Consider the following 57,671-nt stretch of genomic DNA (forward strand, 5'->3'; position numbering starts at 1 on the left):
GATGCATGAAGCACGCGACCCATCCACTGTTCCTGCGGCGCATAGACAGTGCCCGCAACATGGCGCGGTACTATGTCATGGCATTGCAACCCACGCTGTTCGGTGACGTGTCCCTTGTACGGCAATGGGGCCGCATCGGCACACGTGGGCGTCAGAAAGTCGAGTTTTTCGACGATTGCCTGCAAGCAGCTGCGGCGCTGTCGCGGCTGGCCGCGCAAAAGTCCAATCGGGGATATTCGGGCAATCCCCATGAGGTCTCCCCGGCAGGTGCGCCCGATCCGGCGTGCCAGCCGGTGCCGTTTGCCGGCAAGGCATCACAGATGATCATCACGACCCCTGGCACGAAGTAAGCAGGCAGGCGTGGCGCATCGATGCTGCGCCCAATTCCAAATGACCTCATGCCTCGCCTTTGCGCCAAGCGCCCGGCCTGTTCGGCGGGCGCTGCGCGGTCGGTTGCCGATGCCAGGCCATCGAGAACGGAACAGCGAAAACCTGCCCCCTCCTTGTCCCCAACAGGTTGGCGCATTGGGCCGCTGAAGCGACGATCGTCTGACGCCCCGGGATCGTCGGGGACCCTGTTGGCTTGAGCGCCGTGGGTGACCCTTCGCCGACAAAGGGCTCGCGACCCGTCGGATGAGCAGGCTTGCGGTCGAGCTTTCGCCGCCGGAGTTCTCGCCTTGTCCCTTCGCAGGATCGCGGCGCCCCGGGGGAGCGCCGCGTCCAATGCGTGGCCGCCTCAGCGCGACCATATGAGAGCGTATCCCTCGTCATTCTCGACCAGGCTCGCGTAGATCGGAGCGGGGAAGCTTGGATCATCAAGCTTGACGGAGTGGTATTCTCGGCCGGTTTCCTTGGCTGCCTTCTTCCAGCCGGCGCCAATCTCGATGGTCCCTGCGAGGGCCCGAAGGTCGGGCGACTTATCGCTTTCCTTCTCGGCCTGGATCAGGCGGGCCTTGATGTTGAGGTTGAGCGTCTTGATAACTCCGACAAACGAGCCGTCTTCGTTGCGAGTGAAAGTGCCGATCTGAGCCATGGGTTTTCTCCTTGCTGTATCAGGTCGCGACCATCGCGGCCTTGATGGCGATCGCAGGGCACCACGCGACCGGCCCGCACCCGCAGGGCTAAAACGCGAGTGGAAGGCAGCGCAGCGCCGAGCTTCTTGGCGCGCGAGGAAGCCGCGCGCAGCACGGCGGGGAAGAAGGTCGGCATGGCTGTTGCGGGATCGAAGTCGGGCTGCGCAGCAGCTGGACGCGGTGTGAGATACGCCACCAAGAAAGGCCGTAGTGGACGCTCCTCTGGTAACTGCGTGGAGCAGAGGACCCTCGGCGAGGCCAAAACCGCCGCTGGCGATGCTATGTCCAATATCCAGGCGCGATCCCGGCAAGTGTGACCGTGATAATGCGGGTATCTCGGAGGGGCCGCGAAGCGATGGCTCAGTCCGGTGGCATTGAGGGCGCGGGCTGAAGATCGTGCAGGAAGGCGACGGCTCGCTGTGCATGACCGGCAGCGGAAAAGATCGCCCGCTTGTCGCTGGCAAGGACCTGAAGCCAGGAGGCGAGATAGCTCGCGTGATCCGGCCGCGGCTCGAGTTCCGGCGCGATGCCCAGATCCGCGCAAAGGAAGCAGCTGCCAAGTTCGGCAATGAGCTCCTCCCGCGCCCGCTCGCTGCGATCCTTGGCATACCGGCTGAGGTCGCGGTTCACCCGTTGCGGCGCCGATGTCCAATGTGTGGCCTCGTGGCTGAGCGTCGCGACATAGGCCGCCGCATCGCGGAAGGCTTGGAGCGGCGGCATCTGGATATGGTCGGTCGCAGGCGAAAAGTAAGCGCGATCGCCGCCGTGTCGGATGACCGCACCGGTGTTGGCAAAGAAGCGGTCGGCGTGAACGATATGCTCGACCGGCTCACGAACCGGCTCAACCCGCTCATAAAGCTGGTCGGGCAGACCCTCGATCTGGCCGGCGTTGAAGACGCTGTAGGCTTTGAGAAACGGGATCTCGCGGTCGAACTCCTCGCCCGAGGCGTCGATTTGCGTCTTGGTGAGGCGGCCTGCGAAGACCACCAGGGTGCCCGACTCTCCCTTGCGCACCGCCCCGCCGAGCTCGAGCGCCTGCTTGAAGGTCATCCACATCGGGCTGGAGAAGCCCCGCGCGATTGCCTCTGACCACAGCAACAACACGTTCATGCCGTTGTAGGGCATGCCGTTATGCCGTATCGGTCGGGTCACCCGACCGACGGCGGTGGCGCAGTGCCATGGCTGCATCCAGGGGCGGACGCCCCTCTCGAGATCGGCGACAATCCGATCGGTGATCCGCGCATAGATGTCGACGCGCGGCCCTTTTCTGCTCATCTCTCTGAACCTCTGGTTTTGGAGGCCGCGCCGATCGCGGCCCCGTCACGGTCCGCCGGTGGCGAAGGAAGACGGGCAGCGCACCCGCAGGGCCATAGCGCCAGCGAAGGACGGCGCAGCCGTTGCGCTGACTGTCTTGCTGCGCCAGGACCGCGGGAAAGACGGGGCGCGAAAGAGGCGGCGCTGGGCGCCGCCTCGATACGTCTCGCAAGAAGGGTCGGCTCAGCGAATCGCACGGCCGCCCCGGTAGGGATCGTATTCGCAGAGGATTTCGACCTCTGCGTCATCGAGCTCGTCGGCGGGCAGGATGCCGAATTCGGCGTCGACCTGGAAGAGAACGACTGGGGCCATGAGGGTGCGGGCGAGATGCCAGGCGGCCTTCTGGGCAAGAGTGAGATCGTGCGACATCTGAGGGCTCCATCTTGGAGCGGGCCAATCCCCGCTCAATGGCTGCGTCGGGGTGCGGCGGCGGGCGCGATCATCGCGAGGCGACAGCCGAGCGGCCGCAGCTTGCTAGCGGACCCCTTGCGGGTTGATCGTGGAAGACCGCGCCGCACCAGGAAAGCCATCACGAAAGAGCGGGATTGGATTGCTCAAGTCCGGGCCGGCAGTGCTCGGCCGCATCCGATGTCACTGGCCTGAAGGCGGCTCCATGGATCGGCAGCGTGACCGCGGCGGCCATTCTGTCGGACATTTGGCGCGGCCGGGCGACCTGCCGGACCCAAGCTGAGCAGCGTTGGAATTGCCGCGGCAACGTGATCTCTCAACGGCTGTGTAGTGCCTGACCCATCTTTATCGATCCTTGAGGCAAATCCGCATGCGCCACCAACACTCGAGCCAACGGGTCGCCCTAGGACCATCCGTTGAGTTGGCGGGTCCCGGGTTCAGTAGACCTCCCCCGCCGAGGCAGGCGGGAGAAGTTGGGGCGCGGCAAGCGAAGAGCGGGGCAGAGCCCCGCCCTGAAGGCGCCTACCCGAGAGCTGCCATCTGCAGCTCGGCCGCCTTGCGGTCGACTGTGGGGCCAGAGTTCTCGACCGACCGCTCGAAAGGCTTCCAGACCTCGCCAACAACGTGCTCATAGGCGATGATGGCCCCCTCGGCGGCCATGCGCAAAGCGTGGGCCTGGAGTGCCATGTCCGCAGCGAACTCGCGCTGGCGCTGGGCGGCGCTGTCGAAACCAACGGGACCACCGACATCTTCGTCCCGATCGTCACAGGCGGACTTGGCGGTTGCGTCGCGAGCTTGGGAGACCGCCCGGCTGTAGAACTGGCCGGCGCCGTAGGCGGACCCGACGAAGGCCCCGACGACGCGCTGCAGGTGGATCTGCATGGCGCGCTCGCCAAGCCCCTCGTCCAGCGCTGCTGCGGTGTCGACGATCAGCTTTTCGTGCAGGTCGCGGATGCCGTCGCTGTCGAGGACAGGCAGGCCGAAGCTCTCGGAAACGAGAGAGCACTGCGCGGCATCGGGGCAGGCGAACCGCACCATCTGCAAGGTGGTTGCCTTGCGCAGCGGCACCACGCGAGCGGTAGAGCGAGGATTGGCAGCTTTCTTGATCATGACACATCCTTTCTTCGGTTTCCGAAGCGCAGACCGGCTCCGTGCCGGCCCGCCCTCGGGCGCGGACCCACAGAACCGGCCGAGCGGCGTTCGCTTCAAGGTCCGGGTGGACCGAGGCGAGCAGGGCAGGTTTGCGGCCAAGCAGGGCTCCTTCCCAGCCCTCGCGCGGGACGCGGGGCTGCTATGCCGAGACTGGATCGCTCCGGCCGCCGCGCGGCGCGGAACGCGGCCTTGAAGTGAACGACCGCCGGTTCAGGACCGCTTCAAGCCCGGGGAGGACCGGCACGGGCCTAGTTATCGAAACGGAAAGGGAAGGACAGGCGCTCAAGACCATGTGCCTGACCAGCGGGCTGGACCTGTCCCATTGTGCCGCGAGCACCCTTACCAAGACGGTGCCGGTGTGCTTGCCGGATGCGGTATCGCCGGCAGCGCGCCAGGTCTCGCGCGAACAACTGCATCGCTCCACCTGCTCGCAGATATCCCCGCCTCGCCCTGCAGGTCGACAACTGTTGGCGATTGCTTGTCCGCCGTGCCAGCTAGCCGCGGCAACGCGTCAATCTCCGGCTGCCGCTCCGCCAGGAAGGGTGTGAACGGGCCCCGCAACTCCGTCTCGACGGCGCGGCTTAACCCGACGAGACGCTTTGGTCACCCAATCGGATAGCCAAGCTCCAAGAGCCATGCTTGGCGGCTGCGCGACGCGGGGCCGATATGAACGAGTTCGACATAGTCGCCGGGCCGGTCGAAGACCCGCACCGATCTCGGGGCGCTCGATGGCGGTGGAGCGCAGAGCTGGGCCTGGCGAGCAAGTGCGGTGGACCCGGATCGCGACCACTCCGCGGCTCATGGCCGGCTTCATGCAGGCACATCCCCTATGGCTCACCATCTTCTTCAGCCCTTCCGGACAGCTTCCTGCGGCTGCCACCGCGACCGGAGGGGTCAAGACCGCTCCTCCCCATCCTTTTGCGCCTTCATGTCAGGTCGGCATTCCAGTCGTCTAATTCTGGGCGCAGCCGCTCGGCGCTGCATCCGACCGCCTCGGCGAGCGCTAGAACCCTGCCGGCATAGACCTCGCCCTGGGCATTGTTGTCGGTGGCGGCGACGAGTTGGACACCTGCCCTGACCGCAAGCGCGTGGATCGCTGCGTGCGTACCCGGCGACCAGCCACCGGCCGTGCTGAGGTACAGAGTGTCGGGACGAAGCTGTTCCAGCGCAGCGAGACTTAGGGCGTCGATGGCCGCCTCGGTGACGCAGAGGCGGGACGCCTCCGGGCGGCCGAAGCGGAACAGTACCTTGGCACCGGCGGTGGCAAAGCCGCGCCAGTGCAGTCCACGTTCTTCCCAGCCGGTGACGGAGCCATCTGCATCAGTGTGCGCCGCCCACATGCTGCCATGCGGCCCCTCGCGCAGGAGACCGGCCATAACCGCGGCGCGCAGAATCGGCTCGGGGAGATGGCGACCGTCTCGCAGGTAGCGCCAAGTCGCCGATCCGAGCCATGGCTTGCGCCGGGCCTGCCAGCGATCCGCTATCGACAGTTCGGGCTGCCGCTGACGGAAGCTGCGCTGCCACACCGGCGCGGTAACCGCGATACCAACGAGGTCCGCGACTTCGTTGATCGCCGTGACGAAGGGAATGCCCTCGAGATGCTCAAGCAGCCCGAAGACATCTCCCTTGGCATCCGAGAGCGGGTCGAACCAGCCCTTGCCCTCGTGGATAACAATGATTATCGATGCATCGCGGCGATATTTCATCGCCTTGCGCGTGCTTTCCTTGAGATCGAGGGCGAAGCCCGCGTGCTCAAGCACGGCGGCGCAGGGCACCTTGTCCTTCAGCTCTTCAAGCTTTACTTTTTCCATCTTCGCTCGCGCACCTTGTCGCGCTCCCTGTTTCAAGTCCGCCCAATATTCTCTGGACAGGGACCGGAGGCCGCGAAGAGCAAGGCAGGCAAGGGCGCGGGCGTGATGCGCATTTGTGCCGGGTTTGCGAGGCAGACGAGACCGCGGCGCCGCTTCCCTTGCCGGGCGCAGCACGCAAGCGGCAGCGATGACCAATGATTTCGGCAGCACTTCTCGTCAGCAACGCACACAGTGTGGATATGTCCGTTTTCGTCGAGGCGCGATCCGTGGCTCCTGGAGCGGTCACCTTGGCGCAGCGCGGCAACCCGGCCGCTGCCGGTGCCGGCCGGCAGCGCTACCTGTAACTGGCGCGCGCCATTAGGCCCCGACGCGGGTGCCCGGCATATTCTTGATTCCTAATGGAACAAAGAGCGCCAAGTCAGATTTGAAAAGGTCCGCTGGCTTTGGAGCCGCGGGTGGCTGCCCTCCGCCAGGCCGGCCTGCGCTGTCAGGCGCAGGCCACACGACGACAGGATTACACCCATGAAACGTCTCCCCCTTTTTCTGCTCAGTTTGGGCGCCATGATGATCCCCACAACACTGCTGGGTGCGGCGCAATGGGAGGGCTTTGGCATCAAGCATCTCGGGTTCGTATTCGACGTTCCCCCGGGGTTTGTACTTGCCCAACGCACCGATCAAGGGGCAGCCTTCGAAGGCCGACACAAAGCATTTCTTGCCGTCTGGGGGGCGCAACTCGGCAAGGCAAGCTTTCGCACCGAGATCGAGCATCGCATTGCCGTGAACGAGAACGACGGCTGGAAGGTGACCTATAAGCGAGTGACGCCGCAATGGGCCAGCTATTCAGGAGTGAAGGAGGGCCAGATCCTTTATGTCCGGGCTATCAAGATTTGCCGGAACAGAGCTGCATTGTTTACCGTCAACTATGCTCGCACCGAGAAGGTCCCTTATGATCCGCTTATCATTCGCATGGTCAAATCACTGAAGGTCCAGGGCTGCTGAGGGTCGGTTACATGGCGCGCCAGCCGAATTGCGTTTTTAGAGACAGGCGGCTCGCTTCTGTGTCGAACCATGCAGAACGTCAGCAACCTCGTTGTCCCGTCGCCAATGCGCAGCACCGACTCCTCGGCCGCTCCTCAAGTTCAACGGATCGGCTACGCGCTGCCAGCGGCGTCCAGCGAGGTCGGTCACCTCGGGCTCGCCAGCGGCCACCTGATGCAAGGGGCAGCCGTAGGAGCGTCAGCCCTTGCGGCGCCGCAGGCGCGACGCGGGACCGACTGCAACGACGAGACCGGTTAAAAGGGTAGCCTAAGGAGCGTCAGCATGGCGCCGCCGCAGGCGGGACGCGGGACAGACTACCCCCGGCCAGGAGTGCCGTATCGATTGCCGGAACGCTGCGCTGCGCGTTGGTCAGCCTTCTATGGCTCGGCCCGGCTGGGCTTCCTATGCAGAGGCGCGCGCTGACACGACCCCGAGAAGCTCTTGAAGCTCCCCCTTGGGCAGTGGCCTCGACAGTAGAAAGCCTTGGAGCTGGTCACAGCCGAGCTCGCGCAGGTAATCGCATTGGCTTTCGGTCTCGACCCCTTCGGCAGTTGTACTAAGTCCCGTCGCACGGGCCAGGTTGATAATCGCCTGAACGATGGCCTCGTCACCGTTGGAACGACCAAAGCCCTGCACGAAGCTTCGGTCGATCTTGATCCTGTCGACTTCCAGCGTCTGCAGTCTTCCCAAGGAGGAGAAGCCGGTGCCGAAATCGTCGAGTGCAAAGCGCACCCCGATGCTGCGCAGAGCCTCGATGTTGTTTCGGCATTCGCTCCGGCGCTCCGACAGAGCGCTTTCGGTAACTTCGATTTCGAGCCGCCGCGGGTCCATGTGCGTCTCCAACAAGATACTGGTCACCCGCATGGCGAAACTGGGATTATTCAGCTGCAGGGCCGACACATTCACCGCCAAGGTCTCGATGGGCCAGTCCGCCGCGTCAAGGCACGCCTGCCTGAGAACCAGTTCGCCAAGCTTTTCAATCAGACCGGTTTCCTCCGATAGCGGTATGAACAAATCCGGTGCAACCCAGCCCCGCTCCGGATCAGACCAGCGGGCCAGCGCTTCGACACCCGTCATCCGGTTTGTGTCAGCGTCGTATAGGGGCTGATAGTGGACCTGGATCCGACCGGTTGAATCCAGCGCGTTGCGCAGGTCTTGTTCCATGCCTTTGCGCATCGCCAGCGTCCGATCCATCTCATGCCCAAAGAAGGCGTAGCTGCTGCGGCCCCCCGCTTTGGCATGGTAGAGCGCCACGTCGGCTTTCCGCACCAACTCGACCGTGTCCAACCCGTCCTTGGGTGCAACCGCCACGCCGACACTCACGCCGACAAAGACTTGGATCCCGGCGACCTGAAACGGCCGACGGGCGGACTCGATCAAGTGCTCGCACAGCGCCTTGACCTCATCCTCGCCGCCGACCGAACGCTGAATGATGACGAATTCATCGCCGCTCAGACGCGCCACCGTGTCTCCTTCAGTCGTCAGCCGCCTTAGCCGGTCGGCGAATTCCCTGAGCAATTCGTCACCCGCTGGATGGCCAAAGCTGTCGTTGACCTGCTTGAAGCGGTCGAGGTCGAGGTAAAGAACCGCGAGCTGCTCGCCCGTCGACGGCAGGCGCGCCAATGCATCTGCCAGACGCTCGTTGAACTGACCGCGATTGGGCAGCGCGGTAAGCAGATCGTTATGAGCGAGGTGGTAGATCCGATCCTCGGTTTCGATCAGCTTTAGTGTCCGCCTGCGAAAACCGACGAGGGCCATGATGACGCCCGCCAGCACCAGGCCGAACAAGGGGACGAGAACGGGCACGAGTTGAAAGAGGACAAATGCTCCGGGCCGGTACGGCCGCCAAACGAAGAAGCCGATAGTTCCAGATCGGTCGACAACGGGATAGGAAGCCTCTCCGGACGCAAGCTTATCGGCCCAGGAGAACCGCGCGCCATCGAGCAGATAGTCTTGGCGCAAGGCGGTGAGAAAACTGCCGTCGAGATAGCGAACGGCCACATGCAGGAATTCCTGGCCTGGCACCTGCGCGATGCGGCCACTGTCGGAAACCACGGGCTTGATGCTGACGACCGCGGGATGGCCGGCGACAACGGCCAGATCGGAGGCGCCTATGGTGAGCACCTGTTCCGTCACACCTTCGGTATCGCCTCGTTTCAACCTTGCCCTCAAAGTCTGGACCAGGGGCGTGGTGGTCGCGCGTATGGCGCGGTAGCTGCCCGGGTCAGCTGTCGACCCATCGGTGAACGCGTAGACCGGCGCATCATTGGCATCGAGAATATAAGCCTGGTCGTGACCGAAATAGGTGTGCATCCAGCTGCCGAGATTGGTATCGAGCCATTTCGCATCGCCGCTGCGCAGTGCGTTGACCGCGTCGTCCCAAACCGTGACGCTCTCCTGGTCGTGCGCTACTGCGCTCTCCAGCTTGGACGTGATCAGTCCAACCAGACTTTTCTGCCGCGCCGCGGCAACGTGGTCAGTCTGGATCGTGGACCAAAGCAATAGACCTGTCGCGGCTGCTGCAATGAGCAGTGTCAGCCCAATGACGGGCAAAGCCGTTCGCATCAGGAAGAGACGACCGGTCGGTTCGGCAAAATGTCGCAGCAGTTTCATGAGATCGCTATAAGCGATGAACACTTCTGGACCGTTAAAAGGCCCTGCGCGACAAGGGGCCGCGCGTGCCCTGCCCGGCAGGCTTGTTCGGGGTCGCTACATCGCCGCGGAGCCGACGCGCCAGTCCGGCGACGAATAGGATGAAAACCGGCGAGAGCTGGACGAGGCGGCGGCAGCCACGGCATCTGAGACCACAACGTCAACAGCTTTTCAGATCAACTGATCCGCTTCTGGGATGGTCTACCAGGACCTATCGCACGGTACAAAGCGCCTTGGGTTAAACTGTGAGGATAGGGATAGACGCGCGACGTGTCTGTCAGCAGGCACATCGCCATCCCGGATATATGCAATTTCGCTAAAATTATCGGAACTCATCGCGGTCCCACGTTTTGACTCCGATTCCAGGAGTTCGCGTGCGCATGAGCAAGACCGAATACCGCCTGTCATTCATCGAGTTCCAATCGCCAACGCTGGTCGAGAAAGCTCCTGACGGCGGCAGCTGGTTTCACGAGATCAAGTATGACGGCTACCGGACCCAACTCATTGTGGAGGGTGCAACAGCGCGAGCCTTCACGCGCCGGGGTTACGATTGGTCACATCGGTATAAGCGAATCGTTGAGACCGCCGCGAGCCTACCGGCAAAGTCCGCGATCATTGATGGCGAGGCTGTCGTTCTTGGCGAGACCGGGCTCCCTGACTACCAGGCCTTGGAACGGGAGCTAGGCAATCCGGCCTCGCCGAGGCTCATCTTCTGTGCGTTCGACCTGCTTCATCTCAACGGCAGCGATCTTCGGCAGCAGCCGCTTTTGAAGCGCAAGGCGGCCTTGGAGAAGCTGCTCATGGGTTCAGCGCCGACGCTAACCTATGCAGAACATCTCGAGGTGAGCGGCATGGATATGTTCGCCCACGCCTGCCGTATGGGCTTGGAAGGCATAGTGTCAAAGCTTGCCGATTCCCCCTATCGCTCCGGCGTTCAGACAAGCTGGGTCAAGGTCAAATGCATCAAGAGCGACACCTTTCCTGTCGTGGCTTTCGTCGAGAAGCTTGGCGCTCAACCGCGCCGGATTGCCTCGCTCTACGTCGGCAGGCGTGAAGGCGACCGGCTGCTTTATGCCGGCAAAGCCCAGAGCGGCTACAGCTTGAGCATCGCGCGACAGCTCCGGGAGCGACTGGACTCGCTGATTGTCGACAAGCCGCCATTGTCGGAGCCGATCGACAAGCCCAAGGCCACCTGGGTTAGGCCGGACGTTCTGGCCGAGGTGCAGTTCAGCGGCGTCACCGACCGCGGCATCTTGCGCGAAGCAGTATTCAAAGGCCTTCGCGAAGATCTCGTCACGATGCCCGCAAAGCCGCTCGCCCCGTCGAAGCGGCGGAACAGGGCCCAGGGAGACGCAGTTCCCCGTGAGAACGTTCTTCAGCTGCTGCCGGACGCGATCTCGCCTTCCAAAGAAGCCCTTATGCACTACTGGGGACAGGTTGCCGAGCAAGCGCTGGTCCATCTCGGCCACCGACCACTGAAGCTGGTCCGCCACGCGAGCGGGACCACGTTCTATCACAAGGGTCCCTTGCCCGATGTGCCGGGCGCCGTGCATCAGCTGCGCGTCCAGAAGCGCGAGGGTGGGGAGGGCGTGCGGGTGTGGGTGGATGATCTCGCCGGTTTACTCGGGCTGGTCGAGATGGATGCTATCGAACTTCATCCGTGGAACGCCACCATCGACGACATCGAGCGGGCCGACCGCGTCGTGCTGGACCTCGACCCTGGCGAGGGCGTCGAGTGGGAGCAGGTGATCGAAGCGGCGCTGGCGCTACGCGACATCCTAGAGGCTTCAGGTCTGAAGAGTTGGGCCAAGGTCACCGGTGGCAAGGGCATCCATTTGATGGCCCCTCTTGAGACAAAGATGACCCACGACAACGCCCGGCAACTCGCCAAATCGCTTGCCCGGTGCCTCGCTGACGCTCATCCCCACCGCTACCTCCTGTCTGCTGCCCCGGCGGCAAGAACGGGACGTATTTTCATCGATTACCTTCGCAACGGGAGAGGCAACACGGCCGTGGGCGCGTTCTCTCCACGAGCACGCCTCGGATTTCCCATCGCACACCCTGTGACATGGGGCCAGGTTGAACGGGGGGTGCGTCCAGACGCCTTCACCATGGATCACCCGTTCAAGGCAGTCATCAGGAAAGCAGCCTGAGGTGAAGCCAGTGCGGCGTGCTTTGGCAGTGCTGTCCAATTTTGCTGCCCTTGCCGCCTCGATTCCGGCGCGGTAAGGGATCGTGCCGCTTCGGTCACGCATGAGGTCGCCGGGAGCCGAGCACTGCCGGAGCGGCCTCAACGCGGCAATTGTCATTGGCCCGATCCGCGCGCCTGCAAGGCTGGTGCAAGCGATCCCCTGCCGGAGCGGTCGGCGATTACTCCCGACGTGCATTGGCCCGATGGCTTCCGCAGCCGCGCTCGGCTGGAAACGACCATCATCTTCCTTGTCTGCGACTGGATACCACCATTTGTTATGGGGGGCATACGGGAAAAATGGCAACCAAAGACTGTGCAGAACTCGATTAGCCAACCCCTGCCTGCCTGATACGGATGCCTTCGGAAAAACCCGTCGTCCTCATCCTGGAAGATGAGGCCCTTATCGCTTTCGATATCGAGGCCGCGCTGAATGACGGTGGCTTCAACGCGGTTGTGCTGGCGTCATGTGCGGAAGGTGAAACCTTTTTGGCGGCAGCCCGACCAGACGCCGCCGTGCTGGATGTCTCGTTGAAGGACGGAGAATGCTCCGCCTTGGCAAAGACGCTCGTAGCTCGCGGCGTGCCGTTCATTGTCCACACCGGCAGTGACCCCGTGGCCAAGGATGACGTATTCAGTCGCGGCATTGCGTTCGGCAAGCCATCCAACCCGGGCTGCCATCGCGGTCAGCTCCAATGACGGGGGCGCGCCCGATGCGCTTGCAGCCAACTTCGCCAAGTCGCCGATTAAGACAGGTTGATTGCGACGTTGCGCAGCAGCGCAACGGATTTTCGCATACCTTCCATCGGGGTCAGCATCATGTCCTCGTGCTCAATTGACAAGACGTCGTCGTAGCCAACCTGCTTGAGAGCGGTACAGAACTGCCGCCACCAGGTCTCACCGTGACCGTATCCTAGTGTGATGTAATTCCACGCTCGTTCGGCATAGAGGTGTGGTGGGCGCGGGTCCAGCGTGCCGTCGATGGCTGCGACGATGGGCTCGACCCGGGTATCCTTGGCGTGGACATAGTAGATGGCCGAGCCGAGCGTGCGAATGCCGGCAATCGGATCCGCCCCCATCCACAGCGGGTGACTGGGATCATAGTTGGCCCCGACCGTCTCTCCGACAGCGTCACGCAGCTTGAACAATGTCTGGACATTGTACACGGCCTGATGGCCATGCAGTTCCAGGCATAGCTTGTGAATGCCAAGGTTCTTTGAAAACGCCACGAGGTCGCGCCAGTAGGGAATGATCCGCTCCTCCCACTGATAGCGCTGGATCTTGAGGCATTCCGGCGGCCAATCGGTGATGATCCAGTTCGGGTTGGCGTCGCCCGGTCCGCCCGGCAAGCCTGACATCATGACGACACGGTCGATCTCCATCAGGCCGGCCAAGCGAATGGTGTCCTGTGTCACACCATGATGGAGTTTCCCCTGGGGGCCCGGGTGCAGTGGGTTGCCCGAGCAATTGAGCGCTGCAATCGTCAGCCCGTGATCCCGGATCTTGGCGACGAACTCCTTGCGCGCGGCAGCGCTCGCGAGCATGGCTTGCAGGTCGATATGGGGCGCCGACGACCAGTTTCCGCACGCGAACTCCAATGTCTGAAGCCCAAGCTCGGCGGAGGCGGCTAACATCTCGTCGAATGAGAGGTCGCCGAGGCTGTCCGTAATCATGCCGATCTTCATCGGAAGCTCCTCATTTCGGTTGATCTAAAACCTGACGGTCTCGAACCGGCCCGACTTGGCGGAGGCAAGCGCTGCCTCGCATAGGATCATCGCTTTGCGGCCGTCGCTTGCCGTGACGTCAGGCCGTCGCCCCGTTTCAACGCAGGTAATGAAATGATCGATCTCGGCCGCGTAGGACTCGGCATAGCGCTCGACGAAGAAGTAGTAGGGCTTGTCGCGCGATATCGCCTTTGCGCCTGACATTTCGACCGATGTCGGCACCCTGTTGCCGGCCCTCAGCATCCCGTCCGCGCCATGCACCTCGACGCGCTGGTCGTAGCCGTAGGCGGCCCTGACGCTGTTATTGATGTGACATTGCCGGCCCGACGCCGTGCGCAGCACGAACATCGCGGTATCGTAGTCCCCCAGCTTGGCATATTGCGGCGCGACAAGCGACGACCCGGTCGCGAAGAGCTCGACCGGCTCCTCGCCCAACAGGTTTCGTGCCATGTCGAAGTCGTGAATGGTCATCTCCCGGAAGACCCCCCCTCCTCCCGCCAGCGCTTCCTCGGTTTCCGGCTCCGGATCCCGGCTGGTGATGATGACCTGTTCGACGGCACCGATCTCGCCTTGCGCAAGTCGCGCCTTCAGCGCCCGAAAGCTCGGGTCGAACCGACGGTTGAATCCGATCTGAAAGGGCACAGCTGACTTCTCGACAGCCGCCAGACATTGATCGGTGCGCTGGAGATCGAGATCGATCGGCTTTTCACAGAAGATCGCCTTGCCGCTGGCGGCCGCGGCCATGGCCAGGTCGGCATGCGTTCTCGTCGCCGAAGCAATGAACACCATGCCGATTGATGGGTCGTTCATCACAGTCTGGGTGTCGGCGATCTCGGCCCCTGTCAGGGCCGAAACCTTCGATGCAGCCTCGGGGTTCGGATCGACGATGTAGCGCAGGCGCACGCGGGGGTGGCGCGCGAGGTTGGCCGCATGTACCTGGCCGATAAGGCCCGCTCCGAACAGACAGACATCGATCATCTCTTTGATTTTCCTAAAAGGCAGCATGGTGCCGGGGCGGCCGTCAGCCTGGCCGGGACAGCGACTGATTGACGTGAGCGGCTGCCCAGCCGGGTCGTCATTTCACGGCTCCCATGGTGAGTCCGCGAACCAGGTGGCGCTGCACCAGCAGCGCGAAGACGACGATCGGCAACGCGCCGATAACGCCGGCGGCCGACATCGAGGCCCAGTCGGTGTCGATGCGGCCGATCAGCGTGGCGGTGCCGCGCGGCATCGTCATCGCGCGAGGCGTGGCCGTCAGCGCCAGGGCGAACAGGAATTCGTTGAAAGTGACAAGCACGGCAAAGATGGCGGTCGCCGCGAGGCCGGGAGCTGCCAGCGGCAGCGTGATGCGCCGGAACGCTCCGAAGCGGGAATCGCCATCGACCATGGCGGCTTCCTCGAGATCCACGGGGATCTCCCGAAAGAAGCTCTCCATCATCCAGACGCAGAAAGTGATGTTGAAGGCGGTGTAGGTGGCGATCAAACCCAACCAGCTGTCGAGCAGGCCGAGCTTGAGCATCAGCAGATAGACCGGGATCAGGATCACGACCGGGGGCACGATGCGCAGCGTCAGCAGGAACAGCCCGACCTTGCGCTCCATCATGAAAGGCAGGCGGAAGCGGGCGATCGCATAGGCGCCAAGGGTGCCGCCGAGCAAGGCGATCGTCACGGAGAAGAACGTCACCACCAGCGAGTTGGTCAGATAGGCGCCGAACTGCTTATCGGTGAACAACCTGATATAATTGTCCAGCGTCGGACCGTGTGGATAGAGTGTGCCTTCCTGGGTGATCTCGCGATTGGACTTAAGCGATGTCGAGACAAGCCAGTAGACGGGCAAGAGCACGATGGCCAATACGGCACTCATCAACCCGATCCGCGCCAGACGATTGTTCATGACGCATCGACCCTGCGCAGAAGCCGCACGGCGCTCAGGGCCAGCGCAAGCACGACGAGCCCGATAGTGACGAACAGCGCGGCCGCATAGCCCGTCTGCTGGAATTTGAAGGCGGTGTCGTAGCCATAGATCGAAACCAGCCGCGTCGCCTCGCCCGGCCCGCCCCGGGTGAGCACGAACACCTGGTCGAACGTGCCGAAGGCGTCAATCGTTCGCAGCACGATGGCGATCGCCAGCACGGGCCGCATCATAGGAAAGGTAAGATCGGCAAACACCCGCCACGCGCCAGCGCCGTCGACGCGAGCGGCCTCGAAGGGTTCATGCGGCAGCGACTGCAGGCCGGCCAAAAGAATCAGGAACATCAGCGGCGTCCATTCCCAGACGTCGAGCACGACAAGGCCGATGAACGCCTTGACGGGATCTCCGAGAATTTGCACCTGGCCGCCGCCCATCCACTCGGAGACTGCCGTCAGCATGCCCGCGTCGCTGGCATAGATCAGCCGGAAGACGATGGCGACCACGACCGGCGTTATCACCATCGGGATAATCAGGATGGTTCTCAGCAGGCGAATGCCGCGAAATTCGCGCAGGCAAAACAGCGCCAGGGCAAAGCCCAGAATTGCCTCGAAGGTGACCGCCAGGGCGACGAATTTGACCGTCACCAAAAGCGAATTCAAAAACTGGGGATCGCTCCACAGTTTTATATAGTTCCCCATGCCGGCATCGGCGACCACCGAGCCATAACGATAGGCCTTGGTGCTGGCGCGCAGGCCGTCCCACAAGGGATAGACGAGCACGCCGAGCACGATCAGCACGCCTGGCGCGAGCATGAGATAAGGGAGGGCAAGGTCGAACCCCGCCGCCTGCAGACGGTACTTGCGGTTCTGCGCCCCGCGATTTGGCATCAGTAATAGCCGACTGACGACAGGTAATCCTTGACCTGCTTGGCGGCGGTGTCCAATGCGGCCCCGCCTCCCGAGCCAGCCTGCAGCGCCTTGTTGAGCTCGATGCCGAGCAGTTCCTCAACCTTGGCCCAATCTGGCGTGCGCGGCCTCGGCAGCGCGCCAGCGTCGAGCTGCTGCAAGGCGACGGGGATCAGCCGGTTGCCGGGCTTGGCGACGCCGAAGGCGCTCCGCTTGACCGGGATGGAACCTGCTTCGGACAGCTTGGCCTGGACGTCGGCGCTGACATACCATTTCAGGAACTCGATCGAGTTGGCTTTGTTGGGCGCCGATTTCGGAATGCCGGCAATGAAGATGCCCATCTGAGCGATCGCCGCCGTCTGTTTCGGCACTACGCCGAAATCGAGCTTGCCAGCCACCTTTGTCTGCGTTGGATCGTCGGCCTTCAGCGCATTGCCGGAGTATTGGATGATTGCACCTGCTTCGCCGCCGAGGATCGCCGCGCCTTCCTGGTCCGAGTCGAACTCGACGACACCGCTTGGCGCGTTTTGCTTCATGGTGCCGACGAAGAATTCGGCCGAGGCTTTGCCTTGGGCGGAATTGAAGACCGGGTTCCACTTGTCGTCGAAGAAGGAACCGCCAAACGACAGAAAGACCGGGTACCAGCTGGTCACGATCGGATTGCCTGATACGCCGCGGAAGACGACCGGATATTTGATCTTGCCCGCCGCCACGCCTGCCTTGCCTTTGGCGATGACCTCGTCCCAGGTTTTCGGCGCACCGCCTGTGTAGACATCGTTGCGGTAAGTCAGCGTCTGCAGATCGCCGACGAACGGCACGCAGATGAGCGCCGGCGCGGCGGTTTCAAAACCCTTCACGCGCGGGCCTTTCTGAGGCGGCCAGTAGCCCATGTCGATCATCGAGCCGATCCAGTCCTTGTCGCCGCCATCGATGCCGGCCGCTCCAAGATCCTCGAGCACATTGGCGGCGCCGAACTGCGGCACCCATGGATCGTCGAGAAGATAGAGGTCGTACTGGCCGGCGCTGTTCTTGGCGTCGGCGAACCACTTCTCGAGCGTTACGCCGTATTCATCCTCGAGGAATTCGATGTCGAAGCCAGCATCCTTGGCCAGTGGGATGATCTTCTGTTTGAACGGCGTCAGGCCGCCATCGGCGAAGGCGCCAATGATCACCTTCTTGCCAGCGGCGCTCGCCGGGACAGGCAGGCCGAGGGCGGTAAGGGCCGTCGTGGCAAGTGCAAGGCCAATTCCCCCCTTGAGCACGGAACGGCGAGTAAGTCTGCTAATGCTGGACTGCGTCATTTCACTCTCCATCACTGTTGACCCTGTGGACGGCCGTCAGGCCGGCGGAATTGAAGAAGCATGCATTCGACACATCGAAAGTGAGCCCGATGTTGGCGCCCACCGCCCCCCGGAAGTCGCGGCCGGCACGAACCGAGACATTGCCGCTGCCGATGCGGACATTGACCAAGGTCTCGTTGCCCATCGGTTCGACGACATAGATCTCGCCGGGTAGAGCGGCCCGCGTGCCGGGTGCTACAACACTCATGTCCTCCGGCCGCAGTCCGATCTCGACCGCCCGCGCAGCGCGGCATGTCGCCAGCCGGGGCGCCTGTATCGGAACCATTGCTCCGCCGACTGCGATGCATTGTTCAGCAAGCGCGACCGGCAGAATGTTCATCGGCGGGTTGCCGACGAAGGTGGCAACGAAACGGTTGGCCGGGCGGTCGTAGATATCGGCCGGCGGCGCCATCTGCTGCAGTTCACCGGCGTGCATGACCGCGACGAAGTCGGCCATGGTCAAGGCCTCGACCTGATCGTGCGTGACGTAGAGGGTTGTTGCGCCAAGCCGCTGGCAAAGCCGCTTGATCTCGCCGCGCATGGTCAGGCGCAGGCGTGCGTCAAGGTTCGACAGCGGCTCGTCCATCAGGAAAGCGGCCGGATCGCGAACGATGGCCCGCGCAAGCGCCACGCGCTGCCTCTGCCCGCCCGAAAGCTGGCGCGGCCGGCGATCGAGCAGGTGGCCGATCTCAAGGACCGCGGCGACCTCGTCAATCTTGGCGCGGCGCGAGGCATCCGGCATGCCGCGAATCCATAGAGGATAGCCGATGTTCTCAGCGACGGTCATCTGCGGATAGAGCGCATAGCTCTGGAAGACCATGGCGATGTCGCGGTCGCGCGGCTGCAGCCGGGTTACGTCACGCTCACCGATGAAGAGCTTGCCGGCGCTCGGCATGTCGAGACCGGCAAGGATGCGCAACGCCGTCGTCTTGCCGCAACCCGAAGGACCGAGCAGGGCCAGGAACATGTGGTCGGGGACTGCGAGGTCAAGCGAGCGCAAGACGTTCAGCGCGCCGTAGTTCTTGACTACACTTTGGTACAGGACAGAACTCATTGCCGCTACCCAGCGCGCCCTAAGCGTATCAGTTCTCCCGTTCCTCGACCTCGAAACCGGCTCTGAGGGCCAGGTCGTGCAGGTTGCGATAGCCCATCGTCGCATAGGTAAGGGGATGGGCCTTGCTCGGATCCTGTTCGGCCTCGACCACCAGCCAGCCGGCATAGCCATTGTCAGCCAGCACCCCTAAAAGCGTCGGATAGTCGATGGACCCATCGCCGGGCACGGTGAAGATGCCTTCCATCACCGCGCCCATGAAACTCATATCCAGGGCGCGAGCGCGCTTCAGCACATCGGGCCGCACATCCTTGCAATGCACGTGAACGACGCGACCGATGTGATGCCGCAGCAACGTCTCGGCATCGCCGCCGGAAAACAGGCAATGGCCGGTGTCATAGAGGAGGCCAACGGCTTGCCCTGAACCGGCCATCAGCCTGCCGATCTCGTGATCCGTCTCGACGATTGTCCCCATGTGGTGGTGAAAGGCCATGCCAACGCCAAAATCGGCGAACCGTTCAGCCAGTCGCGTTATCTTCTTGCCGTAGGATCTCCACTCGTCGTCGGCGAGCTTGGGACGCTGCGAGATCGGATCGTGAATGGCGCCATGGCGGCCACGCGACGTATCGGCGTAGACGACGTGCTTGGCGCCGAGGTCGCGCAGCAGCGTCAGATGCGGCAGGATGGCGTCGAATTCCTCCTCGACCTCCTTTTCGCAGATCCGGCCATCGTACCAGCCGGAGACCAGTCTAAGACCATGGGTCGCGAGAGCCACGGCGAGGTCCTTGCTGGCACGCGGGAACTTGCCGCCGAGTTCCGTTCCCGCGTAGCCGGCTTCGGCCGTTTCGGAAAGGCAGACCTCGAGTGGGGTATCCCCGCCCAGCTCGGGCACGTCGTCATTGCTCCAGGTAATCGGATTTATGCCTATGCAGACAGCCATCATCGTTCCTCATCGGACAGGCCGGGCCATTTGCTGGCGGTGCCTCATCAAAACCAATCAGGTCGATGAAGGCGTCGGCTCGTGGTGTCTGGGCCCGTTGTTCCCTCTTCCTTTCATTTAAGCGCCGATCTGTCTCCATCGCGAGAGCCAGTTCGGTGAGAAGTGAAGGTGCCAGTTTCACTTCGCGCGGCGCTCGTCTAAGCTCGATCCGCTCTCATCCCGCGAGGCTTTTCCAATGCAGCTATCGAGGCGTAAGCGCCAAGGCTTTCCGATGGACGCGCTGATGATCAATCGGACTGTGGATGAACCGATTCATCGCCAGCTCTACCGGCAGATTGCCGCGATGATCCGTGAGCGTCGTCTGGCACCGGGATCGGAATTGCCGTCGACGCGCGCGCTGGCTGAGGATCTGGGCCTCGCCCGCAACACTATCGTGGCTGCGTATGACCAACTGGCGACGGAAGGTTATCTTACGAACCGGCAGGGCGCGCGACCGGTGGTCATCGACCTGCCCGTGAACTCGACCGATCAAGGTGGCAAACCCACGGCCGTGGCGATCCGCCGCCCGCTTTCGAGGCGCGGCGAGAGCCTGATGCAGCAACCCTTCCATCATGGAGCGCCAGGGCGCTTCGCCTTTCATCCGGGCATGCCGGACCCACAAAACTTCCCGTTTGGCGTCTGGGGCAGGCTGCTCGCACGCCGGGCAACGTTTGGCGCCGACATGTTGTTCGGCACCTATCATGTGACCGGCCTGCCGGCGCTCAAGGAGGCGATTGCCGGCTACCTGACCTCGGCCAGAGGGGTGCGATGTTCTCCCGAACAGATCGTCGTAACGACGGGGGCGCAGGCGGCGTTCGATCTGCTGGCGCGTCTGCTGCTCGATCCGGGCGACACAGTCTGGCTGGAGGAACCGGGCTACTACGCGGCCAAGGCAACCTTCACCGTCGCTGGCGCCAACATTGTGCCGCTTGTTGTCGACCGCGATGGATGGCAAATGAGCCAGCCCGAGATTTCACCGCGCCTGATCTATGTGACGCCCGCCTGCCAGCACCCCTTGGGAATCACGATGCGCATGGACCAGCGGCTGCGGCTGTTCGAAATCGCCGAGCGCAACAATTCCTGGATCATTGAAGATGATTTCGACGGTGAGTACAGATTTCAAGGAAGGCCGGTGCCCGCCATACAGAGCATGGATTGCGCGGACCGGGTCATCTATGTCGGCACCTTTGCCAAGTTGCTGTTTCCGGCGCTCAGGCTGGGGTTCATGGTCCTGCCCGCCGCCTTGTGCGAGGGCATTCCGCATGCGCTGAGCACCACTGGGCAGTTCGCGCCCCTCCTGCTGCAGGCAGCACTGGCCGATTTCATCGATGAAGGCCACATGACCCGCCATCTGAAGCGCATGCGGCGCATCTACGCCGAGCGCCGCAAGCTTTTCTACGAATTGTGCCAGACCGAACTGGCCGATCACATGACCCTTTCGGCGGCGGAAGCCGGAATCCAGGTCGTTGCTTCGCTTCACGGAAGTTGCGACGATCGGGCGGTCGTGCAATGCGCCGACAAACTCGGTGTCAACGCATCGCCGCTTTCGAAATATTACTGGTCATCCTCCGGGAATGGCCTCGTGCTTGGCTATGCCGCCTGCAACAAGGCCGACAGCGAAGCGGGAATCCGACGTCTGCGCCAGGCCATCGAGCAGGTACGGACTTTGTCATAAACCCGTCGGCCTGCCAGGAAGCGGGAGCCGGCATCACCTCGAAATCCTTCGCCATGACTTGCCGAACACCTGGCTGCTGACCTCACCTGGCGGGGACGGGCGCTGAACGGTCTCGGGTCGGCGTCCGACGTCGGAGTTGTCCCGATTCAGTTCGATCTGGCCCTTGCGCAAATCGTAACATCGCATTGGCCCAGGACCTGATTGGCTCACAATGGCCAAGCAAATCCCGACCAGATACCCAGTCAACCGCCTCGCATGTGCCCCCCTGTGCAGGCATAGCGGTGTCTCTGTTCATCCGCCACAGATGCGTGGCGCATTAACATACCATCGAGCGAGCCTACCGCGCCTTCTCAATAATTGCCGTTGTAGTACCGGTCATCGCACGGCGCGGTGTAAATTCGGCCGTAGCGGTCCTGGTACCGGCAGAGCTGATCCTCACGACGCTGCGGGGTGGTGGCGGAGCCGACCACTGCTCCTAGCAACGCGCCGCCGGCCGCGCCGATCACGGTGCTCTTCGTGTTGCCGCCAATAGCCTGGCCGACCAGGGCGCCGCCGGCGCCGCCCAGCAGAGCGCCCGTAGTTGCCCGCTGCTGGCCTTCCGTCTGCGTTTCGCAGCCTGCCAGAGCTGCCGTCATCAGGACAGCCAAAACCGCTTTGTTGAGTCTCATCTGAGGAACCTCCTTGAGGCCGCGAGGGCCGATCGCGCCAAGTGCTGCGGCATTGCGGCGGAACGGCGGCGGGCTGTCTCACGAAGTGAGACATGGTTTCTCGCTGGTTGAACGTTGATCTAAAACGGGCCCTAATCAGCCAGATTGTTAGGCACGACGTTCCCGTGGCGGTGCTGACAGTTTCCCTGATTGGCGCCGGTCCGGCCATTTTCCCAGCAGCGGCGTTGCATTGCTCTCAATCACTGACGTGCCGAATATTGGGATGAGCGACGGCTCTTCAGCCTTTTTCCTACCTCCAGTTTTCAGCGCTGCGATTTCTTCATCGCGCCTCGTGATGCGGCTTTCCAAGTTCGCGATGCGCTCGGTTAGAAAGTAGCGGCCGGCGACGAATCCTCCGCTCCCGAACAGAACTGAAAAGGTGGCAAACGCTATGGGGTTGCCGATGACCAATGCGGCATTCGTTTGGAAGAAGGCGATCAGGTCGTGCATGTTGAACATCCTCTTGGGTTCCGGAGGGTGGAGTTCCGGTCCGAACGACCACGTCCTTCGAACTAGCCTCGCCGCCGCCGTTTTTTGGCGCCCGGCACAAGCCTCTCCTGCTCATCTGCTTTCAGGAATAAGGAATATATTCCTGTCTCGTCAAGGCCAATCCTTGACCTTTTGTTCTTATTTTGTTCACTGCTGGCCCATGACAGGAAGGCGAACGATGAGACTTCAGCTGGAGATCGAAGGAGGTTCCTCAACAGAGGAGCAGCGCGCCATCGAGGCTACTAAGGCTGTGTTTGCGGCGGCGCGCATCTCGTCCGAGCAGGCAGCAGATGGGATGTCCGCGGTTGAAACTTGGGGCGATGCAGGCTGTCACGACGATCAAGCTCCCGTGCAGGACGAGGATATGGATGGATGCCAACAAGGCGGCGATCGAGTTGTTGGATTGATGTGGGACTGCGATCCGCCTTCTCAGAAAGAGCCGAACTCATCGTCGTCGTGGCATTCGACCGCGGCCTAGATAGAGAACTGTTCACGGGTTACGGCCCGACTGATCAGCAAAGCGAGGAGCGGGTGATTAGGATCGCCAAGGCGCTCGCCTCGAAGCATGTCGGCGTGATTGCCTGAAGCCGAGATGCGGACGCTGCATTGGGCGACTACGGCCCACAACCCTCTTCGTCATCGCCGATGCCAGACATGGAATAAGCCCAGTCACTTTTGCGCCGCGCCTCCCGGGCGGAGTTGGCACGGCAGGATCCGGTCCCATCAAAATATCGCTGGGGGCGCGTATGACTGGAGCCGGACGAATATCGTGCCGCGGCAGACCCGGTTCCGTAGGTGGCCTGCGAGGTTCTACGGCAACAGAGCAGATCGGCTTCGCGCGTTACGCAGCATCCCTACCCGATTTTCGGCCCTTGGATTTGGTGCCGCCCTTGATGCCTTCCTTGGCAAGGCTCTTGCGAAGCACCGAGGCCAGGTCGATGACGTTTTCTTTTGGCGCCGGCGCCGGCTTGGGCGGTGCTTTTCCCTTGCGCTTGGCGTCGATCATGGCAATCAACGCATCCTCGTACGTGTCTTCGAACTTCGACGGATCGAACTTGGTGACTTTCTTGTCGATCAACAGCCCGGCTATTTCAAGAAGGTCTTCATCGTATTTAGGGCTTTCCAAGCCATTGAACACGGTCTTTTCCGACGTCATCTCGTCGTGAGTGCGCAGCTCGGTCAGCAGCATCCCCTTCTGGAAGGGCTGGATCAGCACCTCGCGCCCGCGCTGGTAGAGCACCACGCAAGAGCGCGCGGCCACGCGCTTGTTCGCCATCGCGTCACGAAGAACCGAAAAGGCTTCGAGCGAGGCGCCGTCCGCCGGGATCAGATAATAGGGCTTTTCCAGATATCGAGTGTCGACATCCTCAATTGCGACAAATGAATCCACCTCAAGTGTGTGGGCCGATGTCAGCTTGAGCTTCTTGATCTCATCGGGCTCGATCTTGATGAAATGGTCCTTGTCTACCTCGTAACCCTTGACCTGATCCTCGCCCTCCACGACATCGCCAGTCTCTTCGTCGACATAAGCGCTTTTGACGGGCAGCCCATCTTTCCGGTTCAGTATCTTGAAATGGATCTTCGAGGCCTCGCTGGTTGCACCGACCATCTTCACGCCGCACGAAACCGACCCGATCTTCAGGAAGCCTTTCCAAACCGCGCGGGGTGCCGCCATGACATCGCTCCTTGTCTGCCGTCAGTAAGAACACACGAAGTCGCCACCTGTTCCGTCGGCGCACCCCGGCTCCGCTACTCGGTCGCCGCCATCGGGCTGGTAATTACGACAGCGCGGACATCCCGGGGAATGCTGTGGACCGGTAGACGACCGCGTTCGCGCATGCGCGGCCGCGACGGCGCTGCCGGTGATGTGCCCACCGTGCAACCTCATTTAAGTCAGCTCGAGCCAAGCGTAAGCCGGCCTCTCCGCGCCTGTACATGGCGCATCGACTGACCATGTCCCCAGTCGGGTTTCCCTTGCAGCATGCGAATGGCCACCGCCTATATACAGATCCGCTTTCAACGCTCTAACCGGCGGTGTTAGAGACGTGGATTAGCTGAAACGCGAATTTCTCCTGCTAGCGTCCTTGCCTCTCCGATCGGTTGGCAAATGGCGGGGTTCAGAAGTCCTAATGCCGGCAGTGTCTTGACGCCAGCAAGGTGTTCGAGTTGCATCAAAACGGCGTCCACCAGGAGTGCAACGGCTCCAGATGACCTGCCCAGTGTCGCGGAAGCAGCCGCCTTAAGGGCGATCCCTGTCCGAAGAGATCGGTGGAAACGCGGCGGGCGAGTGCCAGGTCGTGTGCGGCCCGATTTTTCGGAGGCGCTAACATTGGTGATTCCGCTGGAGCAGCTTTCCGTGTTTGTTCGCAAACGGAAAATAGGCCGCCGTAGCGGAGCCTCAAAATGATGGACCGCATACGCCGGGTCGGAGGAAGTTTCGAGGCCGCAATGATCTTGATCATGGCCCTAGCAGCAATCGGAATCGTCTTGGTCATCACCACCGACATTTTGTGAGTTCTCAGACCTCATGGCCCTGGGCAGCGTTCGCTCGCTCGTCGAGTTGCGTTCCCAAACTGGTGGCTCGCAGACCTGATCTTGTCAGCACCGAAACTGGCAAAATGTCGAAACCCGGCAGCTACGCCTCGCCGTATCACTCCGGCGGACGCGCCGGCGTGATCGCCCTCCATGGGGTTCTCCGGCGCCATTGCACCGCACTGGGCTAACTCGACAGGAACAATCAACCGATCTTCTTGTTTGACGGCGATCGCGGTTGACCATCTGCCCTTTGCGCTGCCGCGGAACAAAATCCACAGGTGGCCGAGCCTGGAGACGGTCACCGCGCGGGGCGAAACTTCTGATCGTTCAGGTTTCGTAATCGGTAGCGGGAAAAAGAGATGCTGGACAAGACCTGGCGAATTACGAAATCGAGTGTGGCCGGCTTCATCGGCGACAGCGCTTTCAGTCATGGCGCCGCAATGGCGTTCTTCGCCGTGACCTCTCTGGGACCCATTCTGTTGTTGGTCGTGGCCGTAGCAGGCCTGGTATTTGGCCAAAGCGCCGCGCGCGATGCCGTCGCGGGACAATTGACGGGCCTGATGGGCGGTCAAAGCGCGGATGTCATACAAAGCGTACTGCAAAGTGCCTCCAACCGGTCGTCTGGTGCCATCGCCACGATTGTAGGCCTGGTGACATTGTTGCTGACAGCGTCGGGCGTGTTCGGTGAGATGCAGACCGCCTTGAATGAGATCTGGAAAGCAAAGCCCCAGGGGGGCTCCGTCTCTCGCTTAATCCGTGCACGGACGGCCAGCTTGGGACTGGTGATCGCCCTTGGCTTCTTGCTGATCGTTTCGCTTGCTGTGAGCGCCGCCATTACCGCGCTAGGCGACACGATAAATCGGCTTTTGCCGTTCGGATCAATCTTGATCGAAGGGCTGAATGTCTTGATTTCCTACCTGCTGATAGCAGTGCTCTTCGCCGCCATCTACAAGGTCCTGCCGGACCGCCATCTGGAGTGGCGCGACGTGTGGTTCGAGCGTTTGTGACGGCCGCGCTGTTCACGGCTGGCAAGAGCCTGATCGGCTTGTACTTGGGTAGCAGCGCGATGGGATCGTCATTCGGAGCCGCCAGCGCGTTGATCATTGTGCTGCTCTGGATCTACTACTCCTCGCTAATTTTTCTTCTTGGTGCCGAATTCACTCACGCCTACTCTTTTGAACATGGAAGCCGGCGACCCTTAGGTGAGGCTTCATCGGGTTGAGCCACGGCCGCAGAGCGGCCGGATACGGGGCGAAGACGCGATTGGCAAAAGTGCGGGATTGTTGTTCCTGGAGCGAAGACGGATCGCCAGGGCTACGAACCATCGACTTCGCCATGGGCGACCCAGGAACCACCCGTCGTTTTCGGACCCGTCGCCAGCGGTCCCCCCGCGATACTGACACGGGTTCGAGACGACGCATGGCACAGCGGGCCTTCGTCACTTACTCTCCTATGACCCCATCGAACATGTTGCCCTACGCCTCAACGCTCAGCCTCCGGAAAAGCCGAACTGGAACCTAAACGCACAGGGCTGGTTTGATGGCAAGAAAGGAGACCTCCATGATACGCTTACTCGTTCAACTCGGCGCTCTCTGTCTGGCGTACAATTTCGGCAAACAAATTGGCCGTGAGCAGGGCCGTCTTTCACCAACGGGCCAACCGCGACGCCGCTCCTTTTCGGAGGCGGGTGCCGCGCAGACTGGTGAGCGCAACGAACAAGGTTAGCCGCTTGCAGACTGCGGCCACCTGCGAACCGCAGCGCTTCTGAGGGACCACGCGACGTCGGGCCTCATGCTGGACGAGAAACCTTAGCGGCATGGCGCTCCGCGAGATTGCCCGGCAACTCATCGGGCGGGCGTTGGGCAGGCTTTGCACGAGTGTCAGCGCGACGAGGGCCAACGGTGCCTCCTCAACCTGGTAATTGCAGAGCGTCCGACAGTAATTACACCCCCACAGTCAATCCGCACTGTCAGCTTGTCGGCTTTGCGATCGATACGGATGATATCCCCGACGAGAACGACCTCATCTCCAGCGCGGGTTTTGGGTGGCGGGTCAACCGAATAGGGTTGACCATAAGACGGAATGTTTACTTGGGCACGTCCGCTGGGCAGTATTGAGGCGACGGTGCCCTTCAAGGCGACCTCGTCACCGATCTCAAATTCCCGGGGCACGCTATAATGTAGCATGAGCCTCCTCCGGCGCTTCAAGATATCAATGCCGGCAAACTGACTTGGTTGCGTGAAATCGTAAGTCTCTCTCATCGCCCGGTGAGGCCGAGCACCCTCTCCCCGGAGGGACACAATGCGCGCGGTTAGGAACTCCAACGCTCCTGATTGACCGCCCGCGATCCAGGAACTCACAAGCGCGCGCGGTAATCGCCCGGGCGCCGTGGACGTCGTACATGTCACCCCGAGCACCGCGTTTTCTTTCCAACTCGTCTTTTCGCGGCAGCTACATGCCACTTCCTGCGAACAAACGCGGTTTCGATCCTAGCAGCCAGGCTGCCATTGCCGCGTTAGGCGCTTTGCGCCAGATAGGCCACGGTCGCAGTCCCACAGCAGAGCCGTGGTGAGGTCATTCAAGTGATCTTCTCTGAATGTGGCAGCGAAGCGACCGTTACATTCTCTTCGCCGCAAGGGCTTCGCCGTGCCGACGATCACGTCTTGACGGATTGGGTTGGCGGCCGCTGCATGCCTTCGCCGCCGGCCCGGCGGGTTCCTGACCACAACGGGGCCACGGAGTCTGTAAGGGGTTATGAAAGCAGTGGATAGTTGCCGAGCAGAGGTGTTCCGGCACGGACTGTTGTTTTAGTCTGCCTCGCCGGATTAATACCCAAGGCGGCCATGCTCGAACGGTTTAGCCCATGTCAGTTTCTGCCTTTCCTGTCAGCCGAGAGCGTGCATCGGTTATGATCGTCGCCGACGCAATAGCTCGGCTTCCGAATGACGAAGCGGCCGAGCTTTGGTTGGAAACGGCTACGCATCTGTTGTCAGTCGCGATTGAACGCGGGGATGACACAAACCAGGCGCGCACTGAGGTCGTTCGGTTCTTCGATGCGGTTCAACGGATGCGAACCACGGTTTCATCAAAATAGATGGAGACGACAATCGTAGGCTGTGAAAAGCCTACAACTATGAACAGTCTCGTTTCGCACATAGTTGGCGTTTACCGGTGCCCCGGTATCCCAGCATTTGTCTGCGTGAGAGAGGGAACCAGGTGCAGTTACCTATCGCAGGACGTTTACAGAGCGTCTGGATACCAGCCCGAATTCGAGGGGCTGCCTTGGGAATCGGAATACCGGGCCGCCAGAAACCCGACAATCTTAGCAACCGATGATACGAAGCGGTAAGTGCCTAACCATACCATCATGGAACCAAGCCCAATCCGGCAGGTTCACCAACGTTATGCCGCTATACTTCTTCGACACGATTGAGAATGGACAGATCACTCGCGATGATCTGGGTGTCGAGATGAGTCTATGCGACATGCGCGAGGAAGCGAAGCGGCTTCTGCCTGCAATCGTGGCAGACCACCCGCTGCCGGCAGACCTCAACGATTTTGCGGTATGGGTCCGCGACAAGTCCGGGTGCTGTGTCTATGAGGCGAGCTTAACGCTAATCACAAGGACGCTGCTTGCGCCAGCGTAGGCCGCCCAGGCTTTTTGGCCGAACCGTGGTGTCACCTGTAGGTCGTCCAAGCGTTGCATGACGCAGCTTTTCTCGCGCTCGGACCTTTCCACGCCTGACAAGGTTTAGCCGTTAGCGTTGTCATTCGGACTGGTCCGCCGAGCTTTCCTTGCATGGTTTTCGCAAGCGCTTTTGTTTGCTAGCCTTGAAAGCGCCGAAGGCGCGCCGGGCGCAGCAGTCCGTCGCCATGAGCACCATGGCAGGCCTGCCGGACTCGCGCTGCACTCCATCGGTCGCGTTTTGATTATCCGGCAGTTCATCTTTGGCCCAGTGCGATAGGGGCTGGTGCGACGCTTGGCGACCATGCCTTGGTTGACGAGGTGAAAGACAAGTCCACCTCCAGTGCGGCGAAACACACAGCCCCGCGTTCCTCCGAGGCATCGGAGCCGACCAGGGAGAGCACTCATGAGTCGACATGGAATGGTTCAGCCTTCAGCTTCAGGCACTCAGCCGCCAGCATCGACGCACGTCTATGGTGATGATCAACTCCAGCAGAGCCGGGCCCGGCCGCCCACCGGTCCCGACAACGTCCGGGCAACTATTTTTGCGCTTTGGCCATTTTCGGGCGGTGCGTTCTACGGGGCTCCGTTCGACTATGGCGGCCGCTATTGCGGCCCGCGCTACCACAGTGACTATCCTGGTTATATGGCTCGGTATCCGCACCGCTACTCTAGGCATCACCACCGCCATTGCCGGGTCAAGCTGTTGCACCGGGACCATTACCAACTGGGTGTTGGAACGCGTGCAAATTTGCCCTTACTGACGGCCCGCCTCGGCTTCACTGATTTCTTCTCGGTTAACTGGCCCTCGTTACTTTGGTCGCGCCGATCACCGCCAAGCGACGTGTTCGACGTGCGAAGTCCATCGACAGGCGGCAATTGCGTAAAACGGTGGCCGCCACGGCACAATGAGCGCAAGTGACATGAGCGGAGGATGGGAATGATCATCTTGGCTGGCCAGCCGCCCGGCTGAGACGAGGGTCCCCGAAACACTACGGGCAAGTTGCTATTCCTATCCGAATCTGCTCTCCTCTTCCAAGGACCAGTCGCAACGCAGTTTGCTGAATCCATGGTCCCTGTCCTTGATGGCGACCGACGTTTCCCCCGCCCCCCAACCGGCGTCGGTCGCCCTGCTCTTTGGGCAGTTCAATCGCCGATGGCCATGGTTTCCGAGAACGCGGCAGACCTCCCCGCGAGAGCCGCCGGACCGGCACAGGCAATCCATCTGAAGGCAGCATTCTTCTGCGCCATCGCGGTGCTCATGGACAAAGGACGTGGAGAAAATGTCCAGCTTCGTGGGAACTGCTCGCCACCGCCATAAACATTGTGGAAAGAACAAGCCGAGCGCGTCAGATGGCCCGAGATTGGACAGCCTATCCGATTAGACCGTCGGGTTTGTTGGAGCAGCCTTGAGCATTACCCGTGCGCTTTCTAAACCGGACTTTGGTCCCGGTTGCTTCCGACCGAAGACCAGCATCGGGAACCTTCGATTCTGCGTGAAGTTGGGTCGGAGCTCAAAATTTGTCCGGTGTGAGGCTGGTGGAAGATGGCACTCTCTCGACGACTGCTGATGTGCAACATGACGTTCGAATGTCCTCATTGCGGTTTCGCGCTGAAACGGGCAGGCAGTTGGTTTCAGGTCGTTTCCTCGCGCCGCTGCGAGGGATGTCAACGCCAGTTTCGAATCACTTATACCGACAAACTCACCCTCTTCGCCAAGCATGAGCAGGAGGCAGTGCTTGAGGCTCACAGCGCTAACCGCCAGATTGCATCGTAGTGATGCCTGTTCAAGTCACGGCATTCGAGATTACAACTCCGCCCTCCCCCGCCGCCAGCCAAAGGATATGGAACGATGCTAAGTGGAGCTGTCACATCCCCCGTGCCTTGGGGATGCGCGTCGCCAGCCTTCGAGCCCGAATGCAGGCGGCCGAGATCACTGAAGACGAATTAATGGCCTTCCAGAAAGTCGTCGCGATCATGGAAAACGGACTAGGCCGTATCGATGGCGACGATCTTATTGCGGCCTCCTTCGTCGACGATCTTTCGCCGGAGAACGTAGCCGACCACGCCGACATTCAGCCGACTCTTTGACTCCCGTGCCGAAGCAGCGACAAAGTCGCAGGCGAACTTGTGGCAGCGGAATCGCCCACGTTGATCGCCGTCATGGGACCCGACCGCGACGAGTTGCTGGCTAGGGGGGCGCTCCAGCTGCCATTCTTGCGGCGGTGTTCAGGCCCGCTTGGACCTTTCGGGATTGACGCTCAGAGTGCGGGTTCTCGTCGCAGCACTTGCTAGGTGGCTTGCGCCAGCATTGCTGGCGGGCTGATCGGACTAATGTGAGCTGCGACGTTGAAGTCTCGCAGGGGGCGTCTCTGCTCCTTGCGACCTCATGCAGCGCCCAAGTTAGATGTTCCTCGTATGCAATGCTGGCCGAAAACTGGCGCACAGTGGTTTATTTTTTGAGCCGTGACAGAGGCACACGCATGGAGATTACCAACCCACCGGCCGCCCAGTCGCGCGAAATTGTGCCGTCGAGCCCAGCAATGGTTGCTTGCTCAAGCTGGGTACCGAAGCCCGAGCTGTGAGCAGGTCCATAAATCTCCGGACCTCCGGTTTCGCTCCAGATCAGAAGAAGGCTTTTGGCATCAATCATACTCAGAACATCCAATTTCCCTCCAGCGCTTGCAAAACAACCGTGTTTGGCCGCATTGGTCGCGAACTCGCTGATAATCAGCGCCAGCGATGTCATGGCACTGCTTCCGAGGGGGACATCTACCCCCTTGATGCTTGTCCCGATCTGGGGCGCATTTTTGTACGGCGCAAGAACCGCGTTGAGCAGTGCCAAGAGGGTCGTCTCGCGTTGAATTTCGGCGTCGTCCCGGAGGTCTGCCAAAATAAGATCATGGGCACGGGCCAGTGAGGCCAGCCGGTCTCGCATGTCGCCTGCCAACTCGGCCGCACTGCTCGCTGACCGCTCACTCACCGAAACCAAAGCCGACGCGACAGAAAAAAGATTCTTCACTCGGTGATTCATTTCCCTCAGCAGCAGCTTTCGCCGTTTCTCGTTTCGCCTCCTCTCGGAAATATCCCTCGCGATCTTGGATGCGCCCAGAATTGTGCCACCATTCCCCAGAACAGGCGAGACAGTCACCGAAACCTCGACCAGGCTGCCGTCTTTGCGCTTCCGAATGGTGTCAAAATGTTCGACGCGCTCGCCCCGACGTATCCTCTCCAGAATGGCATCTTCCTCTTGCCGTCGATCTTCGGGAATCAGGATGAGTATCGATTGCCCGACGGCTTCTTCGGCCGAAAAACCGAAGATACGTTCGGCGCCGGTATTCCAACTGGTGATGATGCCTTCAATCGTCTTACTCAGGATCGCGTCGGTAGAGCTCTCGACGATGGAAGCAAGCCAAGCGCGTGCGTCTTCACTGGTCTTAGCGCCGATTTCTTCATCGGGCGGAGGCGGCACCAAATAGAGAGGCACAGCGGCTGGACCAATGTCACCCTGACCGAAACGCAAAAATCCATTCCTCTTGGCAGGCAAATGAACGGGCATCCGATCTCCTTGCTTCCAGAAAAATGCAGGCGTCGAACCGCGATAGCAAGTCTGCAGAGCGTCCCCAAAGCGAAAACTTGCAGTTAATTGTCGTGGAGAACGATCATGAAGGCCGCCAAGGTGACGGCGGATCAAAGGGACTCACCCGAAGGAACTACAGGATCATTGGTTCGGGGTGGTCGGTGAAGAGCAGGCCGCGGTCAGCAAATACAGTTTGGTCGGCCGGGATGGGCGTTCCGAGCACCCTTTCACATAGCTGCCGGTCGCTTCGATCTCGGTACTGCTGACCCCGATCGCCTTGGCCGCGGAGAAAAGATTTTGGATTGCGGCGGCCACCGAGATCACGTCTGGACTGGCCAAGCCTGACAAATTGCTGCTCACTCACTTGTCCACAAAATTGACGCCGGGAGTGCTCATGCAGCCCTCAGGCGACGAACGTAAGCGAAGCTTCGTTATTTCGGTGACACGCAGCCAGTTTTTTACCTTGTGCCTCAATGTGACCGGCCGGCCGAGGTGTGCTTCTGCCGCTTTGAATGGCACCTGGGCCATGACCTGCGAAGACACAACCGACCCGCCGGCCATGATCTCAACTCGATACTCGGCCACTCACGCCCCCGCGATTGTTACCCCACCGCGATATAATTAGTTCGAGCTAAAATGGTTCCGGAACTTCGGCGGAGCCAGATGTTGCAGCCCGCGTGGAAAGGCCCATTTGACCAGGGCGGCTCGGTGGCTTGATCTCGCAGGGCAAACCGCCGAGCCTAACTGGCAACGGTTGCCAGCTTATGTGAAATTAGCATCGTGGCCATTGGCCGGCGTCGTTCAAACACACGAGCAAAGAAGACAACGCGGCGTTAGGTTCCAGTGTCGCGCGTAGCGGCACCCACCCTGAAAATTTCAAGCTTCTCGCTGTAAGAGAGCCTTACCCTTTCGCCGCATCGCTTGCAGGTGAACGTCGTTACGGACTTGACCCAGGAGCCTTTCCTGACCAGTGGGTTTTTGCAGCTCGGACACTGGAAGGTCAGGTTTTTGTCAAGCAGCTGATTGGATAGAGCCATCTCATCTTCTCCCAAGATGAAGTGGCCGTGCAAGACTGGTGCCAAAAATGTGCGTATTAGAACGACACAATTGGCGGCGGATCGGGAGGCTTGCCAGGAGTCAATGTGAGGCTGGGCACTCTCGGCAGTCGAATCACTGCCTGGCCATCCCAGTTGGTAGCGGCCGCACCGGTCTCGGCGCAACCAGGCGCGCGTGCGCGAAGCTCCTGGGATCGTCTCCCGATAGATTTCACTACTTCGTCCGACACGTCACCTTTGGAGGGCCGCCTACACTATGTTCCGGCTGAGCCTACTGGCGTGTGTCTCTGGGGCATTCTTTGAACTCGCAGGCTGGACTGGAACCAAACCGGAAAATAAGTCTTTCCCAAGGGAAGGGCTACAACGGACCCGACACAATGGATGGACATTTCGAACTGGAACTAGCCAAGGCCAGACTGAGTGTGAGCCAAGCAGAGTCGGAACTGAAACGTGTCGAGCGGACAAGCGCTAGGCGTGGGCATCGATCTCGCCCTCTGCGACACGATAAGAGGCGCCCAGCGCCGCGTCAATGAAGCAAGAGAGCACCTGGCGAGGATCAAGGTCGGCGATTCACCTGAGGTTTGCCCACGCGGGCACGGAGGCTAGTTCGTCAGGATAAGCGGTTCGGTGGATTGATCGCGCATCGGCAGGAAGACCGAGCTTAACCGGCAACCGCATCGCTTATCATCTTTCCCAGCTGAGCCTCAGATGTGCGCCATCTGCCCCCAAAGGCGCAATTGGAAGCAATTCGGATGCGACGGCTCCGTTAACTCTGGATCACAATGGCACTTCGAGTTTTGCCGCAAAATTGCCGCCGACGGCAAAGCCCGACTGCGGCGTGTAGCCGGCGGATCAACTACTAATCGGTTGCCGGCAACCCGTGAAGCGCCCTATCATCGGCACGGGGTTGGGAATGTGATGGCGCCGAGGTTCATAGCAAAACAGCTTTCTTGGCCGGCTGGGTTCGGCGGATGGCTCGTCCGAGCCGGTATGAACCGGGGCAACGCCCGACTGAACAGCTACGCTCTCGACCAATTGCAGTTGGTTCCTGAAGACCGAGTGCTGGAAGTCGGATTCGGCGGCGGCGCAGCACTGCCGCGGCTCGTTCGTGGCGCGTCATTCGTCTGCGGTGTTGACCGCTCTCAGGATGTGGCGAGCGCTGCCGCTCGCAAGTTTGCCGATGCGGTGCGCGCCGGACGAGCCGAGTTTCACGTCGGGGCAGTTGAAAAACTGCCGTTGCGGGATGCGACATTCGACAAAGCCGTCAGCGTTCACACCGTATACTTCTGGGAAAGCCTCAAGGCCGGATCTTCGGAATTGGCACGAATACTCACGCCTGGCGGGCGAATCGTGGTGGGCTTCCTTCCCAAGGCGCGTATGGATCGGATGAACATGCCAGCAGACATTTTCACCCCACGCGAGCCTGACGAGATCATCGCTGCTTTGCAAGGAGTGGGGTTCAGCAGGACCGAGCTTCGAAAACCGACCAGGGAAACGGCATGGGTCGTCGCGACAGGTGTGCGAAGCTGAGCTGTCCGCGCCGATCCAGCGCGGCAAGAAAAAAGTGCGCAGGCGTGAGCCGGCGGCCTACGAGCATCTTTGCCGAAACACGGGGTGCCGGTGGCGGCGGGATTAGCTGCAAATTGGTTTCCGTCGAGCAAGCAGGCCCGTGAGCCAGTCTGGATCCATCTGCGGCACCGAGGAGAGAAGCAGTTCGGTGTAGGCTGCGTGGGGTGGCGCGAGTACCTCGGTTTTCCAACCCTGCTCCACCACCTGCCCCTGGTGCATAACCACGACCTCGTCGGCAATTGCTCTTACCGTTGCGATATCGTGCGTAATGAAGATGTAGCTAATGCCGAGTTCGTGCTGCAAGCGCATCAGGAGCTTCAAGATCTCTTCCTGCACAATCTGATCGAGTGCCGAGGTCACCTCGTCACAAATAATAAGTTCTGGGTTCGCGGCGAGCGCGCGGGCGATGCAGATCCGCTGCTTCTGGCCACCCGACAATTCACCGGGCAGCCGGTCGAGGAAGCTTTCGTCCATCTCGATCATGTGCATGAGCTCGCCGACCCGCCGGTCGCGCTGCTGCCCCTTAACGCCCAAATAGAACTCAAGCGGGCGTGCGATTATCTCCTCGACCGTCTGGCGGGGGTTAAGCGCGCTATCCGGCGACTGATAGATCATCTGGATACGGCGCAGCAGGTCTTTCGAGCGGCGTTTCAACGAGAGGGTGAGCGGCTTGCCATCAAAGGACATCGATCCAGACAAGGCAGGCAAGAGACCCGTGACGACGCGGGCGAGGGTCGATTTCCCCGACCCTGATTCGCCGACCACTGCGACCGTTCGGCCGCGCGGAACCTTGATCGACACATCCACCAGCACCTTGACCCTTCCGGCATAAGCGGCGGTAACATTGTCGATGGTCAGTAAATGGTCCTCGGTCCGAATCTCGGGCTTCGCAAGCTTGCGCACTGCCCAAAGCGTCCGAGTGTATTCCTGGGTGGGAGCCGTAAGTATCTGCCGCGTATCGGCTTCCTCAACCGTTTGTCCGTGCCGCAAGACCATAATCCGGTCCGCCATCTGCGCCACCACGGCCAGATCGTGAGTCACATATATCGCTGCTGTGTTAAATTCCTCAACAATCCTGCGGATCGACGCAAGGACCTCGACTTGGGTGGTCACATCCAGCGCAGTTGTCGGTTCATCGAACACGATCAGGTCGGGGCGGCAGGCCATGGCCATTGCCGTCATGGCTCGCTGTAGCTGGCCGCCTGATACCTGATGCGGATACCGAAAACCAATGGTCTCAGGCTGTGGGAGTTGGAGGCGCCGATAAAGCTCCACGGCATCGCGATTAGCTTTCTCTCGGCTGGCGATCCCGTGCGCAACTGCCGTTTCAACCGTCTGGTCGAGGAGCCGGTGAGCAGGGTTGAACCAGGCGGCGGCGCTTTGCGCAACATAAGCAATGCGGGAGCCCCGAAGCCGCCGACGACGGGCTTCGCTCATTGACAAAAGATCGGCACCGTCGAAAAGCACCGCGCCTCGGCTAATACGGCAGCCCGGCTTTGCATACCCCATTGCGGCAAGGCCTATGGTCGATTTTCCGGCGCCGGATTCGCCAATCAGCCCGAGCACTTCTCCGCGTTTAAGCGAGAGATCCACGCCGCGCACGATCGGGTGCCAGCGCTCGTCGGAGAAGCCTTCAACGTGAAGATCCCGGACCTCGAGCAGATCTGTTCCCTTTTCGCGCAGGGCGGCACGGCTAGTTTTCATCACGCAGTCCGCTCGTCGAATGCAAAAACCAGTCCACGACAAAGTTCACCGCTACTGTGAGGAGCGCAATGGCGCCGGCCGGCAGTAGCGGAGTGACATCACCATAAGTGATCAGCGTGGCGTTTTCCCGCACCATCGACCCCCAATCCGCCGACGGCGGCTGTATGCCCACCCCCAGGAACGACAAGGCTGCAATCGTCAGAAACACAAAGCAGAATCGCAGACCAAATTCCGCGATGAGCGGCGGCAGAATGTTGGGCAGGATTTCCTTGCGCAGGAGCCATGCTGCACCTTCGCCGCGCAATCGCGCGACCTCAACATACTCCATCACCGCCACGTTGAGCCCGACGGCTCGCGCCAAACGGAACACGCGGGTGGAATCGAGCAGCGCTATGATCAATATAAGGCTGGGTATCGACGAACCGAATATGGAGAGGAGCATCAGCGCGAAAATCAGGCTGGGGATCGACATCAACACATCCACAGCGCGCGACAAGATCTGATCTAGCCACCCTCGGTACATTGCCGCCAGAAGCCCGAGTGTCACACCGGCTGCAAAGGATATGACGGTTGTCGCGAAGGCGATGCCGATCGTGTTGCGGGCTCCGTAGATCAGTCGAGTGAGCATGTCGCGACCGAGTTGGTCGGTGCCGAACATGAACTCGTGACTCCAGGGCGCGAACGCCTCGCTAAAGACCTGCGTTTCCCGGTACGGTGCGATCAGTGGCGCAAAAAGGGCGACGAGAACGTAGCAGAGGGTTACCCCCATACCGAACCAGGCACTGAGCGGGGCCTTCTTCAGCGATGTCGTCATGCGAGATCGGCGTGTGCGCCTTATCCTGGGCGCCCTGGGGGGCTGGATGACGGGCTCCGCGCTTGTCATCGCGGGTGCAACAGCCTCGGGTTGGTAGCGATCGAAATGATGTCGGCGATCAGGTTGAGCAAGATGTAGGTTGCGGCGAAGACGAGGGCGCAGGCCTGCACGACGGGTACGTCTCTTGATTTCACGGCATCGACCATCAGTTGGCCGACGCCAGGGTAGACGAATACAACCTCGACAACCACGACGCCGACGATGAGATAGGCAAGATTGAAGGCGACAACGGTCACGATCGGAGCCCAGGCGTTTGGCAAAGCGTGCCGAAGCACGACCACCATTGGCGTCATTCCCTTCAACCGAGCCATGTCGATATAGGGGCTTGAAAGCATGTTGATGATCGCCGCGCGCGTCATGCGCATCATGTGAGCGACGATGACGAGTGTAAGCGTGATCGACGGCAGGGCTGCGCGCCAGACGTGCTCCCAAAACGGCGTCTGATCGTTTATATTCGCCAAGGTCGGGAACTTCGGTACGACGTTCAAGGTCCAGTTGATCGAAGCCGCAAGCCATAAGGGCAGCGACTGCGCGAACTGCGTGCCCGCGAACGTATCGCGGGAGATGATCAGGAAAGCGAGCATGTAGGCGACGAAGAACTCAGGGAACGAAATTGTCGTGAGTGTCACCGTGTTTACAAGCCGATCGAACCAGCTGTTGCGGTAGAGGGCCGCAAGAATACCCAATCCCAATGCCAGCGGCACCGCGATGAGCGCCGTCATGACGGCCAGAAACATGGTGTTGTATAAACGCGGTGCGATAATCTCCACGACCGTGCGTCGGTAGCCGGTTCGACTGGCGAAGGACGACCCGAGATCCCCTCGTGCCATCTTGCCCATCCAGCTGAAGTAGCGTTCGACCGGCGGGCGATCGAGGCCCACCTCGTGCTGAAAAGCCGCTACGGTTTCGGGTGTAGCTGATTGACCAAGCATCGCCTTCGCAAAGTTGCCGGGCAGCATCGTGATCGCCGAAAAGATAATAATCGAGACGATGAACAGCGTAATCAGGCCGAGACCCAACCGTTGCAGGACCGTTTTTAAAACCGGATTCATACGCATGCTGCGCGCTTTCCCAAAAGCCCGCCGTCCATTGCGGACGGCGTGCTTGGCGAACATCTTATGCCTGTGCCATCCACCAGCGCTCGGCCATCTTCAGTCCGTCATTCTCCCAATTCGGCGCCACGTCGCCATGGGCTAGTTTCTTCGATTTGGCGCTGACGAAGTTGTTGAACACCAGCACTATGCTGCCACCATCGTCATGGGTCAGCTGCTGCATTTCGGCGTACATGGCGGCACGCTTGGCTTCGTCGGTTTCAGCTCGTGCCTTTACGAGCAACTCATTGAAGCGCGGGTTTTTCCAGAACGACTCGTTCCAACTGGATTCCGCTGCGAAGGCCTGCGTGAACATCCAGTCGGCCGTCGCGCGACCACTCCAGTAGGATGCGCACCAAGGCTTCTTCAGCCAGATGTTGTCCCAATAGGCGTCTTCGGCCTCGCGCACCACGTTGACGTCGATGCCGCACTGTGCGGCCGTCTCGCGAATGAGTGCGGCCGCGTCTACCGCACCTGCGAAAGCGGCATCTGCGACCGAAAGATCGATTTTCAGCTTCTCCATCCCCGCCTTCTTCAGATAATGGCGCGATTTCTCGGGATCGAAACTGTGTTGCGGCTCCGGGTTCTTGTAGAACTTGATCGCCGGCGCGATGGGACTGTCATTGGCAACGGTGGCATGCCCAAGGAAAATCTTGTCGGCGATCTCTTGACGGTTGATCGCCCATTTCAACGCCGTGCGCACATCCGGATTATCGAAAGGCGCCATGGTGACGTTCATCGGCAGCGTATAATGCCCGTAGCCGGTGATCTCGATGATGTCGATTTTGGGATTTCGCTTCAACATGCCGAGTGTCTTCAGATCGGCGCGGCCGATATAGTCCACCTCCCCGGTCGAGAGCGCAGCCATGCGTGCGGCCAAGTCGGTGATTGCGATGAACTCCACCTCGTCCAGGTAGGGCCTTCCGTTCTTGAAGTAGTTTGGATTGCGCTTGAGCTTGGCCGAAACGCCCGGTTGGAAGTTCTCGAGCACGAATGCGCCCGTGCGTGCGCCCGAAGCCCAATCCGCTTTCCCGTCAACGCTCGGCATGATCACGAGATGATAATCGCTCATGATGTAGGGGAAATCGGCGTTGCCGCTGTCGAGCGTGAAGACAACCGTTTGTGGGCCGTCGGCCCTGACGTCCTTGACGGAGGCAAGCAGAGACTTCGCGGCCGATTTGGTGTCGGCACCCATGTGATACCGCATGGAGGCCACGACATCGTCTGCCGTCACGCTTTTGCCATTGTGGAAGGTCGTGCCCTTGCGCAGCTTAAAGACCCAGGTCTTGGCGCCGTTGGATGCTTCGAAGCTTTCTGCAAGATCCGGCTGTACGCCACCCTTAGCGTCGACCTCCGTGAGGCCGTTGGACATTGCACCCGAAAAAGCAGTTTGGGAGAAGGTATCGGGATAGCCGGCCGGATCTACGGAATCAGTAGTCGCCCCGTGGGCCATGCCGAGCTTTGCGAAGCCTCCTTTTTGCGGTTCTGCTCGTGCCGCAGTGACAAAGAGCTGATCTGCGGCTGCGATGGCCAGACCTGCCGCCAATCCTAGATGGATGAACTCACGCCGCGAAACCTTGCCGCTCCCGACAAGACCTTTCGCGATGCGCAGTTTGTACTCTGATTCCGACATTGCCGTTCTCCCATTTGCGGATTTTCCGCGTTCTTTTTCCAACCGTCGTCGAGCACGCAATGCGTAAGTGCCCTGTCTTCGTCTTTTGTGTTCCTTCCTGTGCCTTCCGCTCTTGCCCGATCAGGCAGTCACATAGATGTTGCCGTCCTCGACCATGACGGGGAACGTTCGTGCACGCACGGTGGAATCGACCAGCGCCGAACCCGTTTTGATGTCAAACTCCCAGCCATGCCAGGCGCAGCGTACGATCTCGTTTTCCCGGTGATAGACGAAGCGCGCTTCGTCGACCGGCGCAGTGGTTCCGCATTGCGGGCCCTCACACAGCGGCGCCCCGCGATGCGGACAGATATTGAGTAGCGCGTGGAAAGTCTCTCCGATGCGAAACACGCCCACCGAAAGGCTGCGGACCTTTGCGATTACGGGTGTGCCCGTTTCGATCTCGTCGACGCGACAGATGAAGATTTTCTCGGCCATGTTCTGCTCCGTCAGGCAGCATTCGCGGTCAGGATGGGGGAAATGCGCTTGTAAACGTCGAGTGCATTTTGACCCATCACCTTCGTCCTCCAAGCGGGAGGAATGTGCAGCGTGTTGGCGTCGTCGTAGTCCCAATGCGGATAGTCTGACGCAAACATAAGCGTGTTTTCACCGTCCATTGCTTCCAGAATGGACCAGAGATGCTGCACATTCGCCGGCTGCTCCAGGGGCTGTGTGGAAAACCGAATATTTCGGCGGCAGTACTCGGACGGCAGCATCTTCAGCCAAGGCGTCTCCTTGCGAAGCGCCTTGTAATCGGCGTCGAGGCGCCACAGCACCGTCGGCACCCAGGCCACGCCGCATTCGACCACAACGAAATAGAGTTCCGGCCATTTTTCGAAGACTCCATGCGCAATCATGCTGGCGACATGGCTGATCGCCGACATGTGCAGGATGGCGTGTGTCTCCCAGAAGAATGTCGTGGGGGCAGGCGCGATGGCGTTCCAGTTGATTCCCCCATGGCCGCCGAGGTGGATGGCGAAGGGCAATCCCATTTCCGCGCAGGCTTCGTAGATCGGGTGGTAGAAGGGATCGCCGTACGGCCGCACAGAGCCTTGGGAGGCCAGAACCTGGACCATGCGCGGGTGGCTGCCGAGCCGACGGATCTCGGCCGCCGCCTGCTTCGGATCCTGAGGCGCGATGATAATCGAACCCATGAAGCGGTTGTCCTTCGGCAACCACTCCGCGACCTGATAGTCATTGTAAGCACTGACCAGCGCACTGGCATAATAGGGGTTGGCCAGCGTCGAGGCTTCAATCGGCTCGTCACCGGTGAGAATCGCCACGCCGACATTGTATTTGTCGAGATGCTTTTCTTTCATCATCCGGTAGTTGTCGGCTTCGGTCTCGGGCCGCACGTCCTTTCGCGAGAAATCTTGCGGATGGAACCAGGGCCGATGGCCATGCGGGAAGGATCCTCTAGGGCCGGTCTTTTCGCCCTCTATGAACATGTCCTTCCAGACGCCCGAGAGGTAGGGCTCGAGCACCGTGGCGCTGGACCAGTAGTTGTGGCAATCGCAGTCAACGATGAACACTTTAGCTTCGCTCCCTCTTTGCAGACCGCGTTCTGCTGGCCGTTAGTCTCTTTAGCTTCCGCCTTGACAAATGCCGGATCAAGCCAATGATCTCTGGGTAATGATCGGGTTTTTCGATTGAGGGTTAGTGCGTGCAGCTGGACCACATTGAGACGTTCCTCGACATCATCGAATCGCGGAACTTCAACCGGACTGCCGACCGGCTGAACATTACGCAGTCGACCGTCAGCAGCCGGATCAAGAGTCTCGAAAGCGCTGTAGGGTCGGAGCTTTTCCATCGTGGTCGCGCCGGTGCTGAACCGACAGCGGCGGGGCGACGTTTCGAAGCCTACGCGCGGGCGATGCTGTCGACTTGGTCGCAAGCGCGCCATGACGTGCGGGCCTTCAACCGGTTCGAAGGAACCCTGCGCGTGGCAGCGCAGGTTGGCATGACACGCTCAGTGCTGCCTGGGTGGGTGGAGGCGCTCTGTCGGGCCCTTCCCACAGCCTCGATCCATGTGGAATCCGACTATTCCAACCAGATGGTGACAGATCTGAGCATGGGGAATCTGGATATAGCCGTGCTCTACGCACCCCGCTATCTTCCCGAGATTGCTTACGAGCATCTGATGGTCGAGGAATATGTGATGGTGTCGACCTTCGCCAGGACAATGTCGCAGGTCAATCCCGACAGCTACATTCGGCCGGGCTACACCGTCGTACTCGAGAAAACGCATTCCGAGCTTATCCCCTCCCTCGCAATCTCGCGTCTCTCCATGGGATCCGAAAGCCTGGCAGAAGCGATGCTGCGGCGAACTGGGGGGAGTTGTTACATGCGCAACGACGATGCCCGCAGGTTTACGGCCGAGTGCCCTTCCTTCCTGGTCGAGGACGCACCGACGCTTTATCAGCCTGTCCACACGGCTATGCTCGCGCGGCGCAAACACGAACCGATTATTCGAAAGGGGCTTCGTGCGCTCCAGCTCGCGGTGATGTCGCTCGAGAGCTAAATCGAAATTCCCGATTGAAGACAGGGGTTCAACCCACTGTTCCCGAAACGGTCCCGCTGCCATGTTGGGGGCTCACTGAAGAGCCCGACCATGAACGCACACACTTCCTTTTCGGCTTTCGACTTCGCAACGATGCGGCAGCGGCAATGGGCCGACGATTCGTCACAGGCGATCCTCTGCCGCAGGGTCATCGACGAGACGCACGACGTGAAGACATTTGTCTTCACGTCTGCATCAGACCACATGTTCTGCTTCAACGCGGGGCAATACATTGTCCTCCACCTCACAATCGGGGGCGTTGCGGTGACCCGTTCCTATTCCGTTTCGTCGCCACCTACTCGACCGCTCGATTTGCACATCACGGTCAAGCGGACACCAGGCGGGCTCGTTTCCAATTGGCTCCACGAGAACCTGCGAGCGGGCGACGAAGTCAACGTCGAAGGCCCACTGGGGTCGTTCAAACTCGACGGCTTCAACAGCGACAAGCCTCTCTTTCTTGCGGGAGGCAGCGGGATCACGCCTCTTATGTCGATGCTGCGCACCTTGACGGACAGAGCGTCCGATCTCGACCTGCGCCTCATCTACAGCGCGCGCTCGCCGCGAGATCTCATCTTCAGGTTGGAACTCGATGCACTCGCTGCCCGGTTTCGTAACCTACGGGTGACATGCGTCTGTTCCCGGGCAGACCCCTCATGGGCAGGACCGACGGGCCGCATAGACGGCCCCATGCTCCGGCGCCTGGTCCCCGATCTTGGCGAGCGCACGGTCTACGCGTGCGGCCCCGAACAGTATATGAACGCGTTGCGAGACGGTCTTGGCCAGGCGGGTGTTGATCCACGGGGGTATCATGAGGAGAGCTTCGGGCGCAGCCTGGGCGGTGTTACTGCGGACGTAGCATCTGCTGTCTCGTCCTCGGTCCACTTCGCACGTTCGAGATTGGACCATCGTTGCGCTCCCGGGGAGACCCTGCTGGAGGCGGCGCGCAACTGTGGCGTCTATGTTCCCAGCGGCTGCCAACAGGGAATTTGCGGCACGTGCCGAATAGCCAAGCTCTCTGGCGAAGTCACCATGCAGGATCTCGGCGGACTCACCTCCGAAGAAATCTCAGCGGGCTTGGTTCTGGCCTGCTGCAGCCGCGCGAAAGGCCCTGTTACACTCGATCTTTGACTTCGGCTAAGGTTCCGAACGGGTCCTAGCTGGCTGCAAGCAGGCGGTTTGCGATTTGCTTAGCTGTGCTAGCAGCTCGCACGTGCTCCACCTCTGCCGCATTGGGCACGTCTATCAAAACCTCGAGGCCCCCAAAGATATCCAATTCACCCTCACATGCGACAGCAAATGAATGCTGTGCCACCCCCCGAATGTCCAGGGAAAGTATAAGAAAGTGAGTGTCTCGGACACACCAACTCGCCGGCTGCGGCTTGGGCAAAGTTTGTGTCAGTGCTTTCAAAAGCTGGCTCGGAAACGCCCAGGATGAAGAACACCGCGAGCTTGATCCGCGTATGCTGGGGATTCCCGAAGAAGCTGTCCGGCTCGCCTTGCTCGACGATCAGGCCGCATCCGAGTTCCATACGCCGACGACCGAGCATGGAGATGAACTGTTGCCGGCCGGCGGAAGAGCCAATAAAGAGAACGGCGGCTAGCTATCGGCTGGGCTGGGCGGCTTCGCAGGGCTATCGATCCACGTCGCCCAAAACAATGTCCAATGAACCTAGTATGGCGGTGACGTCGGCTAACATATGGCCACGGCAGAGCAGGTCCATTGCCTGCAGATGAGCGAAGCTCGGAGGACGCAGCTTGCATCGGTACGGCTTGTTCGTGCCGTCGGCCACGAGGTAGACGCCAAACTCCCCCTTCGGCGCTTCCACCGCCGCGTAGACCTCGCCGGCAGGCACACGAAAGCCCTCAGTATAGAGCTTGAAATGATGAATCAAAGCCTCCATCGAACGCTTCATGGCCGCACGTCTGGGCGGGACGACCTTGCCGTCGGTATTCGAAACCGGCCCAGGTCCCTCGCTTACCAGCAGGTCGACACACTGCCGCATGATCTTGGCCGACTGGCGCATCTCCTCCATACGCACCAGATACCGGTCGAAACAATCGCCGTTCCTGCCGACGGGTATATCGAAGTCCATCTCGGCATAGCACTCGTATGGCTGGGACTTTCGCAAGTCCCAGGCGGCACCTGATCCCCGCACCATCACCCCTGAAAAACCCCACGCCCAGGCGTCACTTTGCGAGATCTGACCGATGTCCACGTTACGAAGTTTGAAGATGCGGTTGTCCGTTAGCAGCCTGTCCAGGTCGTCCACGGTTTTGCGGAACGGGTCGATCCAATTGCCGATGTCCGTGATCAAGTCTGGCGGCAGATCCTGATGCACGCCGCCGGGACGAAAATACGCGGCATGCATACGAGAGCCGCTGGCCCGCTCGTAGAAGACCATCAGTTTCTCGCGTTCGACAAACCCCCACAAGGGCGGGGTCAGTGCTCCCACGTCCATGGCTTGGGTGGTGACGTTGAGCAGATGAGAAAGGATCCGCGAGATCTCGCTGAACAGAACCCTGATCAGCTGGCCACGCCGCGGCACGGCTAGACCCATTAGTTTCTCGATTGCAAGGCACCAGGCATGTTCCTGGCTCATCGGTGCCACGTAATCCAGACGATCGAAATATGGCAGCGCCTGGAGATAAGTCTTGGTTTCGATCAGTTTCTCGGTGCCGCGATGAAGCAGGCCGATATGAGGATCGACACGATCGACGACCTCGCCGTCGAGCTCGAGAACCAGCCGTAGCACGCCGTGCGCCGCAGGATGCTGGGGACCGAAATTGATGTTGAAATTTCGGACGGAATTCTCTGCCATCTAGCGGCTCCTTCGAGAAGGCCCGCCTAACTTCCTTCCGAGCCCGACGTTCCATCCGTGCGCCCGGTCGGCATTGTTCCACCAGAATTCGCCAGTCCAAACTCCGGCTCATGCCCAACCGCTTCGGCCAATTGACTGAGGAAATTCACCAGAGCAGCTTGCGGATCATCGAGTTCGCCGACGACCACTGAAATACCCCAACGCCCAAGCACCGCCTCCTCCACAGGGTTTCGGCTGGTCATGAAGATGAAAGAAGGAGGGCGATCTTTTTCATACCCGGATCGATGCCAGGTTTGCCACAGGCGATGCAACAGCAACCGGATGTTCGGGTCGGAGAGGCTATAGCCTATGAAGAGGATCGTGCTGCCAAGTGCATCGGAACGAAACCGCACATCGAGTGGGGAATTGAAGGAAAGCCGGTCGAGATAATCCGTTTCGGTCAGGACAAGAGAAGAATCCTCATCGAAGTCGCCATGGAACTTGACGATGTGGGTAACCCCCTGGCGGGCTTGCGCTACATCGCGTGCATTGGCCACCTTGACGTATCGCCGACCGTATATTTCGAACGCCAGTTCCAGATTCCGGTCGTAATTCGTGGTATAGATGATGGGAAAATTGAGCATCACGATGAGGCGATGCAACTCCGATTTTTCGATCCGGTCCTTGGCGACCGACCAGTTTCTGTCCATCCAACTGCGCAGCGGTCCGATGCTGCCATGCCGTATCCGATAGTACTCGGCTAGAGTTTGAAAACGTTCGCGTCGCATCGAAAACTCGTCGTCGATCCCAAGTTCTTTTGCCATCTGCTCGATCAGTTTCTCCCAAGACGGAAGCCCAACGCTGATCGAGACACCCGCCCCGACGAATAGGATCGCACTACCGCGGCCGATAGCTTTTGCCAGTGATGCGAGACCATCGCTCATGGACAGGTGCCGGTGCTGGATGAGGCGCTCCAAACAGTTGCGGCCATCGCAAAGGGCATTGAGGTTCTCTCACGCGTCACTGGCAATCGTTGGCGACCAAACCAAGAGAGCCACGCTGTGTTCCAGCGACGCGGTCCGAAACTTGCCGTGAGTGCCGTCGCGTTTGATGACCACTTGAGAGACCAGGGCGGCCGTTCCCCGACAACCACCTACCGAAGGGGACAACGGAAGCAGCCGGGGCGTGAGGCTTCCGTCAGACGATCGGCCTTTTTCTTGGCCAGCACCTGGGCTGAATTGTCCTTGACCAAAACAAATTGGCGGCCTTTAACAAATCTAAGTGCGGGCGAGCCTCATTCCTGTACATTCACCAAGGATGGAGGCCGAGATGAGCCAAAAGCGCCGCGATCTGGACTACCTTGTTCAGCACTATATTGACTGCAGGAGAGGCAAACCTTGGCCGCTGTCAGTATCGGCGGCCGTGGTGGCGATACGGACAGTTTTCCGCGAAAACCTCGTTTCTGATCGTGAATTGGCAACGCTTATCGCCAGAGCTGCGATCGACCGAGGACAGGTTGTCGAGTTCGACCTCAATGAGCCTGCACAGGCGGCATAGTGCCGATAGACGCAGGTAGCTCGACCACCACGGCAGGGACTCAACAGGCTGTAACTGGGGCCCGGCACGGATAGCTCTTCACGACGACCCCGGACTGCTCGTCACACTACGTGGCCGTTCGCAAACTCGGTCAGTCGCGCAGTTGCCTATTGCCGTGGCGCTCTGCAGCGCAACGCTGGCGGATCAAGTCAAAGGCAGTGGCACGACCTGATCAGCAACAACACGCCGATTGCGTAAGGGACGAACAAAAACACCATAGCCACCCAGTAGCCAGGTTGCGCCAGCGCCGCCAAATCTGATCCAAGCTGTTCCATTGGCTGTCCAACGCAGGACGGTCCAGCTTGTTCCCGGGTTACGACCTTAGAGCCCCCGGCGGGCATCCGGGTCTTACCATGATGGAGCTGCAGGCTCGGGCATTAGCCTCATCAGGTCTGATTATGCTTTCGCAGATCGTTGCGAAGTAACATTTGTGCGCCGTCAGCCCAAGAGTTGACAGTCGATAGCATATTCGACGCTTCCTCACCCGAACCGGGTTGGGCGGAATTTGGCCAACAAGGGATGTTCGTTTCCCGTGGCAATCTCGCCTGCAAGCAGTTCGCCCGCGATCAGCCCGAGCGTCGCGCCGCTGTGACTGAAGGCAACGTAATATCCCTCAGAGTCCTTCAGCCGACCAAATACCGGCTCCCCATCGCCCGGGATCGGCTTGGGACCGACCCCGTAGCTCTCCAACTCCAGCTTCGGATTGCCCTCGAGCACCTTCGAGGCTTCGTCGAGAAGCCCCTGGAGGGTCGAAGCCTTGACGCCATACGTGCCGTCGGAATTTACGAGTACCTCTTCTTCGGACCATGCGGAATCAAGAACGAGAGCTCCGTCCGGCGTCGGGCGAACAGCGACCCGCGGCGTGTTGAGCACTGCCCGAAGTGGAAGGGCGACAGGCTTGGTCCTGACCAGTAAAGCGATCGGCGTTGCGTCCGCGATATGCTGCCCGGTTTGCGCCACCGAGCGCGGCACGTCACTCCCCGTTGCCAAGAGAACCGCATCGGCAGCAAAAGTGGCGCCCATCTCCGTCGCGACGCCATTGGCGCGCCCGGCGGCGAGCGTCACGGTTGCGCGCCCCGCGTCGGTAACGAGCTGACCGCCCCGCTCCACGAATTCCCCAACCAGCAATTTGATCAACGACGGAAGATCGACCCAGCCTTCGCCCGGATTGAAGATCGCACCCTGGCGCGTGACCGCGCTTGCCGCGATGCCCGGTGTAGCCGAAGGAATGTCGCCTGCGAGCAAATGGCGTGCGTCATATCCAAGGCTCTTTTCATGTGCCAAAGCTTCCATGATCTCGTTCGAGGCGTCGTCCGCATCCCAGGTCAAACCACCGTCGAAGCGCAGCCAGGCAGCATCCGGGTACTTTGCCGACAAGGTTCTGTACCGGTCGATGCCGATCATGCGCAGCTGATGATATTCAGCCGAGCGCTTGCGTGCGGAGTTGAGCCAGGAAAGCGAGCGTCCGGACGCCCCACTGGCCAGCGGTCCGTCGTTGATGAGGATAGTTTCGACGCCGAGCCGCGACAGATGAACGGCGGACGAGACACCAAAAATGCCGCCCCCGACAACAACAACTTTTGAGACCGCGTGTGTAGCCATGGAATGTTCTTTCGCTGTAGATAATGAATCGTGTGAGCGGAATCGGGTCGTCCTGGTCTCTTCGGCTTCGGATCAAAGCACTTCGGCCAGGAAGCGCTTTAGACGCGTGCTCTTGGGGGTGTCGAAAATCGCTGCGGGTGTGCCGGACTCAATGACGCGGCCTTCGTCCATGAAAACGACCTGGTCCGCAACTTTGCGGGCAAAGCCCATTTCATGAGTGACTACGACCATCGTCATGCCGCGCTGGCCGAGGTCCGCCATCAGATCGAGGACGCCTTTGACCAGCTCTGGATCGAGGGCGCTGGTCACTTCGTCAAACAGAATAACCTCCGGATCCATCGCAAGGGCGCGGGCGATTGCCACACGCTGCTGCTGACCACCCGAAAGACTGCCAGGGCGATGGTGTTTGCGTGCGGCAAGGCCGACATCGGCAAGACGCGCCTCGGCGATGCGCGAGGCTTCCTGCACCGGGATGCCCTTGACCTTGGTCAAAGACAGCATGACGTTTTCAAGGGCGGTATGATCCGGAAAGAGATTGAACTGCTGAAACACCATGCCGACGCGCCGCCGCAGCTTCTCGGGTTTCATCGCCAAAATGCTCGCTCCGTCGAGCAACACGTCGCCGCCCTTGGGTTCGACCAGACGATTGAGGCAACGCAACAGGGTCGACTTGCCCGAACCCGAGGGTCCGATGATGCAGGTGACCGTACCCGCCTTGACCATCAGGCTAACGCTCCTGAGGACGTCGAGCTCGCCATAGGCCATATCCAGCTTGCTGACGGCGAGACTGCCGCCCTTGAACCGAGGATGCGCCGAATGAGAGTCGGAACCTACCTCCGGCGATGGGCTGCAGGTGGCGCTCTCCAGTTCGCTCACCTCGGCCAGGCCGCTTGTGACCACGCCAGCTTTTTGCTTTCCAGTTCTTAGCCGGTTGTCGATGTGATTGACCACATGGGTCAAGGGCACGGTGATGACGAGATAAAATACGCCCGCCAGCAGCAAAGGCGACAGATTTCCGGTCACTACCGCCTGGTCCTGGCCGACACGGAAAATTTCGCGCTCCGATGTGAGCAGGCCGAGGAAATAAACCAGGCTCGAATCTTTGACATTGCCTATGAACTGGTTGACCAGGGCCGGCAGGACGCGGCGGATGCCTTGCGGGACCACGATCAGGCGCATGCCTTGGCCGTAGCTCATGCTGAGCGCCCTGCAGGCTTCCATCTGGCCGCGTTCGACGCTCTGTATGCCCGACCGGAAGATCTCGCCGATATAGGCGCCGGCGATCAGGCTGAGTGCAAGAATGCCAAGCGGATAAGGCGAAGGCCCGAAGATTTCACGGCCTATGCGGGCGAAGCCCTGGCCGATCAGCAGGATTGTGACGATCGCCGGAAGCCCGCGGAAGACATCCGTATAGATCCGGGCGGGAATGCGCAGCCAACGCGATTGGGAAATGCCCATGATCGCCAGGACCATGCCTATTGCGACGCCGAGCACCGTCGAAGCGGCCGCAAGCACGAATGTGTTTTTCAGTCCGATGGTGATCATGCTGGGCAGCACGTCGGCCATGGCTTGCCAGTCGAGAAAACTGCGACGCAGATTTTCAAGCCAGTTCATTCGGTCCCCTTCTCATTGCGCGGGTGGGAGCTCATCGAAGTGCGGCCAGCGAGGTTTCCAGCCGCCGGCCCTTGGCCGCCGGCTGGGGTGTTCACATCTTGGGGAGATATTGATCGGGCATCGGCGAACCGGGGAACCACTTTTCATAGAGAGTCTTCCAGGTGCCGTCCTGCATGGCTGCATGCAGGGCAGTGTTCAGTGCAGTACGCAGCTTGTCGTTGCCCTTGCGAATGACGAAGCCCGCAGGCGCATCGAACGACGGAACATTGACCGCAATCTTCAGCTCCGGGTAGCGCTTGCCATAGTCCTTGGCCGCCTCATAATCGAGAAAATGAGCGTCGACGGTGCCGTTGTTGAGCGCTGAGACGGCCGAGTTGTTGTCCGGAAATTTGACCAGATCAGTTCCAGCAAAATTTTTTGCTGCGTAGATTTCCTGCAGCGTGCCCTGCACGACGCCAAGACGCTTGCCCTTGAGCCCGTCAGCCGATGTGATCGTCTTGTCCGCAGTCAGCACCGACAGGTACCCGGCGAGATAGCCGTCCGAAAAATCGACCGTCTTCTTACGCGCTTCCGTGGTGCCGATTGCGGCCACCGCGACGTCGAAGCGCCCATTGGCGACCGACGGCATCAGGGCCGAGAATTCCTGACCGGTGAAGATCACCTGATCGGACTTGAAACCTAGCCGGCTCGCGACATTCCGGAACAGTTCAATGTCGAAACCTGTGAAAGTGCCATCGGCCTGGGTAAAGGCGTAAGGCTTCGCATCACCCATTGTGCCGACGCTGATGACCTTGGCGTCGATAAGCCCGTAGGGATTGTCTTGCGCCGCACTGGCCTGCGAAACGAAAGCGGCAGCGACGCACGCAATTGCAAGAGCCACTCCGCCAGCCCGGACCGGCGCTATTAGCCATTTCATAATTCCAAACCTGCTCACGTCTTCTCTCCACTCTGAAGGTCAGTTGTTCTTGGTATTGACTTGGGCCGCCTCTCGGCCGACTCGTCATCCGCGGCTGCGAGGTCCCTGCGGACGTACCGCAAAAGAGACCGGTTTCCATGTTATGAGACCGGTCTCAATCGTAAAGCTATCGCCCGATTGACCTCCCGTCAACATTTCTTGTAGTCGTTCGTACGATGACGAAAGTCCCATTTAGAGCCAGACCCAAAACGGTCGCCGATGTAGCGCGAGCGGCAAATGTCTCAAAAGCGACGGCCGCGCGCGTGCTGGGCGGGTATGGGGTGGTCAGCGACACGGTCCGTGAGAGCGTCACGGCGGCCGCCAAGGCCCTGGATTATCGGCCGAACGAACTCGCCCGCAGCATGACGACCGGAAGATCGGGCATCATCGGGGTGGTCGTCGGCGACATCGAAAATCCGTTCTTCAGTCTGGCCGTGCGAGGCATCAGCGATGCGGCCAAAGGCGCCGGTTTCAACGTCATTTTGGCGAACTCCGGCGAGAAGATCGAAGCGGAAAAGGCGGCTGTACGGCTATTGATCGGCAAGCGCGTCGACGGGCTGATCGTGACACCCTCGGAGTCACGCGACATCACCCATCTGCGCGACATCCATCGTTCCGGTCGGCCGCTTGCCCTGCTTGACCGAGCCCTGCCCGACCTGGATGTCGACACGGTCACGGTTGACGACCGCAACGCCGCCATGCAGGCGACGCGAGTGCTCATAGACGCCGGTCATCGCAATATCGCCTATGTCACTGCGGTCGATGCCAAGGGCAACGAATATATTGACCTTCGGCAAATCTACACGTCGTCGGTCCGCGAGCGCATTGATGGCTTCCTCACTACGTGCAGAGGGGCCGGCGTCGATCGACCTGAGCGCCACGTCCGGCTCGGCGCGACGAGCTCCGAAGCGACACTCAGGATCACTGGCGAACTGCTCTCCCAGCCGGACCGGCCCACCGCGATCCTTGCCTCAGACAGTGTCATTGCGCTGGAAATCCTGCGGACTATCCGCCAACGCGGCATGAAGATCCCCGACGACATTTCGCTGATCACCTTTCACGATGCGGACTGGACCGGTGTCACAACTCCGCCGATCACCGTCGTTGACCAGCCGGTCTATGCACTTGGCCATAGCGTCGCGGAACTGCTCATTCGCCGCCTGAAAGGCGATATCCAACCGCCGGAAAGGCTGGTCCTGCGGACCGCGATCATCGCACGAGGCTCGGTGGGTCCACCACATCCGTGAGCCCACCACAGTTGACACAGCGCCATATCTTCACCTCGAATGGAACCAAGGAGACGACGACACCGATGGCTAAGAGCCCTAGAGGCCTCACCGGACGTTCGCTTGTGGCGTAGCGACCCCGCATGGAAGTCGTTGGTGCAAAAGAGGTGACGAGCAAAGCCGCACCAAGCAATTCACGTGGCGGGCAAATCCCCAACCAGAAGTGACTTGGCCCAGTGCAGTCGGAGCGCACATCAGGCGGCCATGTCCGCCCATCTCAGTTCCGAGAGGCTGTTGTCGCACAAGGATGGCGAGACTGGCAGTACGCAACCCGTGCGCCTCCCGTTAACCCGCAAGCGGCACCGCTCTTGAAGCTAGCCCTTCGCGATCGCCCTATGCAGCACTGAAGGAAATCGTCTCGACGATGTCCGGGCGTGGAGACCTGCCCTCTGGCCACCCTTGGACCGGAACTGACTGGTTCCGCCGCTTCGGAACAAAGGCGAGCGTTCATCATTCCTTGCTGGAAGGGATGAGGTTTCAGCAGGCAGGGATATGGACACGAAAACTTTGATCCTGGGAACCTTGGCGCTTTGCCTTGCGGCTCCAACCATCTCTTCGGCCGCCGAGGCTGACGTGGTGATCTCCGCCCATCACCGGCATCACCATAACGGCATCAGATACAATGATGAGGGAGTTCGTCTTCATTACCGACCTCTCCGCCAAATTGCGTTCTATGACAGCGGTGATCATGAATGGCGCCACCGCCACGACCGCCGCGACACCGTCACCGTGACGAATTCCGTCCACCGTCATAACCAAAACCGTCCCGTGGTCATTCAGCAGGACGGCGGCGACAACGACTAACTGCCTGCGGACCCCCGGCTCCATGCCTCAAGGAAGGAGCCGGGTCAATCATGCTGGTGGTAGGCGGACCACTGGAGCGGCGTTTTGGAGATTGCCAGAGGTGGCAGTTCTAGTGCTTATCAACGATGGAGCTGGAGCGGTCGCCGCACTCGACGACATTGCCACGACCGTACATGTCGGCTTGCTGAAGCGCGGAATCGAAGCAGAGGTAAGACTGGTCGCGGGCGGCCAGATCAGCGAAGCCGCCTCGCAATTCGTAAGCCAACAGACGAGGTCAGGTGAAAACATTCTGGTCGCCGGCGGCGGGGATGGCACACTCAGCTCTGCCGCGGCCGTCCTCGCCGAGACTGAGGTGGCCTTGGGTGTTCTCCCGCTTGGCACCCTCAATCACTTTGCAAAGGACCTCGGCGTGCCACTGGAACTTGAAGCGGCGATGGATGTAATCGCGGCGAGACGCCCGGTGCTCGTCGACGTCGCGGAGGTGAACGGTCGCGTTTTCCTGAACAACTCGTCGATCGGCCTCTATCCATTCTTTGTCGCGGAACGCTCTGCAGAACAGAAGCGACGTGGAGCGGGGAAACTAGCGGCAATCGGTCCCGCTCTTGTCAGGACGTTCAGGGCGGTATCTTGGCAGCTTGTGCGTATCAGCGCCGACAGCGGTGCGGACCAGGTGCTGACACCGTGCGTTTTCGTCGGCAACAATTTCTACGATGCCGGCGATTTTGGGCGCCGCAAAAGCCTGTCTTCGCGAGAACTGTGCGTTTATGTCGTCAGGCAGCGAACGTGGCTGGGACTGGCATTGCTCCCGTTCAAGATCGCTCTCGGCCTGATCGATACGCATCGCGACTTGGAACTGCTTCGGCCGTCCCGAATCGAGATCACCTCGAACAGAAGAGAGACCCTCGTTTCGGTGGACGGCGAGGCAATAAGGATGAAGATGCCGCTTCACTTTCAAACTCGAGCAGCGGCACTAAAGGTCCTCTCATTCCGCGACCCGGATACGAAGTAACCCCAGGTGGGAGATTGTGTTTGCAAACACTTGTGCACCTGTCCGACCTACATTTTGGCACCACGGACACCCGCATAGTAGATGCGATTGGCGCCGAGGTCTGGGCATGCGAACCAGATTTGGTGGTTATATCCGGTGATCTGACCCAACGAGCTCGCCGGGCGGAATTCCGTCAAGCACGAGAATTCCTCAATGCGCTTCCCACCCCACAAATTGTGGTGCCTGGCAATCACGACGTACCGCTCTTCAACGTCTTCGCGCGAACGCTCACGCCTCTTGCTCGATACAAGCACTATATCGAGGCAGATACGGATCCTTTTTATATTGATGACGAACTCGCAGTGGTCGGTATCAACACTGCACGGTCCTTTACAATCAAGGACGGCAGGATCAATGCCGGCCAGCTTGCTGCCATGACTGCCCGGTTTGGAGGCCTGGCTGACGAGACCACCAGGGTAGTCGTCACCCATCACCCGTTCGAAGGGCGAACAATCGGCCACGGAACCGGAGTCGTCGGACGAGCCAAAATGGCCATGGAGGCGTTCTCGAAAAGCCGCGTCGACATAATCTTGTCGGGCCATCATCACCTCCAACAAGCCAATCTCAGTACCGTTCGTTATGCGAAAGCGCGATATGCAGCGTTGCTCATACAGGCAGGGACCGCCGTCTCAACGCGCCGTCGCGACGCAGCCAACTCGTTCAACGTAATCCGCGTCGAACGTCCACGGATACGCCTTGAATGTCGTGCTTGGCAGCCGCAGGCGGGACAGTTCTCCACTTCGGCGAAGTATTCGTTCGGTCTGGGTCAAGATGGATGGGCGCTGGACGAAGCGTGACCCAGCAGCGGCCCAACCTGTTCGGACTTGACTTGATGGCGCCTCGGCAGCGAGCGGGGTACAAGGATTGACGAGACTTATCGGTTCGCTAGCTTGAACGGATGGAAATCAACCCGCCCTCTTCGTCAAACGGCTTTCTGCGAGGCTTTCGCAGCGACGCTATTTGGCTGATCGCCTCATTGCTTGTGGCTGGCGGCCTTGTCCTCGGATTCAGCCTCCTGGCCGAGGAGGTTATCGAGGGTGACACGAGCACATTCGACCGCGCCGTTCTTATGGCGTTTCGGAGCGCCGATGATCCAACGAATCTGATTGGCCCGCCGTGGCTGGAAGAAATGGGCCGCGACGTCACGGCCCTCGGCAGCGTTGCGTTCCTGGGTTTTGTCTCGCTGGCGGCCATAGGTTACCTGCTGATAACGCAAAAGCGCAGATACGTCTGGCTGGTCGCCGCCGCCGTGGCTGGTGGTGAGGCCCTGAGCACAGTTCTCAAGGTCGCGTTTGATCGCCAGAGGCCCGACATTTTCCACACCACCAGAGTATTTACCGCCAGCTTTCCGAGCGGCCACGCGATGTTGTCCGCTGTCACTTTCCTTACGCTTGGAGCTTTGCTGGCCAGGGCAAGTCCTGATCGCCGGGTGAAAGGGTATTTCGTTGGCCTGGCGGTGTTCCTGACCATCATGGTCGGATTGAGCCGGATCTATCTCGGCGTCCACTACCCCACGGATGTACTTGCAGGATGGTGCGTGGGATCAGCTTGGGCAATCCTTTGCTGGTCGGCGGCCCATTTTATCGAACAGCGGCGCGCGTTCTGATCCCCTCACCTACCCTGTAGTCACGAAAAAATGCCAACGCCCGTTAACTCAGTGAGAGCCAGACGTCTATCCCGTGGCCGGCCATCTGCGAGATTGCGCGAAGCATTCTAAAGCCTTGGCGTCCATCGGTCGGCCGAGCGCGTAGCCCTGCAGCAGGTCGCAGCCGAGCTCTTTCAAGATGCGCGCATGCTCCATCGTCTCGACGCCCTCGGCCACCACTTCGATTCCGAGCGATTTCCCGATCTCGATGATGGATGACACCAAACGGCGTTGCGGCAGCGAGCTGGTGATGGGTGTGATCAGCTGGCGATCGATCTTCAGTCGCCGCGGCTGAAGCTTGAGCAGACTGACGATCGAGGCGTAGCCGGTGCCGAAATCGTCGATCTCAATGTCGATACCGAGGTCCTTAATGTGCTCGATGTTCCAGGCCACGAGGTCGTCATTCTCATCGAGGAAGATGGACTCGACAAGTTCGAAGGAGACCGTACCTTCGCCGATGTTGAGCTTGCGTAGGCCATCGATCAGGTCCTTGTCCTCAAGCCGGCGTGCCGAAACGTTGACCGAAACGTGTGGAATGTCGAGGTGTTGAAGCTGCCAGCGCTCAAAGTCGGCCAACGCCCTTTTGAGGACCGTTCGGTCGATCAGCGCGACGACGTTCAGTTCCTCCGCTACCCTGAGAAAGACGTCGGGACCCAGGATCCCGCGCGTCGGGTGCTGCCAGCGTGCTAAGGCTTCCACGCCGACAATGTCCAACGTTTCGGCGTCAAACTGCGGCTGGTAGAAAACGATGAATTCGTTGCGCTCGAGGCCACCCAGGATCTCGTCGGCGGTCCGCTTGGTCTGCACGATTTCACTTTGCAGCTCGTCGTTGAAGAACTCGTAGCGGTTTCGGCCCCGGCTCTTCGCCCGGTAGAGGGCGAGATCGGCATTGACCAGGAGCTGCCGTGCGTCGAACCCCTCGCCCGTATTCGCCGCAATACCGATGCTGACGCCGAACCGGCATTGGTGGCCACGAAAATCGACGGGTTGCCGCATCTCATCGATGATGCGGTCGGCCAGCGCGGCGAGCTCGGCGTCGTCGCGCCCGGCGCAAATCACCACGAACTCGTCGCCGCCAATGCGTGCCACGAAGTCGGCTGGTCCCGCATTAGCCGTGATGACCTTCGAGGCATGCATCAACATGGCGTCACCGGCCGCGTGTCCGAGCGTGTCGTTGATCTGCTTGAATCGGTCGAGATCCAGATGCAGGAGCGCAGTTCGTTCTCCCCGACGCGTGCTCGTCGCCAGCATGTCGTCGAGATAGCGGCGGTTCGGCAGCCCGGTGAGCGAATCGTGGAGCGCCACATGTTCGATGCGCCCCTTGGCCACTTCAAGCTCGGCGTTCCTGAGTTCCGACAGATGCCTTTCTCGCACTAGGTTTTCATTGAGCTCGACGTCGCTTGTCACGTCCCATTCGGCGCCGATCATCCTGGGCGTCTCGTTGCGCTCCTGGAAATAGGTCGCGCGCGTGCGCACATGCCGGATCTCGCCATTCGGATGGACAATCCGGTATTGCGAGGAATAGGGGCCCTTCACCGCCGCCGCGGCATCGAAATCCTGCTGCGCCCGTTCGATGTCCTGCG

Annotated in this window: 49 protein-coding genes and 1 pseudogene (1 of these 50 cut by a window edge); 20 read left to right on the forward strand and 30 right to left on the reverse strand. The window is 60.5% G+C overall.

The features are described 5' to 3' along the window. Positions 1–5 precede the first annotated feature (5 nt). A pseudogene (locus FJ950_RS28375) lies at positions 6–236 on the forward strand (WGR domain-containing protein); the annotation flags it as partial. Positions 237–736: 500 nt separating this feature from the next. Here FJ950_RS28375 and FJ950_RS28380 read toward each other — a convergent pair. The 5 genes from FJ950_RS28380 to FJ950_RS28400 all read right to left on the reverse strand — a co-directional run bounded on the left by FJ950_RS28380 (position 737) and on the right by FJ950_RS28400 (position 5,758). Continuing rightward, the gene (locus FJ950_RS28380; RefSeq protein WP_140620432.1) at positions 737–1,033 is read right to left on the reverse strand and encodes a DUF736 domain-containing protein; all 297 of its coding nucleotides are present in this window, start codon (positions 1,031–1,033) and stop codon (positions 737–739) included. 400 nt (positions 1,034–1,433) lie between these two features. Then, positions 1,434–2,348, reverse strand: a complete 915-nt coding sequence (locus FJ950_RS28385; RefSeq protein WP_140620434.1) for a zincin-like metallopeptidase domain-containing protein — start codon at positions 2,346–2,348, stop codon at positions 1,434–1,436. Between the two features lie 222 nt (positions 2,349–2,570). Continuing rightward, positions 2,571–2,756: a hypothetical protein gene (locus FJ950_RS28390; protein WP_140620436.1), complete on the reverse strand. Its 186-nt coding sequence runs from the start codon at positions 2,754–2,756 to the stop codon at positions 2,571–2,573. Between the two features lie 561 nt (positions 2,757–3,317). Beyond that, positions 3,318–3,905, reverse strand: coding sequence for a hypothetical protein (locus FJ950_RS28395; RefSeq protein ID WP_140620438.1), 588 nt, complete (start codon positions 3,903–3,905; stop codon positions 3,318–3,320). A gap of 968 nt (positions 3,906–4,873) precedes the next feature. Beyond that, on the reverse strand, positions 4,874–5,758 hold the full coding sequence (locus FJ950_RS28400; protein WP_140620440.1) for a DUF3991 and toprim domain-containing protein: 885 nt from the start codon (positions 5,756–5,758) through the stop codon (positions 4,874–4,876). A gap of 522 nt (positions 5,759–6,280) precedes the next feature. On the opposite strand from FJ950_RS28400, the gene FJ950_RS28405 reads away from it, so the two are divergent. Continuing rightward, on the forward strand, positions 6,281–6,757 hold the full coding sequence (locus tag FJ950_RS28405) for a hypothetical protein (RefSeq protein WP_140620442.1): 477 nt from the start codon (positions 6,281–6,283) through the stop codon (positions 6,755–6,757). A gap of 441 nt (positions 6,758–7,198) precedes the next feature. On the opposite strand, the gene FJ950_RS28410 is transcribed toward FJ950_RS28405, so the two are convergent. Further along, a complete protein-coding gene (locus FJ950_RS28410) occupies positions 7,199–9,409 on the reverse strand; it encodes an EAL domain-containing protein (RefSeq protein ID WP_140620443.1) in 2,211 nt (736 codons plus the stop codon). Positions 9,410–9,828: 419 nt separating this feature from the next. Here FJ950_RS28410 and ligD point away from each other — a divergent pair, with 419 nt between their 5' ends. After that, positions 9,829–11,601, forward strand: coding sequence for a DNA ligase D (gene ligD, locus FJ950_RS28415; RefSeq protein ID WP_140620445.1), 1,773 nt, complete (start codon positions 9,829–9,831; stop codon positions 11,599–11,601). A 392-nt stretch (positions 11,602–11,993) separates the two neighbouring features. Then, the gene (locus FJ950_RS28420; protein WP_140620447.1) at positions 11,994–12,335 is read left to right on the forward strand and encodes a response regulator; all 342 of its coding nucleotides are present in this window, start codon (positions 11,994–11,996) and stop codon (positions 12,333–12,335) included. Positions 12,336–12,382: 47 nt separating this feature from the next. Here FJ950_RS28420 and FJ950_RS28425 read toward each other — a convergent pair whose 3' ends face one another. From FJ950_RS28425 to iolE, 7 genes are all read right to left on the reverse strand, one after another. Continuing rightward, the gene (locus tag FJ950_RS28425) at positions 12,383–13,321 is read right to left on the reverse strand and encodes a sugar phosphate isomerase/epimerase (protein ID WP_140620450.1); all 939 of its coding nucleotides are present in this window, start codon (positions 13,319–13,321) and stop codon (positions 12,383–12,385) included. Between the two features lie 24 nt (positions 13,322–13,345). Then, on the reverse strand, positions 13,346–14,338 hold the full coding sequence (gene iolG, locus FJ950_RS28430) for an inositol 2-dehydrogenase (protein WP_140620452.1): 993 nt from the start codon (positions 14,336–14,338) through the stop codon (positions 13,346–13,348). A gap of 97 nt (positions 14,339–14,435) precedes the next feature. Beyond that, entirely contained in the window at positions 14,436–15,254 is an 819-nt protein-coding gene (locus FJ950_RS28435) for a carbohydrate ABC transporter permease (RefSeq protein ID WP_140620454.1), read from the reverse strand. Next, positions 15,251–16,159: a sugar ABC transporter permease gene (locus FJ950_RS28440; RefSeq protein WP_140620456.1), complete on the reverse strand. Its 909-nt coding sequence runs from the start codon at positions 16,157–16,159 to the stop codon at positions 15,251–15,253. The genes FJ950_RS28435 and FJ950_RS28440 overlap by 4 nt, the downstream gene beginning before the upstream one ends. Then, a complete protein-coding gene (locus FJ950_RS28445; RefSeq protein ID WP_181166437.1) occupies positions 16,159–17,478 on the reverse strand; it encodes an extracellular solute-binding protein in 1,320 nt (439 codons plus the stop codon). Before FJ950_RS28445 ends, FJ950_RS28440 begins: the two co-directional genes overlap by 1 nt. 1 nt (position 17,479) lies before the next feature. Further along, on the reverse strand, positions 17,480–18,571 hold the full coding sequence (locus tag FJ950_RS28450) for an ABC transporter ATP-binding protein (protein WP_140620459.1): 1,092 nt from the start codon (positions 18,569–18,571) through the stop codon (positions 17,480–17,482). Between the two features lie 28 nt (positions 18,572–18,599). Continuing rightward, positions 18,600–19,508, reverse strand: coding sequence for a myo-inosose-2 dehydratase (gene iolE / locus FJ950_RS28455; RefSeq protein WP_140620461.1), 909 nt, complete (start codon positions 19,506–19,508; stop codon positions 18,600–18,602). A 283-nt stretch (positions 19,509–19,791) separates the two neighbouring features. Here iolE and FJ950_RS28460 point away from each other — a divergent pair, with 283 nt between their 5' ends. Continuing rightward, positions 19,792–21,222: a PLP-dependent aminotransferase family protein gene (locus FJ950_RS28460; protein ID WP_224643183.1), complete on the forward strand. Its 1,431-nt coding sequence runs from the start codon at positions 19,792–19,794 to the stop codon at positions 21,220–21,222. 350 nt (positions 21,223–21,572) lie between these two features. On the opposite strand, the gene FJ950_RS28465 is transcribed toward FJ950_RS28460, so the two are convergent. Both FJ950_RS28465 and FJ950_RS28470 read right to left on the reverse strand, forming a co-directional pair. Then, positions 21,573–21,890, reverse strand: coding sequence for a YMGG-like glycine zipper-containing protein (locus FJ950_RS28465; RefSeq protein ID WP_015316698.1), 318 nt, complete (start codon positions 21,888–21,890; stop codon positions 21,573–21,575). Positions 21,891–22,037: 147 nt separating this feature from the next. Then, positions 22,038–22,379 carry a hypothetical protein gene (locus tag FJ950_RS28470; RefSeq protein WP_140620465.1) on the reverse strand — a complete coding sequence of 114 codons (342 nt, stop codon included), beginning with the start codon at positions 22,377–22,379 and terminating at the stop codon, positions 22,038–22,040. A 217-nt stretch (positions 22,380–22,596) separates the two neighbouring features. Here FJ950_RS28470 and FJ950_RS29665 point away from each other — a divergent pair, with 217 nt between their 5' ends. After that, positions 22,597–22,896 (forward strand): hypothetical protein, encoded by a 300-nt coding sequence (locus FJ950_RS29665; RefSeq protein WP_181166436.1) that lies wholly within the window; start codon positions 22,597–22,599, stop codon positions 22,894–22,896. A gap of 363 nt (positions 22,897–23,259) precedes the next feature. Here the strand turns inward: FJ950_RS29665 and FJ950_RS28480 are convergent, their stop codons facing one another. Further along, positions 23,260–24,093, reverse strand: a complete 834-nt coding sequence (locus FJ950_RS28480) for a Ku protein (RefSeq protein ID WP_140620467.1) — start codon at positions 24,091–24,093, stop codon at positions 23,260–23,262. A gap of 1,219 nt (positions 24,094–25,312) precedes the next feature. Between FJ950_RS28480 and FJ950_RS28485 the strand changes: the two genes are divergently transcribed. The 4 genes from FJ950_RS28485 to FJ950_RS28510 all read left to right on the forward strand — a co-directional run bounded on the left by FJ950_RS28485 (position 25,313) and on the right by FJ950_RS28510 (position 30,729). Next, positions 25,313–25,960, forward strand: a complete 648-nt coding sequence (locus FJ950_RS28485; RefSeq protein WP_281406539.1) for a YihY/virulence factor BrkB family protein — start codon at positions 25,313–25,315, stop codon at positions 25,958–25,960. Then, entirely contained in the window at positions 25,957–26,175 is a 219-nt protein-coding gene (locus FJ950_RS30155) for a YhjD/YihY/BrkB family envelope integrity protein (protein WP_281406538.1), read from the forward strand. Before FJ950_RS28485 ends, FJ950_RS30155 begins: the two co-directional genes overlap by 4 nt. Before the next feature lie 1,641 nt (positions 26,176–27,816). Then, entirely contained in the window at positions 27,817–28,047 is a 231-nt protein-coding gene (locus tag FJ950_RS29995) for a DUF6074 family protein (RefSeq protein ID WP_140620471.1), read from the forward strand. 2,508 nt (positions 28,048–30,555) lie between these two features. Beyond that, positions 30,556–30,729 (forward strand): hypothetical protein, encoded by a 174-nt coding sequence (locus FJ950_RS28510; protein WP_318013337.1) that lies wholly within the window; start codon positions 30,556–30,558, stop codon positions 30,727–30,729. Positions 30,730–31,090: 361 nt separating this feature from the next. Here the strand turns inward: FJ950_RS28510 and FJ950_RS28515 are convergent, their stop codons facing one another. Both FJ950_RS28515 and FJ950_RS28520 read right to left on the reverse strand, forming a co-directional pair. Continuing rightward, complete coding sequence (locus tag FJ950_RS28515) at positions 31,091–32,197, reverse strand: PAS domain S-box protein (protein ID WP_140620479.1); 1,107 nt, start codon at positions 32,195–32,197, stop codon at positions 31,091–31,093. Positions 32,198–32,359: 162 nt separating this feature from the next. Further along, positions 32,360–32,578 (reverse strand): DUF768 domain-containing protein, encoded by a 219-nt coding sequence (locus FJ950_RS28520; RefSeq protein WP_140620481.1) that lies wholly within the window; start codon positions 32,576–32,578, stop codon positions 32,360–32,362. 1,685 nt (positions 32,579–34,263) lie between these two features. Here FJ950_RS28520 and FJ950_RS28530 point away from each other — a divergent pair. Then, positions 34,264–34,803, forward strand: a complete 540-nt coding sequence (locus FJ950_RS28530) for a methyltransferase domain-containing protein (protein WP_181166435.1) — start codon at positions 34,264–34,266, stop codon at positions 34,801–34,803. Positions 34,804–34,905: 102 nt separating this feature from the next. Here FJ950_RS28530 and FJ950_RS28535 read toward each other — a convergent pair whose 3' ends face one another. From FJ950_RS28535 to FJ950_RS28560, 6 genes are all read right to left on the reverse strand, one after another. After that, positions 34,906–36,546 (reverse strand): ABC transporter ATP-binding protein, encoded by a 1,641-nt coding sequence (locus FJ950_RS28535; RefSeq protein ID WP_140620485.1) that lies wholly within the window; start codon positions 36,544–36,546, stop codon positions 34,906–34,908. Next, positions 36,536–37,360 carry an ABC transporter permease gene (locus FJ950_RS28540; protein ID WP_181166434.1) on the reverse strand — a complete coding sequence of 275 codons (825 nt, stop codon included), beginning with the start codon at positions 37,358–37,360 and terminating at the stop codon, positions 36,536–36,538. Before FJ950_RS28540 ends, FJ950_RS28535 begins: the two co-directional genes overlap by 11 nt. 65 nt (positions 37,361–37,425) lie before the next feature. Then, the gene (locus FJ950_RS28545) at positions 37,426–38,472 is read right to left on the reverse strand and encodes an ABC transporter permease (RefSeq protein ID WP_140620535.1); all 1,047 of its coding nucleotides are present in this window, start codon (positions 38,470–38,472) and stop codon (positions 37,426–37,428) included. 64 nt (positions 38,473–38,536) lie between these two features. Further along, entirely contained in the window at positions 38,537–40,144 is a 1,608-nt protein-coding gene (locus FJ950_RS28550) for an ABC transporter substrate-binding protein (RefSeq protein ID WP_140620488.1), read from the reverse strand. Between the two features lie 120 nt (positions 40,145–40,264). Then, positions 40,265–40,618: a Rieske (2Fe-2S) protein gene (locus FJ950_RS28555; RefSeq protein WP_140620490.1), complete on the reverse strand. Its 354-nt coding sequence runs from the start codon at positions 40,616–40,618 to the stop codon at positions 40,265–40,267. An 11-nt stretch (positions 40,619–40,629) separates the two neighbouring features. Next, positions 40,630–41,712 (reverse strand): amidohydrolase family protein, encoded by a 1,083-nt coding sequence (locus FJ950_RS28560; protein WP_140620492.1) that lies wholly within the window; start codon positions 41,710–41,712, stop codon positions 40,630–40,632. Positions 41,713–41,843: 131 nt separating this feature from the next. Here FJ950_RS28560 and FJ950_RS28565 point away from each other — a divergent pair, with 131 nt between their 5' ends. The 3 genes from FJ950_RS28565 to FJ950_RS28575 all read left to right on the forward strand — a co-directional run bounded on the left by FJ950_RS28565 (position 41,844) and on the right by FJ950_RS28575 (position 44,341). After that, positions 41,844–42,701, forward strand: a complete 858-nt coding sequence (locus tag FJ950_RS28565) for a LysR family transcriptional regulator (RefSeq protein ID WP_140620494.1) — start codon at positions 41,844–41,846, stop codon at positions 42,699–42,701. 90 nt (positions 42,702–42,791) lie between these two features. Continuing rightward, positions 42,792–43,868 carry a hybrid-cluster NAD(P)-dependent oxidoreductase gene (locus FJ950_RS28570; protein ID WP_140620496.1) on the forward strand — a complete coding sequence of 359 codons (1,077 nt, stop codon included), beginning with the start codon at positions 42,792–42,794 and terminating at the stop codon, positions 43,866–43,868. A gap of 251 nt (positions 43,869–44,119) precedes the next feature. After that, on the forward strand, positions 44,120–44,341 hold the full coding sequence (locus FJ950_RS28575; protein WP_140620498.1) for a hypothetical protein: 222 nt from the start codon (positions 44,120–44,122) through the stop codon (positions 44,339–44,341). 30 nt (positions 44,342–44,371) lie between these two features. Here the strand turns inward: FJ950_RS28575 and FJ950_RS28580 are convergent, their stop codons facing one another. Together FJ950_RS28580 and FJ950_RS28585 are read right to left on the reverse strand one after the other, a co-directional pair. Continuing rightward, on the reverse strand, positions 44,372–45,559 hold the full coding sequence (locus FJ950_RS28580) for an NADH-quinone oxidoreductase subunit D (RefSeq protein WP_140620500.1): 1,188 nt from the start codon (positions 45,557–45,559) through the stop codon (positions 44,372–44,374). 26 nt (positions 45,560–45,585) lie between these two features. Beyond that, entirely contained in the window at positions 45,586–46,482 is an 897-nt protein-coding gene (locus tag FJ950_RS28585) for an SIR2 family protein (protein WP_224643708.1), read from the reverse strand. A 385-nt stretch (positions 46,483–46,867) separates the two neighbouring features. Between FJ950_RS28585 and FJ950_RS28590 the strand changes: the two genes are divergently transcribed. Beyond that, entirely contained in the window at positions 46,868–47,095 is a 228-nt protein-coding gene (locus tag FJ950_RS28590; protein ID WP_140620502.1) for a hypothetical protein, read from the forward strand. Positions 47,096–47,614: 519 nt separating this feature from the next. On the opposite strand, the gene FJ950_RS28595 is transcribed toward FJ950_RS28590, so the two are convergent. From FJ950_RS28595 to FJ950_RS28605, 3 genes are all read right to left on the reverse strand, one after another. Further along, positions 47,615–48,736 (reverse strand): FAD-binding oxidoreductase, encoded by a 1,122-nt coding sequence (locus tag FJ950_RS28595; RefSeq protein ID WP_140620504.1) that lies wholly within the window; start codon positions 48,734–48,736, stop codon positions 47,615–47,617. Positions 48,737–48,808: 72 nt separating this feature from the next. Beyond that, positions 48,809–50,350 (reverse strand): amino acid ABC transporter permease/ATP-binding protein, encoded by a 1,542-nt coding sequence (locus tag FJ950_RS30160; protein WP_140620506.1) that lies wholly within the window; start codon positions 50,348–50,350, stop codon positions 48,809–48,811. Positions 50,351–50,441: 91 nt separating this feature from the next. Then, positions 50,442–51,266 (reverse strand): ABC transporter substrate-binding protein, encoded by an 825-nt coding sequence (locus tag FJ950_RS28605; protein ID WP_140620537.1) that lies wholly within the window; start codon positions 51,264–51,266, stop codon positions 50,442–50,444. A 215-nt stretch (positions 51,267–51,481) separates the two neighbouring features. Between FJ950_RS28605 and FJ950_RS28610 the strand changes: the two genes are divergently transcribed. The 5 genes from FJ950_RS28610 to FJ950_RS28630 all read left to right on the forward strand — a co-directional run bounded on the left by FJ950_RS28610 (position 51,482) and on the right by FJ950_RS28630 (position 56,049). Further along, on the forward strand, positions 51,482–52,552 hold the full coding sequence (locus tag FJ950_RS28610) for a LacI family DNA-binding transcriptional regulator (RefSeq protein ID WP_140620508.1): 1,071 nt from the start codon (positions 51,482–51,484) through the stop codon (positions 52,550–52,552). A 531-nt stretch (positions 52,553–53,083) separates the two neighbouring features. Then, a complete protein-coding gene (locus FJ950_RS28615) occupies positions 53,084–53,395 on the forward strand; it encodes a hypothetical protein (RefSeq protein WP_140620510.1) in 312 nt (103 codons plus the stop codon). 112 nt (positions 53,396–53,507) lie between these two features. Further along, entirely contained in the window at positions 53,508–54,404 is an 897-nt protein-coding gene (locus FJ950_RS28620; RefSeq protein ID WP_246681398.1) for a diacylglycerol kinase family protein, read from the forward strand. Between the two features lie 20 nt (positions 54,405–54,424). After that, complete coding sequence (locus FJ950_RS28625; RefSeq protein ID WP_140620513.1) at positions 54,425–55,240, forward strand: metallophosphoesterase; 816 nt, start codon at positions 54,425–54,427, stop codon at positions 55,238–55,240. A 101-nt stretch (positions 55,241–55,341) separates the two neighbouring features. After that, positions 55,342–56,049, forward strand: a complete 708-nt coding sequence (locus FJ950_RS28630) for a phosphatase PAP2 family protein (protein WP_140620515.1) — start codon at positions 55,342–55,344, stop codon at positions 56,047–56,049. A gap of 66 nt (positions 56,050–56,115) precedes the next feature. Here the strand turns inward: FJ950_RS28630 and FJ950_RS28635 are convergent, their stop codons facing one another. Further along, positions 56,116–57,671 carry the 3' portion of an EAL domain-containing protein gene (locus FJ950_RS28635; RefSeq protein ID WP_246681400.1) on the reverse strand. It continues 1,000 nt past the right edge of the window, so 1,556 of the gene's 2,556 nt are visible here — the last part of the coding sequence; its start codon lies off the right edge, out of view; its stop codon occupies positions 56,116–56,118.

This window comes from Mesorhizobium sp. B2-3-14, from assembly GCF_006442175.1.
GTDB classification, from domain to species: domain Bacteria; phylum Pseudomonadota; class Alphaproteobacteria; order Rhizobiales; family Rhizobiaceae; genus Mesorhizobium; species Mesorhizobium australicum.

Excerpts from the sequence above, each read along its gene's own strand:
- FJ950_RS28410 (WP_140620443.1), bottom strand. The coding sequence starts at position 9,409 with ATGAAACTGCTGCGACATTTTGCCGAACCGACCGGTCGTCTCTTCCTG.
- FJ950_RS28550 (WP_140620488.1), bottom strand. The coding sequence starts at position 40,144 with ATGTCGGAATCAGAGTACAAACTGCGCATCGCGAAAGGTCTTGTCGGG.
- FJ950_RS28470 (WP_140620465.1), bottom strand. The coding sequence starts at position 22,379 with ATGCACGACCTGATCGCCTTCTTCCAAACGAATGCCGCATTGGTCATC.
- FJ950_RS29995 (WP_140620471.1), top strand. The coding sequence starts at position 27,817 with ATGTCAGTTTCTGCCTTTCCTGTCAGCCGAGAGCGTGCATCGGTTATG.
- iolE (WP_140620461.1), bottom strand. The coding sequence starts at position 19,508 with ATGGCTGTCTGCATAGGCATAAATCCGATTACCTGGAGCAATGACGAC.
- FJ950_RS28585 (WP_224643708.1), bottom strand. The coding sequence starts at position 46,482 with ATGAGCGATGGTCTCGCATCACTGGCAAAAGCTATCGGCCGCGGTAGT.
- FJ950_RS28465 (WP_015316698.1), bottom strand. The coding sequence starts at position 21,890 with ATGAGACTCAACAAAGCGGTTTTGGCTGTCCTGATGACGGCAGCTCTG.
- FJ950_RS28535 (WP_140620485.1), bottom strand. The coding sequence starts at position 36,546 with ATGAAAACTAGCCGTGCCGCCCTGCGCGAAAAGGGAACAGATCTGCTC.
- FJ950_RS28595 (WP_140620504.1), bottom strand. The coding sequence starts at position 48,736 with ATGGCTACACACGCGGTCTCAAAAGTTGTTGTTGTCGGGGGCGGCATT.
- FJ950_RS28510 (WP_318013337.1), top strand. The coding sequence starts at position 30,556 with ATGCAGGCGGCCGAGATCACTGAAGACGAATTAATGGCCTTCCAGAAA.
- iolG (WP_140620452.1), bottom strand. The coding sequence starts at position 14,338 with ATGATCGATGTCTGTCTGTTCGGAGCGGGCCTTATCGGCCAGGTACAT.
- FJ950_RS29665 (WP_181166436.1), top strand. The coding sequence starts at position 22,597 with ATGAGACTTCAGCTGGAGATCGAAGGAGGTTCCTCAACAGAGGAGCAG.
- FJ950_RS28580 (WP_140620500.1), bottom strand. The coding sequence starts at position 45,559 with ATGGCAGAGAATTCCGTCCGAAATTTCAACATCAATTTCGGTCCCCAG.
- FJ950_RS28390 (WP_140620436.1), bottom strand. The coding sequence starts at position 2,756 with ATGTCGCACGATCTCACTCTTGCCCAGAAGGCCGCCTGGCATCTCGCC.
- FJ950_RS28610 (WP_140620508.1), top strand. The coding sequence starts at position 51,482 with ATGACGAAAGTCCCATTTAGAGCCAGACCCAAAACGGTCGCCGATGTA.
- FJ950_RS28630 (WP_140620515.1), top strand. The coding sequence starts at position 55,342 with ATGGAAATCAACCCGCCCTCTTCGTCAAACGGCTTTCTGCGAGGCTTT.
- FJ950_RS28445 (WP_181166437.1), bottom strand. The coding sequence starts at position 17,478 with ATGACGCAGTCCAGCATTAGCAGACTTACTCGCCGTTCCGTGCTCAAG.
- FJ950_RS28435 (WP_140620454.1), bottom strand. The coding sequence starts at position 15,254 with ATGAACAATCGTCTGGCGCGGATCGGGTTGATGAGTGCCGTATTGGCC.
- FJ950_RS30160 (WP_140620506.1), bottom strand. The coding sequence starts at position 50,350 with ATGAACTGGCTTGAAAATCTGCGTCGCAGTTTTCTCGACTGGCAAGCC.
- FJ950_RS28615 (WP_140620510.1), top strand. The coding sequence starts at position 53,084 with ATGGACACGAAAACTTTGATCCTGGGAACCTTGGCGCTTTGCCTTGCG.
- FJ950_RS28450 (WP_140620459.1), bottom strand. The coding sequence starts at position 18,571 with ATGAGTTCTGTCCTGTACCAAAGTGTAGTCAAGAACTACGGCGCGCTG.
- FJ950_RS28555 (WP_140620490.1), bottom strand. The coding sequence starts at position 40,618 with ATGGCCGAGAAAATCTTCATCTGTCGCGTCGACGAGATCGAAACGGGC.
- FJ950_RS28545 (WP_140620535.1), bottom strand. The coding sequence starts at position 38,472 with ATGAATCCGGTTTTAAAAACGGTCCTGCAACGGTTGGGTCTCGGCCTG.
- FJ950_RS28420 (WP_140620447.1), top strand. The coding sequence starts at position 11,994 with ATGCCTTCGGAAAAACCCGTCGTCCTCATCCTGGAAGATGAGGCCCTT.
- FJ950_RS28590 (WP_140620502.1), top strand. The coding sequence starts at position 46,868 with ATGAGCCAAAAGCGCCGCGATCTGGACTACCTTGTTCAGCACTATATT.
- FJ950_RS28380 (WP_140620432.1), bottom strand. The coding sequence starts at position 1,033 with ATGGCTCAGATCGGCACTTTCACTCGCAACGAAGACGGCTCGTTTGTC.
- FJ950_RS28515 (WP_140620479.1), bottom strand. The coding sequence starts at position 32,197 with ATGCCCGTTCATTTGCCTGCCAAGAGGAATGGATTTTTGCGTTTCGGT.
- FJ950_RS28570 (WP_140620496.1), top strand. The coding sequence starts at position 42,792 with ATGAACGCACACACTTCCTTTTCGGCTTTCGACTTCGCAACGATGCGG.
- FJ950_RS28440 (WP_140620456.1), bottom strand. The coding sequence starts at position 16,159 with ATGCCAAATCGCGGGGCGCAGAACCGCAAGTACCGTCTGCAGGCGGCG.
- FJ950_RS28485 (WP_281406539.1), top strand. The coding sequence starts at position 25,313 with ATGCTGGACAAGACCTGGCGAATTACGAAATCGAGTGTGGCCGGCTTC.
- FJ950_RS28480 (WP_140620467.1), bottom strand. The coding sequence starts at position 24,093 with ATGGCGGCACCCCGCGCGGTTTGGAAAGGCTTCCTGAAGATCGGGTCG.
- FJ950_RS28385 (WP_140620434.1), bottom strand. The coding sequence starts at position 2,348 with ATGAGCAGAAAAGGGCCGCGCGTCGACATCTATGCGCGGATCACCGAT.
- FJ950_RS28540 (WP_181166434.1), bottom strand. The coding sequence starts at position 37,360 with ATGACGACATCGCTGAAGAAGGCCCCGCTCAGTGCCTGGTTCGGTATG.
- FJ950_RS28395 (WP_140620438.1), bottom strand. The coding sequence starts at position 3,905 with ATGATCAAGAAAGCTGCCAATCCTCGCTCTACCGCTCGCGTGGTGCCG.
- FJ950_RS28530 (WP_181166435.1), top strand. The coding sequence starts at position 34,264 with ATGAACCGGGGCAACGCCCGACTGAACAGCTACGCTCTCGACCAATTG.
- ligD (WP_140620445.1), top strand. The coding sequence starts at position 9,829 with ATGAGCAAGACCGAATACCGCCTGTCATTCATCGAGTTCCAATCGCCA.
- FJ950_RS28460 (WP_224643183.1), top strand. The coding sequence starts at position 19,792 with ATGATCAATCGGACTGTGGATGAACCGATTCATCGCCAGCTCTACCGG.
- FJ950_RS28425 (WP_140620450.1), bottom strand. The coding sequence starts at position 13,321 with ATGAAGATCGGCATGATTACGGACAGCCTCGGCGACCTCTCATTCGAC.
- FJ950_RS28605 (WP_140620537.1), bottom strand. The coding sequence starts at position 51,266 with ATGAAATGGCTAATAGCGCCGGTCCGGGCTGGCGGAGTGGCTCTTGCA.
- FJ950_RS28405 (WP_140620442.1), top strand. The coding sequence starts at position 6,281 with ATGAAACGTCTCCCCCTTTTTCTGCTCAGTTTGGGCGCCATGATGATC.
- FJ950_RS28400 (WP_140620440.1), bottom strand. The coding sequence starts at position 5,758 with ATGGAAAAAGTAAAGCTTGAAGAGCTGAAGGACAAGGTGCCCTGCGCC.